Raw genomic sequence first — 57,671 nt, 5'->3', positions numbered from 1 at the left:
GGTCGTAAGAAATGACCCCAAGAATATGGAAATCAGCTCTGGGGGTCAGAGCCAGACAAGGATCCGCGATAACCTCTCGTCAGGACCGCCAGCTGTTCAGCCAGCGGCGAAAACGCCCGCGTTTCTCGGTGATGCTGTCACCTGCTGCATCCATGCTGTCACCGATGTCGTCGAGCACCGGGTCGATCCGTGCCTCGCGGAATCGGCGCCATCGGACCCAGATCGCCCAGAAGATCGCTGCCAGAAGCGTGAGGAAGACGATATTGAACCAGTTGATGACTCGGTGGTCCGGGCCTTCGACCGGCTTGATGGAAATCGCATTGGGGAAGGTCGACAGGAATTCGTTGCGCCAGCCGTAGTGCAGGATCGACACCCATTCGGGGTTGCCCTTGGTCGAAATTGCATCGTTGGCTTCGGTATAGAGATTTGCGGTGTCAAATTTGAAATAGAACGGCCAGCCCCAGCCGGTATCTTCGTTGCGATAGACGATGGGTTTGCCGTTTTCGCGCACACCCTGGATAAACTGCACATCGCGACCGGCCAGACTGGCGGATTGATCGTCGGGGCTGGACCAGAAGATGCGGGTCCAGTCATTGAGGTCCTGACGTTCTTCATAGGTGTTGACGATCCGCACGATGTCATACTGGGGCAGCGTGTAGTGCAGCAATCCGCCCAGGAGCAGCCAGAAGGTCAGGATGAACGCCCATTTGATATAGGCCATCTGTCAGGTCCTCACATGAAATTCACAACATAGATCAGTACCGAGATGGCGATCCAGGGCACGATGTAAACCCCCAGAATCAGCTTTCGCCGGAGCGAGTTGTCATAACGCGTCAATCCGCGCCGCACAAAGGTTTCCTGATCGACCGGCAGTGCCTTTTCTGACCAGCGCAACTCGAGCTTGCGGCGGCGGAGGCTGCGGGAATAGAACGACAGCCCGATGTAGGCGATCGTCTGCACGACGAACAGGATCAGAACAAGGCGCAGAAGTCCCAGCATGTCAGATCCGTCCCACCGCGCCCCAGGGGCCGACCCTTAGAATCAGGTCGGGCATCGGGTCGGCAGGGACGGTGCCGGTCATGTCGGGTTCGTGGCCGAACAACGCCGCGCGCGCGCCCGCCTTGTCGATTTGGTACTCGCGGCTGAGAAAGTCGGCGACATAGTCCTTTTTGGCATCGGGCCAACTCTGGTAGCGGCGATAGAACACGGGCTTGTTGCAGATGAACAGCTGGCGAATATCAAGCAGCGTCAGCTCTGCCAGCATCCGGTTCACCAGATCACGGTCCGGCGTATCCGCAGCCCGCAGGGTGTAGAAATAGGCCGGGTGATCGGAGGTTATGCGCGGCCAGGATCCACCGTTTTCGGCCCAGTTCAGCAAGGCCGCCAACCCGTCATATTCCTGCGGCAAAACGCTGTGGTGCTGCCGCGCCAGCCGGCGCAGGTCGGCACGGGTCAGCCCTGTCAGGTCCATGCCACCTTCGCTGGCCGTGTCGATCACGATGAAATCCATCTTCTGCTGCAGAATTGCGGCGGCATCCAGTCCAGGTGCCTTGATGATGGGTTCGACCAGATCGTTATAAGCGAGAAACTTGGCGATGCGGTTGCGATCGCTGAAATCGAACACGTATTTTATGGGCAACTCACCCAGAACGGATTTGTCCCCGGCCGAGATCAGGGCGGGATGATCGACGTCCTGAAACACGTAGAGACCGCCAAAATGGCTGGTCCAGAAGTTCTTCTGTTCAAACTCGGTATCGGTCAGTTTGACGGCGTTGCGGGTGATATCGCCTGATTTTTCCGCAAGGCTGATCATGCGCGCGATCAGAACATCGTCAAACCAGGCGTCCTCTTCGGCCCGAAACCGGTCGACGAGGCTGGTCAGCTCACCTGCATGTTTGAGGGTTCCGCCGGTGGTGTCTGCCTCGATCCGGATGGTGCGAATATCGAACAATGCCTGCGGATCACGTGCGTGGATGACCGAGTTCACCAACTCACCAGCGACAGCGTCCACAGCGGTCAGCGCAAAGAGCTGCGCCTCGTTGGTATCAATAAAGCGACGCAGAATGTCATGGCTGGTGGAAAAGGTTGCATTCAGCAGGGGCGCGCGTTTCTGATCGGTTGTCAGCAGGATGAACTGGCGGTTGACCCCGTTCTGGTTGAGATATTGATGATCGCCCAATTCATCGCCGATCTCCGGTGAGTATCCCGAGATATCGACGTGAAAATCGGTCAGGGCCGTGTGTTTTCCGGTCAGGTGCTCCAACGCCCGATCATAGCGTTCGACAAGCGCTGGCGTAGCCACGTGAATGAGATTTCCGAACATCAATCCGCGTTCGATCAGTCGCTTCATTGCCGCACCCTCGCGCGGCGCAGGCGGTTGAACAGGGACAGGTACATAGGCAGCCAGAGAAAAGCCGCCAACCCGGTGATCGGAAGTGTTCGCATCAGCCGGGGCAAGGCCGCATCAAGACCCGAAACCGGATCCGGGTCCAGGATGAACAACAGCGTTGCCGCCAGCGTGAAACATACGGTCAGGCCCAGAAGGCCAGTGGAAAACGGGCCCAGAGTGGACAGAAATGACGGCTGCACCACGATCTCGGCAGCGACAATGGCGCTGATGACAGAAACCAGTACGATGGCTGAAAAGAAAAAGAAAACCGTCACACCACAGCCTCCGAAACCCTTGTCACGTCGCACCCTTCCCGGCGGAATGTCCTTTGTGAACAGCGCGCATCGCGGACTTTAGCAGGTGTATCGAGATTTCCCATAGCAAATAGATCGGCGCGGCGATGGATTGAAACAAGGTCTGCGCGGTGATTTGCGGCCTTGGTTGGAGGTAAGGTCCGTCAGAGGGGTTGGATTCAGCTGAATTTGGTTTCATGTGTGGTCACACTTCGCAGACCACAGGACAAGGACCTTCGCGATGACGCAAACCGATGCTGCCGACCTGACCGCCCGCCTGATCCGCTGTCCGTCCGTGACACCGCAAGAAGGTGGCGCGTTGGTCCTGCTGGAGCAGGAACTGTCCGCTGCGGGGTTTCACTGCACCCGCGCGGACCGGGGCGGGATCAGCAATCTGTTTGCCCGTTGGGGCGACAAGGGACACCCGCGAAGCTTTGGGTTCAACGGGCACACGGATGTTGTGCCGCTGGGCGACGAATCCGCGTGGACGATGCCGCCATTTGGGGCCGAGGTGAAAGACGGGGTGATGTACGGGCGGGGGGCGACCGACATGAAATCGGGCGTGGCTGCCTTTGCGGCTGCGGCCATCGACCTCGTGCGCGACGCGCCTCCGGACGGGGCAATCATCATCGCGATCACGGGTGACGAGGAGGCAGATGCGGTCGATGGCACCACCGCGTTGCTCGACCACATGGAACGAACCGGCGAAGCGATGAGCGTTTGCCTTGTTGGCGAGCCGACCTGCCCCGAGAAGATGGGCGAAATGATCAAGGTTGGCCGGCGCGGCTCGCTGAGCGCGTGGTTCACTGTGACCGGGGCCCAGGGCCATTCCGCCTATCCCCATCGTGCAAGAAACCCGTTACCGGCGATGGCGCGTCTGATGGACCGGCTTGCCAGTCATGCGCTGGATGAGGGGACCGAGCATTTTGACCCTTCGACGCTTGCCGTGGTCTCCATCGATACTGGCAACCCGGCGACCAACGTGATCCCGGCAGAGTGCCGAAGCACCGTCAATATCCGGTTCAACGACAGCCACAGCGGCGCGTCCCTGACCGAATGGCTGCGCTCTAAAGCGGATGATGTCGCGGCCGAATTCGGAGTCGCGATTGATATGAAAGTCAGTGTTTCCGGCGAGAGTTTCCTGACCCCGCCGGGGCCCCTGTCGGAGCTTGTATCCAAGGCCGTAGAGGCCGAAACAGGTGTGGTTCCGGTGCTGTCCACCAGCGGCGGCACCTCGGATGCGCGCTTCGTCAAGGATCATTGTCCGGTGGTTGAATTTGGCCTTGTTGGCCAAACCATGCACCAGGTGGATGAGCGCGTCGAAGTGGCCCAGATTCATCAACTCAAGCGCATCTACTCCCGGATCTTGCGCGACTTCTTCAGCTGACCCGCAATGTCCAGAACCGTTGTAGTCATGCTGAAAGAACCACGTCCGGGGCGGGTCAAGACGCGGCTGGGGTGCGAGATCGGAATGGGCCCGGCGGCCCGGTGGTTTCGGTTGCAGGCCCTGTCTCTGCTGCGCCGCATCCGCGATCCGCGCTGGAATGTCGTGCTCGCCGTCACCCCGGATCGCGAAGGATTGCAGAGCCGGCTCTGGCCGGTTGACCTGCCTCGGATACCGCAGGGCTATGGAGACCTTGGCGCACGAATGACGCGCGCGCTCCGTGCCGCTGCGCCGGGGCCGGTTAGCGTGATCGGCGCGGATGTTCCGGGGCTTGGCACGCCGCAGATTGCGGCGGCGTTCGCGGCTCTTGGCAATCATCATGCGGTGTTTGGGCCAGCGTCTGATGGCGGCTTCTGGCTGGTCGGCCTGAAACATCCGCTGCAGGCACCAAAAGGGCTGTTCAGGGGGGTGCGCTGGTCCACCGAGCACGCGCTGACCGATAGCCGGGCGACACTTGGCAGCCTGACCGTTGCGCAGATTGAGACCCTGCACGACGTGGACACCGCCGCCGATCTGCGCCGGATCGGTTAGCATCGCCTTTTACCGATGACTGCAACGATATGTCGTGCTAGGGCGAAGCCATGACGCGCATTCCAAACAAGGCCGAGATTCTCGACTGGATTTCTGCCAACCCGACCCAGAGTTCCAAACGTGACATTGCCAAGGCCTTTGGGATCAAGGGCGCGGACCGGATTGATCTGAAACGGACCCTGAAAGAGCTGGAGGCCGAAGGGCATCTGGAGCGGCGCAAGCGGTCCTATGGTGACCCTGAGCGCTTGCCCCCTGTCAGCGTCTTGCAGGTCAAGGCGCCCGATGCAGATGGCGATCTGTTCGCGCGGCCACTGGAATGGCACGGTGAAGGAATCGAGCCGATCGTTCTGGTATTACCGCGGGCAAGTGACCCTGCACTAGGCGAGGGTGACCGAATCCTGGCGCGGCTGACCGTTGTCACCGAAAGCGACCACAACTACGAGGCCCGGCTGATCCGGCGGATCGGGACCAATCCGAAACGGATTCTGGGCGTGTTCCGCAAGGGTGCGGAAGGCGGTCGGATTGTCCCGATCGAAAAGGCGCAAGGCACGGAATGGACTGTTCCCGAAGCGAACCGGTTTGGCGCCAAGGATGGCGAACTGGTCGAGGCGGAACAGGCGGGGCCGAAATCGCGCGTGGGCCTGCCGCGCGCGCGGATCGTGGCCAGGCTTGGCGATCCGTCATCGCCGCGCGCCGTGTCACTGATTGCGATTCACCAGCATGGGATTCCTGATGCGTTCCCCGATGCGGTGATCGCCGAGGCGGATGACAAGACGCCACTGGGGCTTTCGGGGCGCCAAGATTTGCGCGACATGCCGTTGATCACAATCGATCCGGCGGATGCACGCGACCATGACGATGCCTGTTATGCGCATGCCGATGACGATCCCAAGAACCCCGGTGGGCATGTGGTCTGGGTCGCGATTGCCGATGTTGCCGCCTATGTGCGGCCCGGAAGCGCGTTGGACAACGAGGCGCGCAAGCGTGGCAATTCGAGCTATTTTCCCGACCGGGTCGTGCCGATGTTGCCGGATCGTCTGTCCGGCGATCTGTGTTCCCTGCACGAGGGTGTGCCGCGCGCCTGTATCGCGGTCAGGATGCAACTCGACACGGACGGCAGGAAGATCGGCCACAAGTTCGTGCGGGGGCTGATGCGATCCGCGGCCTCATTGCACTATGCCGAGGTGCAGGCGGCAGTGGATGGCGACCCAAACGACCGCACGGGCCCGTTGTTGGAGCCTGTCATTGAACCGCTTTACGCAGCCTACCGCGCGCTGGTGACGGCCCGCGAAGATCGGCAACCGCTGGATCTGGATCTGCCGGAACGAAAGATCGAACTGGCCGACGACGGCACCGTGACCTCGGTCAACTTTCGCGAGCGGCTGGATGCGCATCGACTGATCGAGGAATTCATGGTGCTGGCGAATGTCGCTGCTGCGGAAACGCTGATCGCAAAACGCTCGCCCTTGTTGTTCCGGGTGCATGAAGAACCGTCGCCTGAAAAGCTCGACACCCTGCGCGAAGTGGCGCAGGCGGCAGGGTACAACCTGGCCAAGGGGCAGGTGTTGCAGACCCGGCATCTGAACCAGTTGTTGCGCGCTGCCGAAGGCAGCGACAATGACGAATTGATCAACATGTCGACCCTGCGTTCGATGACGCAGGCCTATTATTCGCCACAGAATTTCGGCCATTTCGGCCTCGCCCTGCAGCATTATGCGCATTTCACCTCGCCGATCCGCCGCTATGCGGATCTGATCGTGCATCGGGCGCTGATTTCGGCGCATGGCTGGGGCAAGGACGGTTTGTCGCCCGAAGAGATCGAGCGGCTGGACCAGACAGCCACCCATATTTCCGATACCGAGCGGCGCTCGATGATGGCCGAACGTGACACCACCGACCGCTATCTGGCGGCGTTCCTGTCCGAACGGATCGGCAATGAATTCAGTGGCCGGATCAGTGGCATTGCCCGGTTCGGAGCTTTTGTGAAACTCGATGAAACCGGTGCAGACGGGTTGATCCCGGTGAGGTCATTGGGGCGCGAATACTTTCAGTTCGACCGTGAGGCGGGCACATTGATGGGGTCCGACACCGGGTTTACCATCGCAATCGGCCAGCGGGTCACCGTGCGGCTGGCGCAGGCGACGCCGGTTACAGGTGGGCTGGAACTGGTACTGCTGACAGTCGAGGACAAGGCGCTGCCCAAAGGGCAGAGCCCTGCCGGTCGCAGCCCGCGTCGCAAGGCAGTGCGTGGCAAGCGCAAGTCAGACAAGGTCAAGCGCAAGGTGGCGCGCAAGCGGCGCTAGAGGTGGTAGGTCAAAGCCCGGCTGATTAGCCAGCCATGGCGCATGGGGTCGATCTCTGACGGATCACCAAACAGCACCGCGCGTTTCCCGTCGATCCGGTCACGCCCCGGAAATTCGGCGGTATAGTCCGACATCAGGGTCGTCTGGCAATGCACATACAGCGCAAAACTCGCCGATTTATGTGGCGCAATGCGCAGGGTCGTCCCGGATTTCGTTACCGGTGTCAGATAGGCAGGCTGCCCCCAACGGAGCGCCTCGGTGACTTCGCCAACCCGATTGTCGGATGCCGCAGTATCAAGGATCAGGTCACGCAGCCCCATTAGACCGGGCCGCGCGGTATCATCGAACGCGTCAAAAACACCTTCGACCTGAGTATCTGCAAAGGGTCGGGTCATGGTAGCTGCACCGTGTCTTCCAGCCTGGCGATATAGTCGGACAATTGCGCATCCGCCGCAACCCGCCGTGACAGCGGGGTTTGCACCGGTGTGGACCGGATCGCGGCGAGCATAGGACCAACGCTGAGGTCTGCGGATGTTGGTCGGTTGCCCATCAGGAACGGGCTTTGCCAGAGACAGGATTGGATCGCCTGCAGGTCCTGTTCGACGCGCGCGAGCCGGTCCTTGTCGGAAAACCGGGCAATGCCATGCGTTGCGAGGCCCTGCATCAGTTTGCGGCGAAGACCGTTGGCAACGGGCCGGCGCAAGAGGGCAGGGACATTGGCGAAATAGCGGTCGCGTATGGTCGGCCAGACGGCATCATTGCCCCATCGGTCCAGCACCAGATTGAAGTAGAGATGTTCTTCGGCCATCCGGGTCAGCGCGTGAGACTGTGCACGCTGCATGTCAGAGAGATCGGGGTCGAATATGGCCCCTTCATTTTCCAGGTAGCGACGAATGTTGTTGCTGTCCGGGATCAGCCGTTCATCGGTATGCAGAACCGGCAGCTTGGCTTGCGGCATCTTGCGGGGATCGTCGAAATCGCGGCGCGACCAGTTCAGACCAGACAACTGCAGGAATGCCGCCGCCTTGACGCAAAAGGGGCTGAGGCTGAATTGTCCGAACCCGCGCGGATAGGTGTAGAGCAAGAGCATGTGATGTTCCTTTGGATGTATGTTGTCCTGACTGTATCCAAGGCTGATGACAGTTTCTGGCATCAGGGCTATGCTAAATAGCATCATGTCCCGAACCGCCCGCCTCTTTCAGTTGATGCAATGCCTGCGCAGCGCCGCGCCGCCGCATACGGCGCAGGGGCTGGCTCAGGATCTCGACGTGTCGCCGCGAACCGTGCATCGCGACATCGACACATTGCGCGGTTTGGGGGCGGTGATCGACGGAGCCGCCGGGTTCGGCTTTACCCTGATCGAAGACGCGACCTTGCCGCCGCTTGGTTTCGAGAATGAAGAACTCGAGGCACTGGTGCTGGGCCTGCGCGAGGTGGAGCAGATCGGCGATCCGGATTTGGCCGGCGCGGCGCGGTCCGCACTCAACAAGCTGCAGGCGCGTTTGCCCGCGCGACAATCCCATCGGCTGGCCCACGCGGTCCTCACTGCGCGCCGCTTTTCCCGCCCGGAAGTACCGACGATTGCTGTCGCGGAATTGCGGCAGGCCACATGGGATGAAACGGCGATCGAGTTTGCCTATTCGGATGCGCAGGGTGCGCAGACCCGGCGGCGCGTCGATCCGTTGGGCATATCGTATCTGGATCGGTCAACCGTGCTGGTGGCCTGGTGTCACCTGCGGCAGGACTTTCGGGTGTTCCGGTTGGATCGGATGAGCGATCTCGTGGTCACGGATCAGAGCTTTCGCCCCAGACGGGTGCCAATGCTGCGCGCGGCGCTGGCGCAGTTCCAGACGCAGAACAAGACCCCTGCGGCGGCTGAAACCCGCAAGGAAAAGGATTGACCCCTATTCCGACGTCCGGTTTCGCGGTATAATCTGCACAGAGCAGAGCAAGAAAATCGGGATAACAACGATGTGCAACTGGAGAATTGCCGGGGTTCTTTCCCTGGCTATGACAGGCGGTGTTCAGGCAGAAACACAGGGCGAGTCCGTTCGCCCGGAGGTGCGGCCACAGGTCGAAGTGATGCGGATGGCAACCGCGAGCCTGACCTATTCGCTGCGCCCGACGGCGCGCCCCAAGACAATCAGTGTAAAGGAAAGCCCGGTGCAGAAAGACGCATCAAGCGAGGATTTTCGGACCTGGCTGCACGGGTTCCGTGCGCGTGCAGTGGCGCAAGGGATCAAGCCCGGCGTGCTGGACGCGGCCTTTGACGGTGTAACCTATGACGCGGATATTATCCGTCGCGACCGCAACCAGTCGGAGTTTTCCAAGACAATCTGGGAATACCTGGACAGCGCGGTTTCGGACGCACGATTGCGCAATGGCAAATCTGCCCTGAAGCAGCATCGTGTGACGTTGGAGGCAATCGAGGCGCAGTATGGCGTCGAGAAAGAAGTGGTGGTGGCCGTCTGGGGGCTTGAGAGTGCCTATGGCAGCTATCGCGGCAGCACCGATATCATCGGCGCGCTGGCGACCCTCGCCCATGACGCGCGTCGCAGCGCATTCTTCGAAGAGCAGCTGGTCGCGGCCCTGAAGATCCTGCAATCGGGGGATACCACGGCCCGCAACATGACCGGCAGCTGGGCTGGTGCGATGGGGCATACGCAGTTCATGCCGACATCATACCTCGACTATGCGGTGGATTTCACAGGCGACGGCAAGCGAGACATCTGGTCGGACGATCCCACGGACGCACTGGCCTCGACTGCCGCCTACCTGGCCCACTTCGGCTGGACCAAGGGGCAGCCATGGGGTGTCGAGGTCACGGTGCCGGAGGGTTTCGATTTCCGGCTTGCGGATCGCAAGATCAGGAAATCCGCTGCGGATTGGGCGCGTTTGGGTGTGACCGGCGTGAATGGTGCGGTTTCGGATCATGGACCGGCCGCAGTGCTTTTGCCAGCGGGCGGCGAGGGAGCAGCGTTTCTGATATTCGACAACTTTGCGGTGATCGAACGCTATAACACGGCGGATGCCTATGTGATCGGGGTCGGCCACCTGTCTGACCGCATTGCCGGCGGCCCGCCGATCAAGGCCCAGTGGCCGCGCAACGACCGTGCGCTGACCCTGAGTGAGCGCAAGGAGATGCAGGAACGGCTGACGGCCAAAGGGTTTGACACCCAAGGCATTGATGGCCGGATTGGCCCGCTGACGATCGATGCGGTTCGGGCCTATCAGGTTGCCTCGGGGCTGACGCCGGATGGCTACGCGTCGATGACCCTTCTGAATCGATTGCGCTGAAAACAACGCGGGTGTCGGACCGCACTGCCGATTGGCGATTCCATGAACCATGAATTGTCGGGCCGTCATATCTGGCCTGATGGTATTGCCTGTTGATCAAAACAGTTCAGGCCAAAAGCCGGTCGGGGTATTCGCCTTAGCCCGGGCTCATTCCGCGCAGGCGTTCAGAGCGGCGGCGCAGCAGTTCGACCACTGTCAGCAGGATGACGGATACCACCACGAGGATTGTCGCAACCGCGAGAATCGTCGGGCTGATCTGTTCACGCAATCCGGTGAACATTTGCCAGGGCAGCGTCTTTTGCCCAGCCGAGCCGACAAAGAGCACGACCACGACCTCGTCGAACGACGTGATAAAGGCAAACAGGGCACCCGAAATGACACCGGGCAAAATCAGCGGCATCTGCACCCGGAAGAACGTTGTGACCGGGTTCGCTCCCATATTCGCGGCGGCTCGCGTCAGTGACCGGTCAAATCCGACCAGCGTGGCCGTTACAGTGATAATGACAAACGGAATTCCAAGCGCCGCGTGCGCGAGAACCACGCCGATATAGGTGCCCTGGAGGCCGATCCGGGAGTAAAAGAAGTACATGCCCGCAGCAGAGATGATGAGCGGAACAATCATCGGTGAGATCAGGATGGCCATTATGGCCCGGCGGAACGGCACATGCGGCTGGCTCAGACCGATGGCCGCGAGCGTGCCAAAACTGACCGAAAGAATCGTCGCAACCGGCGCGATCATAAGCGAATTGCGCAGCGCATTCTGCCAGTCGGAACTGGTCAGGAAATCCTTGTAGTGCTTGAGCGAATAGCCAGCAGGATCAAAACGCAGCATCTCGGGTGTGAAGGTAAAGAAGTTCTCGGCGTTGAAGCTGAGCGGCATCACCACGAGGATCGGCGTGATCAGAAACACGAATATCGTGCCGCAGATAACCCGGAAGGTGAAATGCCAAAGCACCTGCCCCGGAGTCAGATAGGGGGCGACCTTGGCGCGATAGCGCCCTTCGTACAGCCAGAAGGTGAACCAGCCGAAGAACCAGCCAAATAGTCCGCCGACCACGGCACCCGGAATTCCGCTCATGGCAAAGCCCGCGACGGCCACCAGTGTCGTCAACCCCCATCGCACCAACTTTTCATTGCTCAGCACTTGGGTCGCGATATAGGCAATTGCCGCCATGATCGCCGCACCAACCAGAATGCCGATGAGAAGACTGTCTTTCGCGTTTCCGACGAGCATTCCGGCAAACGCGCCTGCGGCTGCGACGACGGGCAGGTAGAAGGAAACAGGCGTGCGCGAAATCGGGGTCAGAGCAGCCATGATCTCAGCCTCCCAGCTTGACGTTGTCGATGCCGACGATCTTGTCGTAGGCGTAGTAGAGCAGCAGAACCACCGCCAGCAGGATCGCACCGAGCGCCGCAGCAAGGCCCCAGTTCAGCGAACTGGAGATGTGATAGGCAATCCGGTTCGAGATGAATGTACCGGTGTTGCCGCCAACGATCTCGGGCGTGATATAATAGCCGATGGACAGGATGAAGACGAGGATCGAACCCGCGCCGATGCCGGGCACCGATTGCGGGAAATAGACCCGCCAGAACGCGGTCCAGTTGGTCGCGCCCATGGACTTGGCGGCGCGCAGATAGGTCGGTTGGATCGTCTGCATCACCGAATACATCGGCAGGATCATGAACGGCAGCAGGATATGCGTCATGGCAACGATCGTGCCGAACTGGTTGTTGATCATCACAAGTCGCGCATCGTCGGCCACCAGGCCCAACCAGACCAGCGTGTCGTTGATCACGCCCTGCTGTTGCAGCATCACCTTCCACGCCGAGGTGCGCACAAGCAGGGATGTCCAGAATGGAAGCAGCACGAGAATCATCAACAGGTTCGATGTCCGCGTCGGCAGGTTGGCCAGAATCCATGCGACCGGATACCCGAGCACGATGCAGGACATCGTGATCACCACGCTCATGAACAAGGTGCGGCCGAACAGGATCATGTAGATTTGCTGATTTTCCGGGCGTGCCTCGGGGCCATCGGGGCCCTTCTGCATATCAACGGCATTCAGGAAATAGCCATTCGTGTAGCTGGGTGAATATGTCTTGATGGTTTTCCAGATCGGAGTTTCACCCCAATCCTTGTCAATGGCGACGAATTCGTCCTTCAAGGACGTCTCGCCTTCGATCTCCATCCGCTTGACCTTGCGGCCGGTTTTTCGGAACAGCGAAGATGCGCCGGTCATCTCATAGTTCAGACGTGAGCCCAGTTTTGTATGACTCTTGGCCTCCACCGCGACTTTCAGATCGGCGGCAAGCGCCCTGAATACAGGCTCGCCGGGAATCTCGCCCGAGTCGGGGTCCCAGTCGGCAAGCGCCGAAACGGTCTGGGGCAGTGTTTCGGAGACAATCTGGTTTTCGACCGAGCGGAACAACATATCCGCGATCGGCGCGATGAAGGTAATGAGGACAAAGAGCAACAACGGAGCGACCAGCGCCAATGCTCGCAATTTCTGGAGTCTCAGCGCGCGTGCGAGGCTGCGCTTGAGCGGTGTGCCGTCTGCGGCAAGTACCGGACCGGAAGTCGTTTGATCGCTCATGATCTTGTTCCTTGCTGGGCAACAGTCGGGCTTGTGTACGGGTCCGTCCGTATCGATCCAGAGGCGGCGCACCGCCTCTGGAAATGTCTCAGGTCAACAGCTTACTTGGCCAGCCATGCCTGGAACTTGGCGCTGATATCGTCGCGATAGTCAGCCCAGAACTCGTAGTTGTAGAGAAAGGTGTTCTTGGCGTTGTTGGGATCGGTCGGCATGTGCGGTGCCATGTCGATCCCCAGATCCGCGTGCTGGCCAACCAGCGGTGCCGAAGACGCGCGCGCCGGGCCATAGCTGATGTACTTGGCCTGATCTGCCAGACGCTGCGTGTCGGTCGCGAACATGATGTAGTCCAGCGCACGGGCTGTACGTTCCTCGGAAAGACCTGTCGGGATGATCCAGCCGTCCAGATCGAACACCTGTGCGTCCCAGAGCATCGCAACCGGCTGATTCTGCTCTTCGATCACACTGAAGAGACGGCCATTGTAGGTTGACCCCATCACGACTTCGCCATCGGCCAGAAGCTGTGGCGTGTCGGCACCAGCGGACCACCAGATGACCTGATCCTTGATGGTATCGAGCTTGGCAAGTGCCTGCTCCTGGCCTTCTTCGGTCGCCAGAACGTCATAGACTTCATCCTTGGCGACGCCATCACAGAGCAATGCCCATTCCATGTTGTTGATCGGGCGCTTTTCCAGCGCGCGCTTGCCCGGATAGGCTTCCAGATCAAACACGGCGCAGACGTCGGTCGGCGGCGTGTCACCGACCATGTCGGTACGATAGCCGAAGGTTGTTGAATAGACGATCTGCGGAATGAAGCATTCCGAGACCAGCAAGTCGCCAAAGTCGTCGGACGCCTTGGAGCCGTCATCGCCGTCAGCCAGCATTGTGTCCGGGTCAATTTCCATCGCCAGACCTTCGTCGCAGAGGCGGATGGCGTCAGATGCGACAACGTCAACAACGTCCCAGGTCACGTTCCCGGCTTCGTTCATCGCACGCAGCTTTGCCACCGCTTCGGCAGAGCTTTCGTCGTTGATGATCTTGACGCCCGTCTTCTCCATATAGGGCTCGTGATAGGCCTTTTTCTGCGAGTTGGAATAGGCCCCGCCCCAGCTGACGATGGTCATTTCGTCGGCCATGTCAGCGCCGCTGGCCATGCCGCCGGCAAGTGCAAAGGCGGTTGTAGCCATCAATATCTTCATTGGCTTCATTTCGGAATTCTCCCTGTGGTTTTCTCGTTGTTTAGGTGGATCGGGTCAGCACGACAGGCATTTGCCCGTCCCCCGCGTTCATCGACCGGATATCCGGACCGACGTTTCTGTCCGCTACGCGTCAAGCGCACGACAATCCCGGGGCATCCAGCCGATTTCGATCTGGGTGCCCGGTTGCAGCCGGACCTGGTCCGGCGCGTTCCGGGTTTTGATGATGAATTCATCATTCCCGGCAACTTTGAGGCGGGTCCGGAAGATATCACCCATATAGATGAACTCCATGACCTCGGCCTTGAGAGTATGAACGCCTTCCTGAAGACGTTCCTTGTTGTATTCCACACGTTCGGGGCGGATCGAGACGCGGGTCCGCTCGCCCGGCTGGGTGACATTGACCGGCTTGCAGTCAATCAACTCGCCATCATCGAGACGCACGATTGCGACATCGCCGTTGATTTCCTTGACCACGCCCTCAAGCGTGTTGTTTTCGCCGATGAACTGCGCAACGAAACTGTTCTCAGGCTCTTCATAGAGCTTGTCAGGCGGAGCAAGCTGCTGAATGCGACCGTCTTCGAACACCGCGACCCGATCGGACATGGTCAGCGCCTCGGTCTGGTCATGTGTCACATAAACCACGGTGATTCCCAGATTGTCGGCAATCCGCTTGATCTCGAACTGCATGTGCTCGCGCAACTGCTTGTCCAGCGCGCCCAGCGGTTCGTCCATCAAGACCAGTTCGGCTTCGAACACCAAGGCGCGGGCCAGTGCGATCCGCTGCTGCTGACCACCGGAAAGCTGCGCGGGGCGACGGCCGCCAAAGGCCCCCATCTGCACCATGTCCAGCGCCCGCTTGACCTTTTGTTCGCGCTCCGACTTGCCCAACTTGCGCACTTCCAGCGGAAAGCTGAGGTTCTCGGCAACAGTCATGTGCGGAAACAGTGCATAGTTCTGAAACACCATGCCGATGCCACGCTTGTGCGGTGGAATGTTGTTGATCGACACACCGTCCAGACGAATGTCGCCGTGCGTGGCGGTTTCGAAACCGGCGAGCATCATGAGGCAGGTGGTTTTTCCCGACCCCGAGGGCCCGAGCATCGTCAGGAACTCGCCCTTTGGCATGATCAGGTTCAGATCTTTGACAACAAGGTTTTCGCCATCATAGCTCTTTTGGACGCGGTCAAACTCGACGAACGCGTCAGACGTTTGTGTATCAGCCAATTCGGCTCCCCTTGGACTTCCCGCAGTTATATCTGCTGTTTTGGTCCGGAAAGTTAAGCACAGAGAGTGCCCGCTATGCAACCATATCTCCCAAGAATGCCGGTTTGGTTTCACAGACCATCGTTGAGGCGGCGACAATAGGGGCTCTGGAACGAGATTTGCCCGGCAAATTGACTTACTGTTCATATCTGTTTGGATAGGCTGATACCCTGACCGGAGCACATGATCATGACTGACCTCTGCAGCACGGCGGCTACAATGACGCCATTGTCCTTGCTCTTACGCTCATGAACCAACATCTCGAGGACACAGCCGGCTTTCTGGAAAGACTGGTCTCCTACCCCACTGTTTCTGCGGACAGCAATCGACTGATGGTTGCTGACCTGGCTGCGCGGCTAGAGGATGCGGGCGCACGGGTCGAACTGTTTGAAACCGGGGACGGAAAGAAGGCCAACCTTTTCGCGACACTTGGTCCGGATGTGCATGGGGGGATCGTCTTGTCCGGCCATACAGATGTTGTCCCCGTGGCCGATCAGGATTGGTGCAGCGATCCCTTTGAGATGCGCAAGGCCGATGGGAATCTGTTCGGTCGCGGCACCTGTGACATGAAGGGATTCATCGCCGCGGCGACGGTGCTGGCGCCCGAATTTGCGAAACAGCCGCTGCGCCGCCCGATCCACTATGCCTTTACCTACGATGAAGAGGTCGGCTGCCTTGGCGCGCGGGCGCTTGTCCCGATTCTGCAAGAACGCGGCATTCGGCCCGCGATGGCGATTATCGGCGAGCCCACCGACATGCGGGTGATCGAGGGACACAAGGGCTGTTGCGAATACACCGTGAATTTCACTGGGCTGGAGGGACATGGGTCATCCCCGCATCGCGGCGTCAATGCTGCGGAATATGCGGTCCGGTATGTGACCGAACTGATGCGGTTGCGCGGAGAACTGATGATGCGCGCGCCCGAGGGTGGCCGGTTTGAACCACCCTGGACCACGATCAATGTCGGACGTATCGCAGGTGGCGTCGCGCATAACGTGATCGCGGGCAAGGCCGAGGTGGAATGGGAAATGCGCCCGGTACAGAACGGCGATGCGGAGTTTGTGAAATCGGCGATGCAGAGCGTGATCGACCGCGACCTGCTCCCGATGATGCGTGCGGTCAGCCCGAGCGCAGATATTGTGACCGACGTCATTGGCGAGGTCAGCGGGCTTGAGGTGATGGAAGAAAACGCAGCGCGGGATCTGGTCGCTTCGCTGCTGGGTGCAAACGGGGCCGATGTGGTGGCATTCGGCACGGAGGCAGGGCTGTTTCAGCAAATGGGCATGTCGGTCACGGTTTGTGGCCCCGGATCAATTGACCTGGCCCACAAGCCGGATGAATACGTGAGCATGGAGCAGCTTGGCACATGCCTCGACATGCTCGAGCGGCTGGGCCGTTCCTCGGCGTTGTTGGACGGGTCTGACTAGGACGCAGCCTTGAAAAGACCCTGCGATTTGACCTCGGCATAACATTCATCCAATGCCCGCCCGGCCCGATCGATCATGGTGTCGATCTCGGTCGGCTGGATGACCAGCGGCGGCGACATCACCATCCTGTCGCCGACGTGGCGCATCACAAGGTTATTGGCAAAGCACCGCTCCCGGCAAATCAGCCCCACGGTCCCCTCGTCGCTTGCAAATTTTGCCCGGCTTTCCTTGTGCGGTGTCAATGCGATCGATCCCATCAGCCCGACAATCCGCGCCTCGCCGACCAGCGGATGATCTGCCAGTGCTTGCCATTTTTCCTTCATGTACGGCCCTGCGACATCACGGACGTGATCGATGACATTTTCCTCTTCGAGAATGCGCAGGTTTTCCAGCGCCACGGCAGAGGCAACGGGATGGCCAGAATAGGTGTAACCGTGGTTGAATTCACCGCTCCCGATGACCCCGGCCACCTCGTCGCTGACGATAGAGCCGCCAATCGGCGCATAGCCGGAACTCAGCCCCTTGGCGATGGTCATGATATCCGGGCGGATGCCGAGCGTCTGGCTGCCGAACCAGTTGCCGGTTCGTCCAAAACCACAGATTACCTCGTCCGCGATCAGCAGGATTTCGTATTTGTCACAGATACGCTGGATTTCGGGCCAATAGGTTTCCGGCGGGATGATCACGCCGCCGGCACCCTGGATCGGTTCGGCAATGAACGCGGCGACGCGGTCTTCGCCCAGTTCCCCAATGGCTGTTTCCAGTTCTCGGGCGCGGGCAAGGCCGAACTCTGCGGGCGTGCTGTCGCCACCTTCGGCCCACCAATGTGGCTGGTTGATATGGTGAATGTCGGGTATCGGCATTCCGCCCTGCGCGTGCATATAGGTCATTCCACCAAGGCTGCCGCTGCCCATTGACGAACCGTGATAGGCGTTCTTGCGGCTGATGATGATCGATTTCGATGGCTTGCCCTTCATCGCCCAATAGGTGCGCACCATGCGGATATTGGTGTCGTTCGCCTCGGAGCCGGACCCGGCAAAGAAGACATGGTTCAGATCACCCGGCGCAAGCTCGGCCAGCTTGCTGGCCAGAGCGATGGCCGGCACATGGGTGGTCTGAAAGAAGGTGTTGTAAAATGGCAGCTCGCGGATTTGGCGCGCTGCCACTTCGGCCAGTTCTTCGCGCCCATAGCCGATGTTGACACACCAGAGACCGGCCATCCCATCGAGGATCTCATTGCCTTCGCTGTCGGTCAGCGTCACGCCTTTGGCCCGCATGATGACGCGCGCACCCTTTTCCGCCAATTCGTTGCCGGTGGTGAACGGATGCATGTGATGCGCTGCGTCGAGCGCCTGTAGCTCGGCGGTGGGCAGGTGGTTCGTGATGGCGGACATGGCACAGACTCCGGAGTCAGGGTTCGGGATCAAAATATGATCAAATTCTGCACTGTCAATCGAATCAGTTTTCCTCGGCCAGCACTGCGGCGACCAGCTCCATACCCTGCTCGACATCCTGGACGAGCGCGTGCGCCGCTACATCGGCATGACCTTCGCGGAGTGCCGTCAGAATTTCCTTATGCCGATCCGGAAGACTCTGGGTGCCCAACCGTCCGCATACCACCCGCAGTGATGGCCCAAAGCGGAGCCACAACCGATCCGCGATCTCGGCCAGAACCGGGGCATTCGCATGGGCATATAGGGTCGTGTGGAACTGGTAATTGCCTTGCAGGTAGCCACTGACATCCCCAATTGCGATGGCATGGTCCAAGGCGTTGTCGATCTCGGTCAACCGATCGATGTCCGTGTCTTTGACACGTAGCGCCGCGCGTCTTGCCAGCTCTTTTTCTATTGTTTTTCTGAGGTATATGATCTGTTCTGCGTCTTCGCTGTTCAATATTGGAACGCTGACCCGGCGGTTTCCCTGAAAGACGAGCGCGCCGTCAGAGATCAATCTGCGGATCGCTTCGCGAACAGGCGTCATGCCTGCTCCGAGCGATGTCGTCAGCCCCTGAATGGTGACGGCCTGGCCCGGTGCCATTTCCCCGAACAGGATCTGTTCGCGCAATTGTTGATAGACCACCTCATGCGCCGGTGTTTGGACAGGCCCGGACGTCGTGCGCTCTGCTGCCTTATTCACCCTTGCCACCCGCCCGATCCCTTTTACCGCCCAGCTTTCTTGCACCATGCGCCCGAGCATGAAAGCATATCTGTGATTGCCAAAGAAGCCAAAACTTGATCAAATATCGCAAGCCGGAGACAAATCCGGCAATCAAGGGGAGAAATTCATGTACAAGCGAGCGCTGACACTCACAGCGATTCTGGCATTCGGCGGCGCTGCCGCGATGGCCGACGAAGTCCGGGTTTACAACTGGTCCGACTATATCGACGAGGATCTTTTGACCAAGTTCGAGGAAGAGACCGGTCTCGATCTGATCTATGACGTCTTTGACAGCAACGAGGTTCTCGAAACCAAGATGCTGGCCGGTGGCTCGGGATATGACGTTGTCGTACCCTCCGGCACGTTCCTGCAGCGTCAGATCACGGCCGGTGCGTTTCAGAAACTCGATCCTGCGAAACTTCCCAATCTTGAGAACATGTGGGATGTGGTGTCGCAGCGAACCGAACAATACGACCCCGAGAACGCCTATTCGATCAACTACATGTGGGGCACAACCGGGATCGGCGTGAATGTCGGCAAGGTCAGGGAATTGCTGGGCGAGGACGCTCCGATCGATTCGCTGGAATTGGTCTTCAATGCAGAGAACATGGAAAAGCTGTCTGAATGTGGCGTGCATTTTCTGGACGCGCCCTCTGAAATGATCCCGATGGCTCTGAAATACCTGGGCGAGGACCCCGACAGCCACGACCCCGACGTGATCAAGCGCGCCGAAGAGGCGTTCATGCCGGTTCGGCCCTACATCCAGAAGTTCCACAGCTCTGAATACATCAACGCGCTGGCCAATGGTGACATCTGCGTCGCGGTCGGTTGGTCGGGTGATATCCTGCAATCCCGCGACCGGGCTGCCGAGGCAGACAACGGGGTCGAGATCACCTATCACGCTGCCAGGGAAGGCGCACAGATGTGGTTCGACCAGATGGCGATTCCGGTGGACGCGCCGAACCCGGACGCCGCGCATGTCTTTCTGAACTTCATCATGGATGCAGAGAACATGGCCGCCGCGTCGAACTATGTATACTACGCGAACGGCAACAAGGCATCGCAGGACTATCTGATCGAGGACGTGATCGAAGACCCGGCGATTTACCCGGATGAAGCGACGTTGGACAACCTGTTCACCACCCGGCCATATCCGGCCAAGGTTCAGCGCGTGGTCACACGCCTCTGGACCAAGATCAAATCGGGCACCTGAACCGATATCAGCAAGGCGGGTCAACGGACCCGCCTTTTTGTGAAATCTCGATCCGGGGGCCAACCTTGCAAGCTGTCGAATTTGCGCCGTGGAACGATCCGCAGCAGAAACCACTGATCCGCTTTCAGAATGTGACCAAGCGTTTTGGCGACTTTGTCGCCATCGACGATCTGTCGCTGGATATCTACGAGCAGGAGTTCTTTGCGCTGCTGGGTCCATCGGGTTGCGGCAAGACCACGATGATGCGGATGCTGGGCGGGTTCGAGACTCCGACCGAAGGCCGGATCGAACTGGCAGGGCAGGATATCGGCCCGGTGCCACCGAACAAGCGGGCGGTGAACATGATGTTTCAGTCCTATGCGTTGTTTCCGCATCTTTCGATCTGGGACAACATCGCATTCGGGCTGCGCCGCGACAGGAAATCAAAGGAAGAGATTGATCGCCGCGTTGAAGAGATGCTGAAACTGACCCGGCTGGAAAAATTCGCACGTCGCCAGCCGCATCAGATATCCGGCGGCCAGCGCCAGCGGGTGGCGCTTGCGCGGTCGCTGGCAAAGGCCCCGAAACTGTTGCTGCTGGATGAACCCTTGGGCGCGCTCGACAAGAAGCTGCGGCAGGACACGCAGTTTGAGTTGATGGATATTCAGGAAACCACCGGCACCACCTTTGTCATCGTGACCCATGACCAGGAAGAGGCGATGACCGTGGCCAGCCGGGTCGCCGTGATGGACGAAGGCCGGCTCATCCAGGTGGAAACCCCGGCGCGCATCTATGAAACGCCAAACAGCGTCTATGTCGCGGATTTTATCGGCGACGTGAACATCATCGAAGGTCAAACAACCGCCGCTGGCGACGATCGGTACAGCATTCGATGGTCGGACAGCTTGCCGCCCCTGAGTGCAACCTCTGAAAAGCCGTTCTCGGATGGCCAGACATGTCATCTGGCGATCCGTCCGGAAAAAGTGACGATCACCACCCAAAAACCGGACGGGGCCGACAATGTGGTGCAGGGCAACGTGCTCGACATCGCCTATCTGGGCAATCTTTCGACCTATCACGTCGAATTGCCCACCGGCACGATCATCAAGGCGCAGACGGCCAACACCCGGCGGATCGCGCGGCGCAATATCACCTGGGAAGACCCGGTCTGGCTGTCGTGGACAGCAACGGCTGGCGTCATGCTGGCCGAATAATGCGCCGGTTTACCCTGATCGGGATTCCGTATCTGTGGCTCTTGCTGCTGTTTTTGGTGCCGTTTGTCATTGTCCTGAAAATCTCGCTGTCCGACACGGCGCTGGCGATCCCACCCTATACGCCGACGTTGGATTGGGCAGAGGGGATTGGCACGTTTTTCAGCCAGCTGGATTTTGAGAATTTTGTCTGGCTGACCGAAGACGACTTGTATTGGAAAGCCTACCTCAGCAGCATGCTGATCGCGGTGATTTCGACGGTTCTGACACTGCTGATCGGCTATCCAATGGCTTATGGCATGGCCCGCGCGCCCGAAGAATGGCGCCCGACCCTGATGATGCTGGTCATCCTGCCGTTCTGGACCAGTTTCCTGATCCGGGTCTATGCGTGGATGGGTATTCTCAGCAACGAAGGGTTTCTCAACCAGTTCCTGCTCTGGATCGGGATCATCGATCAGCCGTTGACGATCCTGAACACGAACTATGCGGTGTATGTCGGCATCGTTTACACCTATTTGCCGTTCATGATCCTGCCAATCTATGCGGCGCTTGACCGGATGGATGGCTCGCTGATCGAGGCGGCCGAGGACCTTGGCTGTTCCCGCATGTCGGCGTTCTGGTTGGTGACAATCCCCTTGTCGCGCAACGGGATCATCGCAGGGTGTTTTCTGGTGTTTATCCCGGCACTCGGTGAATTCGTGATCCCATCGCTCTTGGGTGGGTCGGGTACGCTGATGATCGGCAAGGTCTTGTGGGAAGAGTTCTTCTCCAACCGCGACTGGCCCGTGGCCTCTGCGGTCGCGGTGGTTCTCTTGCTGATCCTCGTGGTTCCGATCGTGCTGTTCCAGCGCAACCAGCAGAAACAGGCGGAGGCGGAGACATGATGCGCCTCAGCTGGTTCAACGTGGTTTCGCTCACGCTTGGCTTTGTGTTTCTCTACCTTCCGATGGTCATCCTCGTGATCTTCAGCTTCAACGAAAGCAAACTGGTCACCGTCTGGGCCGGGTTCTCGACCAAGTGGTACGGCGAACTCATGCAGAACGAGGCGTTTCTGGACGCGGCCTGGGTGACGCTGAAGGTTGCGGTGATGTCTTCGACGCTGGCGACGGTCCTCGGCACGATGGCGGCCTATGTGCTCGTCCGGGGCGGTCGCTTTCTCGGACGAACATTGTTCTCGGGCATGATCTACGCGCCGCTTGTGATGCCCGAAGTGATCACCGGCCTGTCGCTCCTGCTGCTGTTCATCGGGATCGGGCTGGATCGCGGCGTTCTGACCATCGTCTTGGCGCATACAACGTTTTCCATGTGTTATGTCTCGGTGGTCGTTTCCTCGCGCTTGGTCACGTTTGACCGGTCTTTGGAAGAGGCTGCGCTTGATCTTGGCTGCTCGCCAGCCGAGGCGTTCCGGCTGGTTACCCTGCCCATCATCGCACCGGCGGTCATATCCGGCTGGCTCCTTGCGTTTACCCTGTCGCTCGACGATCTGGTTATCGCCTCATTCACCTCCGGGCCTTCGGCGACAACTCTTCCGATCAAGATCTTCTCGGCCGTCCGGTTGGGGGTCAGCCCCGAGATCAACGCGCTTTCGACCTTGATGATCGGGATTGTGACGGTCGGGGTCATTGCCGCTTCGCTGGTGTCCAAGCAAAGCCTGATGCGGCAAAGGAAAGAAGAACAGCAGGCCGTTCGCGCGCAATGAAGCGAGTCTTTCCCGCGTTTGCCTATGGCCCTGGACCAAGGGCCGGGTGTTGGTGGGATGAAACCGTCGCCGCGCCGGATTGGCCAAAGCTGGATCATGGCATAGAGGCCGATGTCGCGATCGTTGGCGGTGGCTTTACCGGCATGTCGGCCGCATTCCATCTCGCGGAGCGCGGCTGTCGCGTTGCCATGCTCGAGGCGCAAACGCCCGGCTGGGGCGCGTCGGGGCGCAATGGCGGCTTCTGCTGTCTTGGCGGCGCGAAAACGTCGAATGCCGCCCTGACGCGTGCGTTCGGGCAAGAGGCCGCGCGAGACTACTGGTTGTCGGAACGTGCAGCTGTTGATCTTGTCGATCAGTTACTTGACCGTCTGAACATCGATGCGGATCGCCATTCGAACGGCGAAACCATGCTGGCCCATCGCCCGCGCGACATGGAACGGATGAAACGCGATGCCGAGGAGATGGCGCGCAAAGGCGAACCGGAGCCGATGCTGATCGAGGCCGCCGATCTTGCGCGCCATTGCATGAACGGGCCGTTTCACGGGGCCTTGACGATCCCGGTCGGCTTTGCGCTGAACCCGCGCAAATACCTTTTTGGATTGGCGGATGCGGCCATTGCGCGGGGTGCGCAGTTATTCCAGCAGAGCCCGGCAACCGCTATTCGGCGTGATGGCTTGAAGTGGCAGATCGACAGCCCGGCCGGGAGCGTTACAGCCGACACGGTGGTCATCGCGACCAACGGCTATTCCAGCGAAGATATTCCGGGATGGATGGCAGGGCGTTACCTGCCCAGCCAATCGAACGTGACGGTGACGCGCCCCCTTACCGATGCAGAGATCGCGGCGCAGGGCTGGCACAGCGATCAGATGGCCTATGATACCCGCAATTTGCTCCACTATTTCCGCCTGATGCCGGATCGGCGGTTCCTGTTCGGTTTGCGCGGCGGGGTGTTGTCGTCGCCAGCGGCCGAAGCGCGGGCGCGGAAACGGAATCGGCGAGATTTCGAACAGATGTTTCCGGCGTGGCGCGATGTGCCCTCGCTGAATCAATGGTCCGGCCTTGTCTGCCTGTCTCGCCGCCGCGTGCCTTTCGTTGGCCCGGTGTCCGAGCAACCCGGCCTCTATGCCGGCTTTGCCTATCACGGGAACGGCGTCGCAATGGGGAGTTACTCCGGCCGGCTGCTTGCCGATCTGGCACTGTCGAGGAAACCGGACCTGCCGTACTCCAGGGCGATGACCATGTCGCCCCCCAGGTTTCCACCGGGCGTGTTGCGACGCCTTTTGATTCCAGCGGCCTATTTCTACTACGCTCTCCGAGATCTCTGACATGGCGACGCAGTTTGTTGACAGCACTGCGCATAGCCTCCATGACCCGCACGAAAGTTGTGTGAGGCAAAGCCCATGAAAATTGCGATGGTCGGAACGGGATATGTCGGGCTGGTCTCAGGGGTCTGCCTGTCTGACTTTGGCCATGAGGTCGTCTGCGTTGACAGGGAGCCTGACAAGGTCGCGATGCTGAACCAGGGTGAAGTTCCGATTTACGAGCCGGGTCTGGCCGAACTCATGGCCAAGAACGTCGCGGCCGGGCGTCTGTTTTTTACAGATGACCTCGCTGGTGCGATCGACGGGGCCGCGGCGGTCTTTATTGCGGTCGGAACACCCACGCGACGCGGGGACGGCCACGCCGATCTGCGCTATGTCATGGACGCGGCAAAGGAAATTGCCGCCGCATTGACCGGCTATGCGGTGGTTGTGACGAAATCAACCGTGCCGTTGGGCACCAATCGACAGGTCAAGCAAACCATCGCCAAGGCGAACCCGAATGCCGAGTTTGACGTCGCGTCGAACCCGGAATTCTTGCGCGAAGGGGCCGCGATCGATGATTTCATGCGGCCAGATCGCGTTGTGGTTGGTGTTCAGCATGACCGCGCGGCCGAGGTCATGGCCGAGGTGTATCGGCCCCTTTACCTGCGCGATTTTCCGATCCTGACGACCGATCTGGAAAGCGCTGAAATGATCAAATACGCGGCGAACGCGTTTCTGGCGACCAAAATCACGTTCATCAACGAGATTGCCGCGCTCTGCGAGAGAACCGGCGCAGATATCAAGCACGTGAGCCAGGGCATGGGACTGGATGGTCGCATCGGGGCAAAGTTCCTGCATGCGGGCCCCGGTTTTGGTGGCTCTTGTTTTCCCAAGGATACCAAGGCGCTCGCGCGGATCGGGCAGGATCATGGCCTGCCGATGCAGATCACCGAAACCGTGATCAAGGTTAACGATGAACTGCGCCGGCGCATGGTTGGCAAGATTGTTGATCTGCTGGACGGAGTCGTCGCGGGCAAGACCATCGCTGTGCTTGGCGTGACGTTCAAGCCGAACACCGATGACATGCGCGAGGCACCTGCACTGACGGTGGTGCCGGCCTTGATCGGCGCCGGGGCAAAACTGCGGGTGGTGGACCCGCACGGTCGGCGCGAAGGCGAAGACCTCCTGCCTGGGGTCCATTGGATCGAGGATGCCTACAAGGCCGCGCGAAACGCCGACGCCGTCGTGATCCTGACGGAATGGAACGAATTCCGGGCGCTGGATCTGAAGCGGATCGCCAAACATATGAGTTTTGCCGCGATGGCGGATCTGCGAAACATCTACTCCGCACAGGATGCAAAGCGCGCTGGTTTCAAGCGCTATGTCTCGGTCGGGCGCGCAGATTTCTCGCAATCGGAGTGACCTGACGCACACATCGTTCTTCGCAATGCGGAACACCGTGCGGCCCACGCGATTCAGACGAGGAGCGGCAGACTGTTGCGTGGTGCAGTGAGTCCCGAGCGTTCGAAACCGGCAAAGCGAGGTTTGTCGGACCACATTTCCGGCACGATGGCCCGAAAGACATGTTTTCCGAAATCCGCACGGGAAAGATCGACAAACGCACAGTTCTTGCCATGCCGCGCCAAACGCGCGACGACGTCGTTGAGATCGACCGGCTGTTGGGGCGGTGGAGTCATCGCTGCACCCAGAATCGCCAGGTTGTCGCGCGTGGCTTCGCGCATCCAGATACCAAGCAGCGGATCATCCCGTTGAGCGCGCTGGCCAAGCCCGATTTCGGTTTGAAACATCTCAACAATCGCAGAACAACCGGCCCGCGCGCGGCTCAGATCGCAACCGAACCCGAGGGCCAATGCCTTGCCATCAGGCCGGCAGGAAAGAGCGGCCATCACCGGCACGCCCAGTTCAGTCGTTAGATCGAGCACCATCGTCTGTCGGGCCCGTTCCTCCAAGTACCGCGAAACCGTCGCCGGCAAGTCCAGTGACCCAAGAGGACTGTCAGGCCGGGGGATGTGCTGGTACCACCACTGTCCAACCGCGTCGCGTTCGATCAGCTCAAGAAGCGCGCGTTGTTTCGCGGATTCGGGTGTCGCGCCCGAGGCACATCCAGAGGTGGTTGCAATCGACACGGCGTCCTGATCGCCCGGCTCCCTGCGCCCGACAAGAACAAAGTCTGCAGGGACAAGACAGGTTTCTCCGGACGTGCGTGTCGCGCTCAGCCATTGGGTGGGGCGCGACGCATCGAGAGGGCGAGGGCGCCAGTCCAGCGCGGCGAATGGCGAGACATTCCATGTCTCGCGTTCTGCCAATTGCCGGGACGAGAAACCATTGAGAGCGTCCGGCGAAACCGCGGCGGACCCGAGTTCGTCCAGCGTGGCCATGATCAGTGCTTCGTCGCCCCATTCACAGGTGCAGGCCAATTCGATGGCCTCGCCCAATGCGCTCGCTTCGCATTGTGCGGCATCGACGCCGCGGCCTGCAGCTGCGCGACCAGAGTCAGGGCGAGCCGCACGCGGGAAATCGGGCCAGCGCGCATAGGCCCGTTGATTGGGTACACAAAAGGCGAAATGGCAGGGATCGCCCTCGCGTGTGACGGATATGAGATCGAAATGGTCAATCAATTCACAGTAGTTCAAATTGCCCGTCCGTGCTAGATATCGAGGCAGAAGTGGGCGGGATACGTAGTTGCAATGGCTGGCGCCTTAGACAAGCGCGATTCACGGGATGTGATTGTTGCGCCTCAGCGGCGGACCATACTGTTCGCCGACCTGGTTTCTTATAGCCGTCATGTCGCCAAAGACGAAGCCGAGACGCTGCGCTTCATGCAAAGATGTTTCGAACTCTTTCAGGATTACAGCAATCGCCATGATGGCCGCGTGGTAAAGACCACCGGTGACGGCATTTTGGCACTGTTTGGCCGCGCGCAGAGCGCGGTGGATTTTGCGCTCGAGGTTCAATCGCAAATTGAGTCCATGACGAATGATCATGTGTTTCGTATCGGGATAAACACCGGTTTGGTGGAGCTGACGAATGACGACGTGTTTGGTCATGCGGTCAATGTCGCTGCCCGGCTTGAACCGCTTGCACGACCCGGAGGGGTCTGCGTGTCGCGGGATGTCGTAGTCGAACTCTCGGAGGCGACACGGCAAAACTTCGACTCACTGGGCCCACTGCGGCTGTACAATTTGCCTGGCACCTATGAACCCTTTCAATTCGACGGCGGGTCGGACACGCCCGGAAAAGGCGGCGGCGGAGATGTTCTGCATCTCTCGGTCATTGGCGGGTTGGAGTTGCATACACGCGGTGCCTCCCGCGCCCTGCCGGGAACCCAGGACGCCCGGCTCCTGTTGGCCTATCTCGCGATGGCCCCGAGCCATTCCGAAGCGGTCGGACGGCTTAGCGCGCTCTTGCGGCCGGATGCTGCGCCAAACGAGGCCCGTGAGGCGACGTTTGGCGCGCTCAAATCTCTTCAGGAGACCATCGGAAGCAGCCTTGTCATCAATGACGAGGTTGCCTCGCTAAACCCCGGCCTTGTGCAGACCGACGTGGGCCGGATCGTCCGCAACGCCGCGCGTGGCCGGTTGGATGATCTGCTCACGATCGAAGGAGATTGGGTGCCGCGGCTACTTTCCAGTTTCGGCGAGGTAAATTCCGCGGTCACCTCGTGGTTGGCGCTTGTGCGCAGCGACGTACGCGAGCAGCTGGTGTTCGTTCTCGAGACCGAGATGCAAAGGATCAAGGCCGAGACCGATCCGGCCATTCGGGGCATTGCACAAGCCATCCTCAATATCGAGCCATGCCATGAGGGCGCGGCCCGACGGCTCATGAGTTTTCTGAGCGGTGCCGGCAACGTAGCGGGCGCAATTCGTGTCTATGACCGGCTCGCGCAGAACCTGTCCGTCCGATACGGTCTGTCGCCAAGGCCCGAAACCCTGGCGGCGTCCCGGGGCAAGCCGCAATCCACCCCCAATCTGCGCAATCCCCTTGCGCCTCTCAGGATCCAGGTCCGGGATTTCGAGGGACATTCCGAGGGTATGCACGCGAGGCTTGCCTCGTTCCGGTCGGAGATCATTTCGGGGCTTTCCCGTTTCCGCAGCTGGTCGGTTGTCGAGGGCGATCAGGGTGAATTGCCGGATGTCAGTTCCGATTACCTTCTGAAAGCGCAGCAATCGGCCGGGCGTTCGTGCGCGACGCTCACGCTCTGTGCGGCGGAAACCGGACGGATCGTCTGGAGCGAGGATCTGGATATTGGCGCCGAGCAGATATCAAAGTCTCGTCAGCAGGCGGTCAGCCGGATCGCCGCGATGTTCGAAATGTATGTCCCGACGGATCGGGCGGGAAAGGCCGGTACAGGCGCGCATCACGCGGTTGTAGACGATTGGCTCATGGGCGAAAGACTTCTGACGAAATGGACAAAGCGCGCATTCGAGCAGGGCATCGACAGCTTTCAGGATATTATCGAACGCGCGCCGGAATTCGCCCCGGCTCATGCGAGTCTCGCCAGTGCGTTGAACGTGTTGCACGTGGTGCGACCGGGGTTGCGGCGTGACACTGCCATGGCCAGACGGGCGCTGGATGCCAGCAACATCGCCGTCGAGCTTGATCCGCTGGACGCCCGCAACCGGCTTGCGCTGGCCTGGTCCGCAGCGCTCAAGGGCAATTTCGACCGGGCGGCGCTCAATATGGATATGGCAGAGCGTCTCAATCCGCATAGCCCCCGAACGCTGGCCTCCTGCGCGATGGGGTTCAGCTTTCTGGGCGAGCATGAGCGGGCTGCGCGCGTGTTGGAGCATTGTCTGAATTGTGCGCCGGTTCTCCTCGACTATCAATGGTGCTATGCGGCGTCAGTACGTTTCATGGGCGGCGATGACCTCGGCGCATTGCAAGCTGCCGCGCGGTCCGATGACCGGATCATCGACAATCCCGGTTGGGCCGCCGCAGCCCTGGCAAGACTCGGAAGACATGCCGAGGCACAGACGGCCTTCAACAAGCTCGTCCGCGACGTCAGCGCCGTCTGGGACGGGGAAACACCGCCCACCCCCGCTGACGTGCGGGACTGGTTCGTGAACGCATACCCCATCTGGCATGCCGCAGAGCGTGTCGCTCTCGCAGAGGCTCTGAGTGCCGCCATGCAGGGCGATGGTTAGAGACAGCGCCTGAAGGTGAGCGACGAAAGCAGGTAATCCACATCATCCTCGTCCGTCGTGAGGTTCCGGACATCTTCAGCCATGTCAACGAGGTACTGTTTCCTGCCTAAAGCCATGTCGTCAAAAAGCTCAAAATCGCCTGGAATCGTTACGTTCATGGTCTTTTTCTTGTTATTTGGATTTTTGGCTGGCGTGTCTTCGCGGACCAGGAGTGTCAGCGTTCCTTTCTTTCCGTTCCGCACGATTGATGTTTGATAACCGGAATCATCTATCCCCTCGTAATTCAGTTCGACTTTGAATTTCTTGAGATTGGCGGCTATTTCTGCATCCCTTTCCTCCTGCGAAAGCGTCCATTCCTCGTCGAGATCGCTCCTAAACCCTTTGTACGTAACTGCATCCACAATTGCGAAACTATCGTTTACTTCACCGTTGTATCGCATCCAGATCGAGTACCCGTGGTCCAGACAGGCCTGCAATGTAGTATGAACGATAGCCCCGGGATCGGTTCCAGAGACACCGAATGCAGTCAACAATTTCTCGCCAGTAAATACTTGCCCTAATCGCCGTTTGCTAACTACGTCCCAATCTTGGTATTTTGGTCCCCCGTCGTTCTTTGTAATGACAAGTGATGGCATGAGTATCCCCTTTTCAAGATTTGAGTTTCCAATGGGTCTGCACTACGTCGTGCAGGTCTTTCAGGCCGAACTTTCCACTATCGTGTGAAAAGCCTGGTTTGAAATCTATTCGTAAGATGCCTTCGGGGTCGTTCCAAATGGCGCGAAAAATGGTTTCCATCGTGATGCGGCTGGCAAGCGGGCCAAAATGCTGACCTGACGCGTGCACATCGGCCTCGCGCAGGAAGTATAGCCAGATAGGCGTTTCCGTTAGCAAAGGCTTGGCATGGTCAGACATCAGAAAATCACCGAGGCCGTGCGACCGTGTCTGCGTCAGGCGAATTGCAGGCAATCGACGAGGCAAAGGGGCAGCGCCCGCTTCCTTAAGCCGGTCGTGGGCGAGTGCGGACAGGGATTGGGCGCTGTCAAGGCGCAAGCGATTGCCGCGAACAAGGGTATGCTCCGCCAGGTTGAACGTGCCACTCCCGGTTCCGTTGGGTCGGCGGGCCGACCTCAGGCAATCACCAATAGAGTCGGGCACGGCGAACAAGTCCAGCGCGAGATTTTCGTCAATGGCGGCGGACAGGCTCGTGCGCGCGTCTTCCTCTTCGCCGGACAGCAGAAACGTCCAACCCGCGATCCAGTCGTCTGGCAGGCGGGCCTCGCCTGCCACGTCCACAAGGCGAGTGTTTGCGCTGTGATGAGTGAATCGCAACAAGTCTTGCAGGCTTGCCCCGCCGCCACCTTCACGCCAATGCGGATACCTGTAGCGCACCATGGCGTGGCCAAGCCGGAAGGCCGCCGCCGAAAACTCGATAGGGATCAGGCCCGCGCCGTCACCCAGCAAGGGCCACATTTGCGAACGGATCACGTCGCGGTAGACGATCGGGTCAATCACGCGTGGAAGGTAGTCGTAGAGGACGACCCACTGCAGATGGCGGCGTGCGTCCAGAAACGCTTGCGATTCGTCCGACGTGCGCGCGGCACACACCTGGTAGAACTTGGTGACGAGCACGACAAGCTGCGACAGGGTGAGGGTCTGGTCGTTGCGCATATCAGTCAAAGTCGGTGTTCCGGACTGGCTGCGCGGCAGATCATCCAGACGATCTGCGCTGGTGCGACCAAGGGCTAGTCCGCTGGCTTCACAAACTGAATGGGCTGGAGCGAGGTCGGGATCTTGTTGGAAAATGGATTTGAAATCGAGGGATGCCCGGCGAAATCGGACAGCGGAACCTGAGACGGTCGCCTCGTTCCATGTCAGATCATGCGCAATCAACTGCCCCAGATAGGTGTAGGCTGCAGGAATCCCGATGGCATCAAATCGATACTTCCCCCACCGAGTAGGCCATTCCGCCATCTTGACCGCCAATTCCGAAAGCAGGGACTCGTCGTGCAGTGGTTCGTCGGCCTCCCGGTTCAGCCGGTCATATGGCGTAAACTCAATTTGAACCGAAGAGCCCGCACCAATTGATCGAAAGGAAATGTCTGGCCCGTCAATGTGAGTATCGTATTGCGGGTTCGACCCGTTTTGCGGCTGTCCGTCGAAACTCTCATAGATGCGTAGGGAAGAATCCGGATTACTTAGCCGTTTGGCCTCAACAACCCTTATTCCGTTGTTTTTCAGTATGTTGAAAATCCCTAGATGAAATGATCCGGACGCCGAAAAGATACAGGATTAGCTTATCATAGGTTGAGTCGATTTGATATGGTCGGGATCGCGACAAGGACGACGGGAAGAATCTGCCGATACGGTTCATAGAGATGCTTGCCGGTCGAATTCGGGACTCCGGACGGAACACATTACCGGAATCCGCACAATAGTGCCGGCTGGTGAGCGAGCAAAAACGTGGCTATCCGCGTGCGATGAAGCCGCCGTCAACGATGAGAGTCTGGCCCGTCATCATCCTGCTCGCGCCGGATGCGAGAAACAGAACCGACCCGACAATGTCATCCGGCACCAAGGCTTCGGGAAGGCATTGGTTCTCAAGTTGCTTAGATTTGCTTTCCTCTGTGAGCCAAAGCTCCATCTGGCGCGGCGTCACAACCATACCCGGCGCAACCGCGTTCGCGCGAATGCCATCCCGTCCGAACTCGCGCGCAAGGCTCTGTGTCAGGGAAACGATTGCCGCGTTTGACGAGGTATAGGCAGGGAACCCTTTCATACCTGCCATGTAGGAAACGGATGAAAAGTTGATGATCGTGCCACCGCCATTCGGTTTCATCTGCGCGATCGCAGCCTGCGCCGCAAAGAAATAGGATTTTAGGTTGATCGCCATCGACCAATCCCAAAAGGCTTCGTCCACCTCTTCAGTCCTATGTCGCTGATCATTGGCGGCATTGTTCACAAGAATATCGATTGGGCCAAGCTGTTCTGCCGTCTGTTTCATCGCCGCTTTCAGGGCGCGCGTATCGGTGATGTCGCAGGGCAAGAACAGAGGTGCTGCGCCGAACTGATCCCGGATGTCGTCGCAAAACGCGGTGGCATCGGATCGCTGAACAAAGGCGACCCTGGCGCCCTGCGCGACAAACCCTCGTGTGACTGCTGCCCCGATACCGGACCCGCCACCAGTGACGAAGACGGTCTTTCCTGCCAGGTCGGAATATTGCCCGCAGGCTGAGGATTGCCGGGCGATGTCCGAAGGTGGGGTCACAAAACACCAACCCGAAGTGCACACGCGTGGGCGCGGCGCGTTTCCAATGTGGGGGTTGATCGAGCAGCGCACTGCATTCTCCGTACTCCGGTCATCATGCCTGGGGTGGTGGTCCCGTCGTGTTAGAACCCCGCCTCGTTCAACGAGTGCTGAATATGCGCAAAACCTTCGCGATAAACAGCTTCGGGGCTCTCCGCGAAATCTCGCCAGACCTTGGTGGCGGCCGCGAGGTCGGGCAGTCCGCGCCCGAAGGCCTCGATCGTCAACCAGTCATCATAGCCGATCTGGCGGATCGCGGCATAGGTTTCGTACCAGGGGATGTTGCCACGCCCGGGTACGCCCCGGTCATTTTCCGATATGTGGATATGTTTTATCACGTCCTTGTTGCGAACCAACGCGCCAATCGGGTCCGTTTCCTCGATGTTGGCATGAAATGTGTCATACATCGCCCGGATATTTGGATGCCCGATTGCGTGAACGTGGCGTGCCAGAGAGTCCATCGTATTGAGCAGATAGCATTCGAACCGGTTCACCGCTTCGAGGCAGACGGTCACTCCAACCTTCGACGCCACATCGCCAACCTGGCGCAGGCTGTCGATTGAGCGATCAAACTCTTGCCGGGACGGACCCGTCCCCGAAAAGTGCCCTAGGGTCGAGTGCAGCGGCCCGATGACCCGATCGGCGCCCAAAGCGGCCGTACAGTCCAGCACCCACTTCATGTGATCCAATCCGGCGGCGCGGTGCGAAGCGTCATCGGAGATCAGGTTTTGCGCAGGGTCTCCGTTTGCGGCGGCGGCGGTGCACGCAAGTCCAAGCTCGTCGAGCATGCGCCCGGTTGCGGCAAAATCCTCTGCCGTTCCTTCGAAGACAGGGATTTCCACTCCGTCAAAGCCGGTCGCGCGGAGGTCGGCCAGCAAGGCTTTGTGCTCGGGACCAATCTTTGTGGTCCAGAGAAACATGCACATACCAATTTTCACCGCATTCCCTTCCTCTCATGCCGACGCCTTCCAAACTGGTCTTACCAAAAATGACGGCGCGGACAGTATCGGCAGCGTCTTGTTCCGCTTGTCACGCGGTCAAAATGCCCACCTAATCACAGTAAAGTATGTGTATTGGTCACGTTTGGGAAGAAGAAATGTCAAATTCTCCCACTTGACCGAAATTTACTTCAGGTGCTAACTGGTCGAACCAATTTTGACTTCGGTCAGTGCACCCCGCGCCGGGATTGCGCCGGTATGTCAGGGACTTTCTAAGGGGAAGAGGAAACAGCATGCATCTTTCAACTCACAACTGGATGCGGGCGGAACCGCTCGAGACGACGGTTCGCCGGATCAAGAAAATGGGATATGAAAGCATCGAGATCTCGGGCGAGCCAGATCAGTATGACACCAAGGAAACGCTGGCGCTGCTCAAGGAAAACGGCATGCGCTGTTGGGGCGCGGTGACGCTCACGCTGGGCGATCGCAATCTCGCGGCCAAGGATCAGGGTCAGCGTGAACGCTCAGTGGATTACGTCAAGAGCGTGCTGACCATGGTCAGTGAACTCGAAGGCGAAATCATCACGCTGGTGCCTGCGACAGTGGGCAAGGTGGTGCCGGACGGTACGCCCGAGGAAGAATGGGGCTGGGTGGTCGATGCCACCAGGGAGTGTTTTCATCACGCCCAGAAGGTGGGTGTGCGCATCGCCGTCGAGCCGCTGAACCGGTTCGAGACCTATCTGTTCAATCGGGGCGCACAGGCGTTGGCGCTGGCCGATGCGGTCAGCCCCGAGGTCGGCGTTTGCCTCGACACGTTCCATCTGAATATCGAAGAAGAGGACATGTTCCAGACCATTCGCGATATCGGGGATCGGCTGTTTGACTTTCACGTGGCGGACAACAATCGCTTTGCGGCAGGCCTGGGCCATATCGATTGGTCAAGAGTGATCCAGACGCTCAAGGATATCGGCTATGATGGCGGGATCACGAACGAATTCGTGGCCCCGGTCGACCGGACGCCTGCGGCACCCTATCCCGATATGGTAGACACCAGCCCCACCGATATTTCGCCGGAACAGCTGAAATTTATCCAGGATCACGGATCGAGTGTCCTGACCGAGGAATTCTACGCTCAGCAAATGCAAATCACGGCGGACACGATCCTGCCGCTCATCAAGTAGGTGGTGGAATTCTTCGGGGCGTTCAGTCCGAGCGCGCCCGAAGAACAAGGGAGTTGCAATGCGAATAACCTCTGCCCAGGCGTGGTGGGTCCAGATCCCGATCGAGGCGGACAAGCAGCATGTCAGCGATTTTGGCAGGTTGCGCACGTTTGACGCGGCGATACTGCGGCTGGAAACGGACGATGGGCTTGTCGGTTGGGGCGAGGCCAAGAATGCCGCCGGTAGTGCAGGCAGCTATGGCACGCTGGTGCACTTGCTGAACCATGAATTCGGTCCCCGCGTCATCGGTCGCGACCCGGCTGACATCACATGGATTTGGGAAGACCTGTACAACGGAGTCCGCGCCGAAAAGGCCCGGATTTCCGGTCAAGGGATGCCTGAACTGGCGCGGCGCGGGATGACCATCGCCGCGATCAGTGCGATCGACATCGCCCTTTGGGACATTCTGGGCAAATCCGATGGCAAACCCGTCTGGCAACTCCTGGGAGGTCGCAAGGCCGATCGATTGCGGGCTTATGCGTCCGGCGGTTGGGCCGACAAGGACAACATAGGCGACCAGCTTCAAGGCTATGTCAGCAAAGGTGGATTTGACGGGGTCAAGATGCGTGTCGGCGCGATGGACGGCACGCCACATCGCTCGGCCGAAAGGGTGATCGCGGCCCGGCACGCCTTGGGGCCCGACGTTGATCTGATGGTCGATGCCCATGGGACGTTCTCGGTCGCCGATGCAAAACGCTTTGCCTACCTGGTGCGGGATTGTGATCTGGCGTGGTTCGAAGAGCCGGTGACGGGCGACGACAAGACCGGCATGGCCGAAGTGCGCGCCGCGACGCATGTGCCGATTTCGGCGGGCGAATCCGAAGCGACGCGCTTTGATTTCAGGGAGCTGATCGTGGGGCGTTGCGCGGATATCCTGCAGCCTGATCCGGCCTGTTGCGGTGGTATTTCCGAGGTCATGCGGATCGGCACATTGGCGTCGAGCTTCAATCTGCGTCTGGCGCCGCACCTGTGGGCCGGTGCGCCCTGCTTTTTCGCGGGGCTTCACGCCTGTGCCGCGTCTCCCGCCAGTTTCACGGTTGAGTTTTCATTGGGGGCGAACCCGATGATTCACGACCTCTCAAGGAATAAGGTCGCAGTCAGCGATGGCATGATTGCAATCCCGGAAACACCCGGTATAGGGCTCGACATGAATGTCGAAACGATTGAGAAATTCGCCAAAGATGGGTGATATGGAGGAAACCGACTTCCTTCCGTCATTGGCGTCGTATCTCATTGCAGCGGCCGAGGCGAAAGCTGGAAAGGCGCCGTCAGAGCGCGAGCTGGCCGAACATTTCACCGTCAGCCGTGGTCAAGTGCGTGAGGCGCTTGCCATTCTCGAGGCGATGCAGGTCATCGAACGGCGCGCGAAATCGGGCATCTACCTGCGCAAGGATCAGCGCGGTATCGAACAGCTTGCCTTTTTCGCGCGGGCCGGATTGCCGCTCGATCCGCGCCAAATCTACGAAGCGGTCGAGGTGCGCAAGATTCACGAGATCAAGGCCGCCGAATTGGCCGCCGAGCGTGCGACCGAAGAGAACTTTGCCCGGCTGGAAGACATCCTGAAGACATCGGAAGAGCGGATGGCAGCGGGCGAAGCGCTCTCGAAACTGGACCATGATTTCCATCTGGAGATCGTGCGCGCCACGCAGAACGACGTATTCTACAATCTGTGCACCACGTTCTACGTCCTCAGCGAAAAGCGTCTGGCGGTGTACTTTCGCGACAGCGGTCGCAACCTCAAGTCGCATCAGGAGCATTGCCAGATTTACGAGGCGCTGCGCCGCCGTGACGGTGCATTGTCAATGGCGTTGATGAACTCTCACCTGCGCGGAGCGATGAGCTATTGGTTCGAGCTACTGGAAGACGACGAGGCGGAAACCCTGCTATAAGAGGCACGCATGGCCGGATCAAAGGTAATCTTTTCGACGCACGCCCTGCATCCTGACGTCACCCGCGATCTGCAAAGCCTTGGTGACTACCGGGTTTCATCGGCACCGACGCCGGACGCCATCCTGAAGGAAAGCGCGGGTGCCGAAATCATCGTGGTTCGCGCCAAAATTTCCCCCGAGATCATTGCGCGCGAGCGGGGCCTCATGGCCTGTGTCCGGCATGGTGCGGGTCTTGACATGATCCCGATGGATGCCGCCAGCCAGGCCGGTGTGTTGGTGGCAAACGTACCGGGGGCCAATGCAACGACGGTGGCGGAACACGTGATCTGGTCGGCGCTGGCGCTGCTGCGCAAGTATCCGCAGGTCAGTTGCGATTTGCGCGCCAGCGGTTGGGAACCAGCACGCGTGCATTCAAACCATGGGCACGAATTGTCCGGTCGAACGATCGGAATTTTGGGCGCGGGCAACATCGGGCGCCGTGTCGCAGAGATGGCGCGCCATGGGTTCGGGTGCAATGTCATCGCGCTAACCCGCACGCCGACGACGCTGCCAGAATGGATTGAGCATGTGCCGTTTGATCAGCTTTTGGCGCGGTCGGACATACTGGCCCTGACCTGTCCGCTCACCAGCGAAACGCAGGGTATCATTGATCGCGCAGCCATCGCAAAAATGAAACAGGGCGCGGTCCTGATCAATGTTTCGCGGGGGCAGGTGACGGATGAAATGGCCCTCGCCGAGGCGCTTGCGTCCGGCAAGCTGCGTGGCGCGGCGGTAGATGTGTTCTGCCAACAGCCGTTGCCGCCCGACCATCCCTTCCTTGCCCTTCACAACGTGATCCTGACGCCGCATATGGCTGGGATAACCGAGGAGAGCATGCTGCGGATGGGTCAAGGTGTCGTCGCTGAAACGCGGCGCATTCTGAGCGGGAAAAAGCCCCGGAACTTCTGCAATCCCGAGGTGTGGGAACGGCATCGGAAACGGTTCGGCCTGCCCTCTTAACTCTGGCACGCCGGTGCAACGATCGCGCGCGACTGCTGGCGCCCTGCTATGTCAAAGCCAGGTTGCGCCCGGTTTCAGGGTTAAAGAACAGCACTTTGTCTGGTTTCCAGCCGAACCGAACTGGGTCATTGATCGCGATCCGGGTTTGCGCCGATACAGTCGCGTGAATATGCAGCCCGTCGGCGTCGATGGTCAGGATCTTCAGAACGCCATGGTTCTCGATATCGAACACATAGCCCGACGCCGGCGCATCCGCAGAGATTACGATGTTCTCCGGTCGAACGCCGAAGCGGAGCCGCTGCCCGTCGGTTCCATTCGGATTTGACACCGGCACCGCGTGACCGCCCGCATCAAGTACCGCGGAACTGTCCTTCAACACACCATCGAGCAGGTTCATGGGCGGCGTACCGACGGATCGGGCCACAAAGGTATTGAGTGGTCTGGAATAAATCTCATCCGGTGTGCCGACCTGCACCAGCTTGCCTTGGTTCAGCACGCCGATTTTGTCGCCCATCGACATGGCTTCGACCTGATCATGGGTCACGAAAACGAAGGTCGCGCCGAGCTCGTTATGCAGTTTCTTCAATTCAACCCGCAGAACATCGCGCAGGTTCGCATCCAGTGCGGACAAGGGTTCGTCCATCAGGAACACGCGCGGGCTTCGCACGATGGCCCGCCCGATTGACACGCGCTGCATTTCGCCGCCGGACAGCTTTTCCACCTTGCGGTCAAGCAGTTGGGTGATTTGCAAGGTTTCGGCGGCCCGCTCGACCCGTTCCTTGATTTCAGCCGGGGTAAAGTTCTGTGTCCTCGATTTCAGCGGAAATTCCAGGTTGCCGCGCACGGTCAGGCGCGGATAGAGCGAGTATTGCTGCAACACCAGTGCGACGTCTCGCTGGGCGGTGTTCCATCGGGTCGCGTCCTGACCCTCGATCATGACCTTGCCGGCATCGGGCTTTTCCAGCCCCGCGATCACCCGCAGGGTCGTGGTCTTGCCAGCACCTGTCTGGCCGAGCAGAACAAAGAACTCACCGTCCTTGATGTCGAGATCCACACCGCGCAACGCAGTGTTCGGGCCGAATTTCTTGGTGATGCCCGCAAGCGCAATATCAGCCATCAGGCAGCTCCCGCCAGGTTCAATTCCGTTTGCCTGTCAAAGAAATGGGCCTGTTCCGGATTGAGGCTTACCCAGACTTTCTGGCCTTCGCCTCTGACGAACCCGCTTTCGGTGCGGGCGCGCAGCGTGGTGCCGCCCAGTTGCACATCGACGATATCGTGGCTGCCAAGAGGTTCGATATTGGTTGCCTTTGCCTCGGCATAGCCTTTGGCTTGCGCATGCTTCAACAAGACGGCCTCGGAGCGAATGCCAAGGGTGACACCGCTGCCCGTGTTGCGCAATCGTGCCAGTGTATCTTCATCAAAGCTGAACCCACCCTCGGCACCGGCGATTGAAACACTCGTGCCGTTGATCGTCGCGTCAGCGATGTTGATCACGGGCGAGCCGACGAATTTCGCCACGAACAGGTTGGTGGGTTTCAGGTAGACCACATCCGGTGCGCCTACCATCTGCAGGATGCCGTCATGGAGAATGACAATCCGGTCGGCAAGGCTCATTGCTTCGATCTGGTCGTGAGTCACATAGACAGAGGTCGAGCCGCGGGCGATGTGCAGGCGCTTGATTTCCGTGCGCATCTGTTCGCGCAGCTTTGCATCCAGCACACCCAAGGGTTCATCCATCAGCAATGCCTGTGGGCGCCGCACCAGTGCGCGACCGATCGCGACCCGCTGCATGTCGCCGCCCGACAGGGCCGAGGGCTTGCGATCGAGGTGCTGCGAGATTTGCAGCGTTTCCGCGACCTCTTTGATCGCGCGATCCCGCTCGGATGTATCCATACGTACCGCGCGCAAGGGAAAGGCAATGTTCTCGCGCACGGTCATGTGCGGATAGAGCGAGAACGACTGGAACACGAATGCGATGTCGCGGTCGGCGGCCTTGCGGCCCTGCACTTCGGTGCCGTCGATCAGGATTTTGCCATCGGTCACGGTTTCCAGCCCGGCAATTGCACGCAGGGCGGTGGTCTTGCCGCCCCCCGACTGGCCCAGCATCACGACAAATTCGCCATCTTCGATTGTCAGGTTGAGGTCCTTGAGAACCTGATTGGTGCCAAAGAACTTCTGCACATTGCGCATTTCAATCTGCGCCATCAGACGATGCCTCCATCTTTACCGGTGGTCGCGCCGTGCCCGTCTTTCGACCCATTTCCAGACCCGATCTGACCGTCGAATTCATCTTCGATGTAGTCTTCTTCGGGTTCCGGATCGGGCGCGATCTTGGACGTCACCAGAAAGGCCACCAGCCCGACAAGCGTCAGCGTGACACCATATTTGTGCAGAAACAGACTCCACGGCTGACAAAGCGCAATGATGCCAAAGATCATCAGGCTTTGCGCACCGGGGGCGAGGAACCGCTGGTTGATGGCCCGGAAACTCATTTGCGGATCGCTCCGAATGACATGCCGCGCAGAAGGTGGTTGCGCAGAAGGAAGGTAAAGATCGCGACGGGGATCAGGAACAGCAGGGTGCCTGCCGCGATCACGGTCCAATCCGGGAGGCCCGAACCCACCTGGCTGGGGATATAGGGTGGCGCGGTCTGTGCGTTGCGGTTGGTCATGATCAGGGCGAATGCGTACTCGTTCCATGCCGTGATGAAACAGAACACCGCCGTCGCCGCCATACCCGTCAGGGCCTCGGGCACAACGACCTTGAAGAAGGCCTGCATCCTTGTATAGCCGTCGACCAGTGCCGCCTCTTCGTATTCTTTCGGTATCTCGTCGATAAAGCCCTTCATGATCCACACCGCGAAACTGAGGTTGAAGGCGGTGTAAAGGATGATCAGCCCCAGATGGGTATCGTTCAATCCGACAACCCGGTACATCAGGAACATTGGGATCGCGACGACCACAGGCGGTAACATCCGGGTGGACAGGATGAAGAACAGCCAGTCATCCTCGCCCTTTACCTTGAAGCGACTAAACCCGTATGCCGTGAGCGTCCCCATCGACACCGCCAGCACGGTTGAGACAATCGAAACGATGAGCGAATTCTTGAACCGGTCTCCATAACCGGACGAACGGACCTCTCCGGTCTTGCGATTGCGAACGACCTTTTCGCCACCATCAAACACCATCTGCTCCCACCAGGGCGCGGCGTCATATTCTTCCTGCGTCGGTTGATCGCGCAATTGCGAACGCTTGGTAAAGAGCTTTACGAAGGGCGACACTTCGGGCGTGAACACCACCGTGGGCGGGATCGTTGTCGCCAGGTTGCGGGGTTTGAACGCCGTTGCGGCAATCCAGTAGATTGGCGTCAGCATGATGAGCAGAGCAACGAACACAGCGGCTATTGCGACGCGGTTTGTCCACTTTTCGCGGGGCGTACGTACTCCGGCCATTCTAGCGCGCTTTCACTTTGTTGAGGTATTTGACATAGATGTTGGTAATCGCGACGACCATGATCAGCACGATGTAGGCAAAGGCCGACGACATCCCGGTCTGCCATTCCTGGAACGCCATCTTGTAGAGTCGGATGGCAATCAGCTCTGTCGTGGGCTGTGATGACAACACATAGGCCAGGTCAAACGTCTTGAAGGCTTCCATCGTGCGAAAGATGATGGCGATCATGACGATGGGCGCGACCAGCGGAAGAGTGATCCGGAAGAAGGTGTAGAAGCTGCCCGCACGGTCAATCTCTGCGGCCTCGTACAGGTGTTTGGGCACCGCAGAGAGACCTGCCAGTGACAGCAGCATTACAAAAGGCGACCACATCCAGATGTCCACAATCGCGATGGCCCAGAGTGCCATGTCGGGATCCGCGAGCCACTCGAATTTTCCGAGGCCGAGGAAATAGTTGATGATGCCGAAATTGGGATCGTAGAGCAGTTTCCAGAACAAGCCCACAACCGCCATCGACAGCATCATCGGCAGCAGGAGGAGGGTGGTGATCAGCCCTTTTGCCGGGATCGCGCGGTTCAACAGCATGGCGAGGCCAAAGCCGACGATCACCTGTCCGGTAACCGAGATCAGAACGTATTTCGCGGTGATTGAAAAGTTCTTCCAGATGAACGGATCGCTCAGCAGGTCGCGATAGTTCTGCAGGCCCACGAATTTTGCCGGTGCATTGGTCGATGCCCGGAAATCGGTGAACGAATAGCCAAGCGAATAGAGCAGCGGGAAAATGTTGAAAATAATCAGAAATGCGATGGTCGGAATGATAAAGAGGTTTCGGATGGTCAGATCGCTCAGCCCCTTGGCCGCCGCGCGGGAGTTGGGGTCCAATCTGGTCATGACGTCAGTGGCCACTGGAGAGCTTCCTTGCATTTCGGAGCGCGTGAAAGGAAGGGGCGCCTGAGCGCCCCTGGACGTGGTCTATGGTCGGGCGGGCTATTGTCCGCGACCGTATTTTTCGAACGTGGCTTTCCAGTCGGCGGCCAGTGCATCAAGCGTTTCGGCCGCGGTGCCTTCGTCGCCCACGATGTAGGGATAGAGGCGCTGGTTTGCGGCGGTCAGAAGCTCCGCAAACTCGGGAACCGCCCAGAAATCCTTGACGGTGAACATCGTCTGATAGAACGCCTCGTTGTAGGGTGTCGCCTGACGGAACTCATCGGATTCCAGCGTTTCGGCATGGGCTGTATAGCCCCCCAATTCTGCCCAGCGTTGCTGAATCTCGGGCTGGATGAACCATTCGAGGAACTTCATCGAGGCCTCTTGGTTGTCCGAGTAGCTGACGACCGAAATACCCTGACCGCCAAGCGCAGCATGTTTGGCCCCGCCCGGACCGGCCGGATTGGAGAAGAAGCCGGTATTCGCCGCGTGCGGGTTGGTTGCCTCGTTCAACAGCGCCGGGAAAAAGGCGAAGTAGTTCATCGACATCGCCACCAGGCCCTCGGTGATCGCCTGGTTGTTCTCGACGAAGAAGGTCTTGGCCCAGCCCGGTGGGGTGTAGCTGTAGAGTTTCTTGTAGTTCTCCAGCGCGGCAACCGCCTCGGGCCCGTTTACAAAGCCCTCAACCTCGTAGGTTTCAAAGTTGCCCAGTTCGGCGCCATAAGAAAAGATCGCGTTCTCGACCCCCATCACCAGCGCGTCATAGCTGTTGTCAGTATAGATCGCGATGCCATAGCGGTCTTCATCAGGGCGATGAAAGAACTCGGCGATGTCGGTCATTTGCGCCCAGGTTTCAGGCGGGGCAAGATCATAGCCATACTTGGCCTTGAAGGCCTCCATCTCGGCGGGATCTTCGAACCAGTCCTTGCGGTATGACCAGCCGACTGCGTCACCCTCTGCCGGAATCGCCCAGTACTTGCCTGAGTTTCCGGGATACTCCGCATAGTACTTGACGGTCGCCGGAGCCATGATTTCGCCGACGTTATGCTCGGCAAAGAAGTCCGTGAGGTCGACGTAGTGGCCGCCCTCGGACGCTGCTCCGAGCCACTGGCTGTCTCCTACGATCATGTCATAGGCGCTGCCGCGGGCGTTGAACTCGGTAAAGGCCTTGGTCTGGAAATCGGCCCACGGCGTGGTTTCCACGGTCACGGAAATGCCGGTTTCCTCTTCGTATTCGTTGACCAGCTCTTGCAGGTAATTTGCCGGATCCCATTCGGCCCAGAAAATCACCAGGTCCTCGGCCCAGGCCGAAGACGCGGAAAGCGCACCAAGTGCCACTCCCGCCAGCAGTCCATTCATCTTGTATTTCATATCCATCCTCCCAGATTTGGTTCGAACCACCTTGCCCGGTTTCTTTTGTGACCAAGCTATCGAACGCGGTTGCAGGGTACGACGGCTGCGAAACCTGCTGCTAATTTGGTATTACCAGATGAAATGGTCTGTCAAGGCTTTGTTTGATGCCTTGGTTCACGCGCAGCATCCTTATCATATGATGAAAAACTAGTGTATCAGCGCAATCTGTTGTGCTAGCCTGATGCCTGATCCGGTGGCTTACTCGGGAATGTCGGCGCGTGAGAAGCAGGAAACAGCAGCAACTGGCCCGACCAGTTAGTGATTTCAGGGGGTGAGAAGTGACGGTCGTGATTTATCTGGTGGGCACGTCCGATACGAAGGCTGCGGAAATCACCTATCTGCGCAACCTGCTGGTTCATCCCGGTGTCGATGTTTGCACGGTCGATGTTGGAACGCGCGGTGCCGGCTGCGAGATGGACGTTCCCCCGGCGGTTGTCGCAGGCCATCATCCTGACGGAATCGATGCGGTTTTCGGATCGGGTGATCGCGGGACATCGGTGGCAGCCATGGCCCGTGCCTTTGCCGGTTTCTGCGCGGCGCACAGTCACGAGATCGCGGCGATCATCGGGATTGGCGGCGGCGGCGGCACATCGATCATTTCCGAAGGCATGCGCGAACTGCCCTATGGTGTTCCGAAACTCATGGTCTCGACACTCGCGTCGGGCGATGTCGCGCCTTATGTCGATACCAGCGACATAATCATGATGCCATCGGTGACCGATATTGCGGGGCTCAACCGGATCAGCCGCCACATAATGCACAATGCGGCCCAATCCATTTTGGGAATGGCGGCGAATCCCTATGTCGCGCAGGGTGACATCAAACCCAGCGTGGGTCTGAGCATGTTTGGCGTTACAACACCTTGCGTGACTCAAATCAGCGCCCTTCTCGAAGATCAGCTGGATTGCGTGGTGTTTCACGCCACCGGTACCGGCGGGCGCAGCATGGAAAGGTTGCTGGGCGAAGGCATGCTTGGCGGCCTGATCGACATGACAACGACCGAAATTGCCGACGAAGTGGTGGGCGGCGTGCTGTCTGCGGGCGCGGCGCGGCTGGATGCGGTGATGGCAAGCGGCAAGCCCTATGTCGGGTCCGTCGGCGCCTTAGACATGGTCAATTTCTGGGCACCGGATACGGTGCCAGACAGGTTCAAGGATCGGCTGTTCTATCATCACAATGCCAACGTCACCCTGATGCGGACCACTGCCGCGGACTGCGCGGCGATTGGCACGTGGATCGCGGACAAGCTGAACACGGCCACCGGGCAGGTCATCCTGTTGCTACCGGAAAAGGGAATTTCGGCGCTGGATATCGCCGACGGACCCTTTTGGGACCCGGAGGCACAGGCGGCGCTGTTCGGGGCACTCGAGAACGGTCTGCGGGCAACCGACACACGTCAGGTCAGGCGCCTTCCAAAACACATCAACGATCCTGCTTTTTCCGCTGCTGCGGCAGAGGCCTATCTGAGCATTTCATAGGACACACCATGCCAGCCATTGCCCGCGCCACGATTCTCAAGCAGCTCAATGCATTGATCGAGGCGGGCCGCCCGATCGTCGGCGGCGGCGCGGGGACCGGACTTTCTGCCAAATCAGAGGAGGCCGGGGGTATCGATCTGATCGTGATCTACAACTCGGGCCGCTATCGCATGGCCGGGCGCGGGTCGTCTGCGGGTCTTCTGGCCTATGGAAACGCCAATGAGATCGTCAGGGAAATGGCGGTCGAGGTCTTGCCGGTGGTAAAACACACCCCTGTCCTGGCCGGAGTGAACGGCACAGATCCATTCATCCTGATGCCGCAGTTCCTGGCCGAGTTGAAGGCGATGGGATTTTCCGGTGTGCAGAACTTCCCGACGATCGGCCTCTTTGACGGCACCATGCGGCAGAGTTTCGAAGAGACCGGCATGGGATACGGCCTTGAGGTCGAGATGATTGCGGAGGCCCATGCGCTTGACCTGTTGACCACGCCCTATGTGTTCAATCCTGATGAGGCAACCGCGATGACCAGGGCGGGCGCTGACATCGTGGTCGCCCATATGGGCGTGACAACAGGCGGCACCATCGGTGCGACCTCGGCCAAGAGTCTCGGGGATTGCGTGGCAGAGATCGACGCCATCTCGTCAGCGGCAAGATCGGTGCGCGACGATGTGATCGTGATCTGCCATGGTGGGCCCATTGCCATGCCTGACGATGCCGCTTTTGTGCTGCAGAACTGCGACAGGTGCCACGGGTTTTACGGGGCCAGCAGCGCCGAGCGTCTGCCGACCGAAATCGCGATCCGCGATCAGATCGGACGTTTCAAGAACATGGACATGATCTGCAAGAAGGAAGAATGAGGATGGGTGCGATGGACAAGTACTTTGTATATCCGCAGGACGTCGACAATTTCGGGTTCGACTGGGGGCGGCTGGCGCTGACCTGTGCGCCCGAGGTCAACGGTGCGGCGAAGTTTTCGGCTGGCGTCGTGTTCGTGCCACCGGGTCAGGGACACAGCCGCCACAATCATCCGGGCGCGGAAGAGATCATCTTCATCATCAAGGGCACCGGCGAGCAGATGATCGAAGATGAGGCCGGCACACCGGAAACCCGCGAAGTTGGCCCCGGCTGCACCGTTTTCATCCCCGAGAGCCGCTATCATGCCACCCAGAATACAGGATCCGAGCCGATGGAGATTTTCGTGGTCTATTCGCCTGTTGGTCCCGAAGAAGTATTGCGTGACGCGCCGGATTTTCACCTGATCCCGGCCAGCGATCTGAACGGCGCCTGACATGAACGAACTGAGCTACGATTTTGACCATCTCGACAGCCTGATGGATGACGCGGGTCTGGATGCGCTGTTGGTTACGTCCAAACACAACGTGCGCTACCTGCTCGGCGGGTATTCGTTCATCTTCTTTTCCGCGATGGATGCGATCGGGCATGGCCGCTATCTGCCCATCATCGTCTATGTGAAAGGGGATCGGGACAAGACAGCCTATATCGCCAACACGATGGAAAAGGGGGAAAACGAAAATACGCCGTTCTGGGTTCCGCATTTCTACCCCATGGCCTGGGGCAGCGTGGACAGCGTCAATCAGGCTGTCAGGCATTTGGAAAAGATCGGTTTCAGCACCGGGCGCGTCGGGGTTGAACCATCGTTCCTGCCATCCGATTCTCAGGACGTGTTGCGGGATGCCTTGCCGAATTCCGCATTTCTCGACGCAACATCGGTGCTGGAAAACCTCCGCGCGGTGAAATCGCCGACGGAACTTGCGCTCTTGCGCGATGCGTCCGAAAAGATCACGGAGTCGATGCGCGCGACCATCGCGGCCTCGGGTGCCGGTAGCACCAAGCACGAAATCATCGAGCGCCTGCGGCTGGAGGAGACCAGGCGCGGGCTGATCTTCGACTACTGCCTGCTGACACTTGGATCGAGCCATAACCGGGCCGGGTCAGATCAAAAATGGGCAGACGGCGACGTTTTGTCCATCGATTCAGGTGGCAACTTGCAGGGCTATATCGGTGATATCTGTCGCATGGGTGTGTTGGGTGAACCGGATTCCGAACTGGTCGATCTGTTGGGCGAGATCGAGGAAATCCAGCAGGCGGCCTTTGCCGAGGTCAAGGCCGGTACACCGGGGGTCGCCGCGATTGCTGGGGGCCAGGCGGCGTTGGCGCGACAGCCGAACAGGCAATACACCGACTTTTTCGGTCACGGCATGGGGTTGGTCAGCCACGAGGCACCGTTCCTGTTGACCAACCATCCCGTCGCCTACGAAGGGCGCGACGCCGACACGCCACTCAAGACAGGTATGGTCCTTTCCATCGAGACCCACATGCAGCATCCGACGCGCGGCTTCATCAAACTTGAAGACACGCTGACAGTCACCGACACCGGTTACGAGATGTTCGGGACCGACGGGCGCGGCTGGAACCTCGGCGGGACAGGGTAGGGCGCTGGTTCACTGCGCGGTGTTCGGTTTCGGCGCGAGTGGAGCACACCCGGGCCTGAAACATGGTGGGCGCGCTGCGAAATTGGCTGAAGGAGTGGGTTGGCTGGAACATCATCTCTACAAATCCTATCATGGCCCGCTGATGCGTTGATGCGATTTGAAGGACTCTGTCATGACCAATGCCACCGTTTCCGACCATATCACCGGCCTTCTGATAGATGGCGCCTGGGCGGCACCCTCGAATGATCAGTGGCTTGAGACCACCGCGCCAGCGGATGGTCAGGTCTTTGGCCGTATCGCACGCGCGGGCGCGGCAGATGTGAATCGTGCCGTCGGTTCGGCGCGACGGGCCTTGCAAGGGAATTGGGGGCGGCTAAACGCCGTGGAGCGGGGGCGGCTCTTGTTGCGCGCCGCGCAGATCGTACAGGATCGCGCAGAAGATCTGGCCCAACTTGAGGCACGCGACACCGGCAAGCCGATTGCGCAGGCGCGCGCGGATATCGCGGCCTGCGCGCGCTATTTGGAATATTATGCGGGCGCTGCCGACAAGGTTCATGGCCATACGATTCCAGTGCAGAATGGCTATTTCGCCGCAACAGAACACGTGCCGCATGGCGTAACCGCACATGTCATCCCGTGGAATTATCCGGCGCAAATGTTTCCCCGTTCGATCGGCCCCGCGTTGGCGATGGGCAATGCCGTGGTGATGAAACCCGCCGAAGATGCCTGTGCCACGCCCCTTGAATTGGCGGCCATCATGATTGAGGCCGGCTTTCCGCCCGGTTCGCTCAACATGGTCACGGGGTTGGGCAGCGAAGCGGGCGCCGCGTTGTCTGAACATCCCGACATCAACTTTATTTCGTTCATTGGCTCTTCCGAGACCGGCGTCGCGATCCAGACTGCTGCCGCAAAAAACCACATCGGGTGCACGCTCGAACTGGGTGGGAAATCGGCGCAGATCGTGTTTGCCGATGCGGACCCGGCGCTTGTCGTGCCGACCGTGGTCGGGGCGGTTACCCAGCATGCAGGGCAGACCTGTTCCGCAGGATCGCGGCTGCTGATCGAGCGTTCGGCGATGGATACGCTTGTGCCGCTCATCGCAGACGCCTTTTCGAAGGTGCGTGTTGTCATGCCGGACATGGAGGGACAGCTTGGCCCGCTCATCAATCCGCGCCAGAAAGACCGCGTCGAGCGTTTCTTGAATTTTGCGGATAGTTCCGGCCTGCCGTTGCTGGCCAAAGGGCAGATGGCGGCAGACTTGAGCCCGCAGGGCAATTTCGTCGAACCGCATATGTATGGTCCGGTCCCCAGAGATCATCGCCTGGCGCATGAAGAGGTGTTTGGTCCGGTTCTGGCAGTGATCCCGTTTGAGGATGAGGCCGATGCGGTTGCCCTTGCCAATTCAACGGAATACGGCCTTGTGGCAGGCATCTGGACTCGCGACAGCGCGCGCGCGTTGCGGGTGGGCCGGCAGATGGAAGTCGGACAGGTTTTTGTCAACTGTTACGGTGCCGGCGGGGGGATCGAACTTCCATTTGGCGGCATGAAGAAATCGGGTCATGGCCGCGAAAAGGGGTGGGAGGCGCTATTGGAATTCGCCGCGGTGCGCACCATCCTCATCCGTCACGACTGACCCGGCCACGGCCCGCCGCCTTGTCACGGAAGGGTTGGGCCCCGGTGAACGAGGGCGCCAAGGGGTCGCAAGCCTGGGGTGCGGTCGAGCGCCACGTTCCAGAGCGGACTTCAGGTGATGACGCCCAACAGCGTTACTCAGGGTGCTGGCCAAGAGGTCATTGGCGCTCATCCCGCGCCCAAGGCGAAGCGAAAGCGCGACGTCTGGACGATCTGTTGACCGGCCTCAATTCGTGCAGAGGGAAAATCCGGCCGGTTCGGCGCGTTTGGCCAAAGTTGCGGTTCGAGAGCGATCCCGGCATTGCACCCGTAAGGGATGCCATCATGGCCGGGCCAGTCGCCAGAGGTGGTTTGGCCCGCAGCATAGACCTGAAGACCCGGCTCTGTGGTTTCCAGCGCAAGACGGTGGCCGGATGTTGTCACCTGCGCAACCTCGCGCAAGGAGCCACGCCGGGGCGCAACACAGAAATTGTGGTCGAGCGCCGGATCCGGCGGGCGCGGGAATCGATAGTCAAAGGGCGTGTCCTGAACGGGCTGCGGGCTGCCTGCCGGAATCAGGTTGGCATCCAGGGGCAAATAGCTGTTCGCCGCGATCTTGAGCCTGTGGCCCGAGAGATCGCGGCTGCCATCAAGGTTCCAGTAGCCGTGAAATGCCGGGTTGAAGAGCGCAACTGCCTTGGCCTGGCCCGAAATGTCGATCCGCAACGCGTGATCGTCTTCGAGGCTGTAGCGCGCGCTCACCTGCAGGTCCCCCGGAAAGCCACCAAGCCCATCGGCCTGTGTGATCGTCAGCGTGCAATGCGCGGGACCGTGATCGACCACCTCCCATACACGTGTGTGAAAGCCGGCAGAGCCGCCATGCAGGGTGTTTTGAGCGTTTTCGTTGCGATCGAGCCTGTAGGTGATGCCGTCCAGTTCAAAGCGGCCGCCCGCGACCCGATTGGCAACCGGACCGACGATGGCACCAAAATGGTGCATGTCGGCCAGATAGGCCGAAAAATCCGGGCTGCCCAGAATCAGGGAATGGGAGTGGCCGTCACATCGCAGGGATTGCAGGGTTGCGCCATAAGTCAGGACAGTTGCGGTCAGACCGCCACCCCGGAGAGAAATTTGCCTGACGTCGCGCCCATCCGGAGTGCGCCCTACCGTCAGCATCGAAGCCGCGCCGCAGGGTTCATTGATGCAGCCGGCCAGCAAACTGTGATCGCGTGACGCGGTTGTGACGCCATCCAAATCGGGAGCAGGATTTGTTGAGAAAGGGCGATATCGGCGGCCATCATGCAGTATCCTTGACGCGTTTGCGCTGGGCCAATCCCGACCTGTGGAACGGCCTTAGCAGCTATTGCCGGTCAAAACAGGCCAGCTTCGCGCGCGATCAGGGCGGCGCGGGTTCGGTTGGCGGCACCGATTTTGCGGTAGAGGTTCTTCATGTGAAGCTTGACCGTGGGTTCCTGAATATTCAGACTACGGGCGATTTCCTTGTTTGTCTTGCCCTCGGTCAGCCCTTTGAGCATCTGCATTTCGCGTCGGGATAATTTTGCCGCCAAGGGATTGGACGAGGGGGCGTCGGATGCGGTCATGAATTCGACCGGCGCATACTGTTCGCCGGTCGCCATGAAACGGACAGCATTCACCATGGATTTCGCGGGAATGGATTTGGGGATGAAACCGGCCGCGCCCACTCCGAGCGCCCGTTCTGCAATGTCGCGTGTCGCTTCGCCGGATATCAGCGCCACGCGCTGCCCGCCACCGATATTCATGGTGCGGGTGAGACCGGCGAGACCATTCATGCCAGGCATGTTGAAATCGAGCATGACCAGATCGAAGGGCGCGTCCTTCTCAATGAGAGCACAGGCTTCGTCGACCGAGCCCGCCGTACTCGCGTCGATTCCTCCCGCATTCTGCAGGAACATTACAAGCGCATCGCGCATCAGTTCATGGTCATCGGCAATCAGAACCCGCATTGCGTTGCCTCCTTCGGTTCGTGTCCTCGCTAAAATTGAAAGCTGTCATCTTTGTGGCGAATTCATTGCGATTTTTTCGTTTTGCCCATCTTCGATCGTCGCGTGGCCCCGACCTCCTAGCTGCGCGACAAGGGGAGCGAGAGGGGTTCACAAACTGAACGCTGCTCCGAATTCCGGCCACCCGGCAAGCAAGCGCCCGAATAACCTATACCAAGGGATAGTTCTCTATCCGACCCCTTTGGTGCAGGTTCAACCATGTTCTGGCACAATAATTTCGGACCCTGCAAGGAGTCACCGCATGATCCAGAAATTCTGGAAAACCGTCGTGGCCTCTCTGGTCGGTGTGATCATCGCCACCGCCGGAGCCAATGCGACCAAACTTGGAAAAGCGGAGGGTGCGGTGTTGCTGACCGTCACCGGAGCGGTGACCCAAGCCAATTTCGGTGACGCGGTGCAATTTGACCTCGCCATGCTCGAGGCGTTTGACAGCACGGTGATTGAAACGACGACGAACTGGACAAAGGGAGTCCAGCGGTTCCGGGGGGTCTCTCTTGCCGTTCTGATCGATGCGCTTGGCATCCGTTCAGGCACGCTCCGCGCCGCGGCGATCAATGACTATACTGTAGAGATTCCGGTCACGGATGCCGTCAAGGGCGGGCCGATTGTCGCCTTTGAGTTGAATGGAAAGCCGATGTCCCGGCGCAACAAGGGGCCACTTTGGATTATATATCCATATGACAGCAACGAAGCGTACAAATCGGAGCTGATTTACACCCGCAGCATCTGGCAACTCGACAGAATCGAGGCAGTCCACTAAAGCGGCTTGCAAACCGCAGGCTTCATCTAACGGGAAATACGTTTGTCCAGCAGCACTCACGGACGCCTGAGGGCCGGTCTGATCTTTGGGATCATCGCCGGTCTAATTGCTTTGAGCATCATTGCATTCTTGTCAATTCGGGTGGTCAGAGACCTGCGGCTGCTTGAAGCAGCCAGTTCCGACAACATGCAGTGGACGGTTTCACAGGGTGAGGTCGAGTTTCTCGGGATGCTCGTTGAGGTTGAGCTCGCGCGGTTAGACGAAACATCGGACCTAAGCGGGTTAAGGTGCCGGTTTGACATCTTTTTCAGCCGTCTGGCGACGCTCAATGAGGCCCCGGCATCTTCCGGTCTGCGCAGCAACGAGACCTATCGTGATGCCCTCGAAGAGGCGCAGGGTTTTCTGGATCGCACCGTGCCTCTGATTGACGGAGATGATGATACCCTGCGCGCTTCACTGGCGGCGATTTCCGCGGATGCTCAGAACATTCGCCTGAGCCTGCGTCAACTGTCGAGCACGGGCCTCTCACAGTTTTCGACAACGGCCGAAGAACGCCGAAAAGAGATCGCACAGACCCTGACGCGGCTCACCGTGGCTGCCATCGGTCTGATCATCGCGCTGGCGTTGTCGGTTGCTCACCTGATCCGTCTGAACAAGCAGAATGCCCTGCGACAGAAGTCGATCGAGCGGACAGCAAAACGATTGAATACCATCATTGCGACGTCGCTTGACGCGGTGATCGTATGCGACGCCGAGGGAGTCATCCTGGAGTTCAACCGGGCTGCAGAGGTCATTTTTGATCGCACCTTGTCCGACGTCATCGGCGAGAACCTCTTGGATGTCACCTGCCCACCTGAACTGCGCAGCGGACTTCTTGAGCGGTTGAGAAGGTATCGCGACGGCGATAACCCGCGCTTCGTGAGACGCGGACGCATGCAGCTTGAGGCCGTACGGCGCAATGGCGATCGGTTTCCTGCGGAGGTCGCCATCCAGGTGGCGCATACGGATGACGGCCACATCTTCATCATTTTCCTGCGGGATGTTTCGGACCAGGTCCGTGTCGAAACGGAGCTGGTCAAGGCGCGCGATCAGGCACTTGCGGGAGAGCGTATGAAAACCGATTTTCTGGCGACGATGAGCCACGAGATCCGCACGCCGTTGAATGGGCTGTTGGGGAACCTGGCTCTGCTGCGCGGCACTGAGTTGAGTGAGCGGCAACAGCGCCTTGCCAGGGACATGCAGACGTCCGGGCAACTGCTTATGCGGCACGTGTCGGATGTGCTTGACATCACGCGGTATGATGCCGGAAATCTGCGTATTGAACATGTCCCGACGCATCTGGATCGGTTGGTGACGGACCTGATTGATAGTCAGTCCGGGACTGCTGCCGCGCAGAACACGACATTGAGCTGGCGATGGATCGGAGAGCCGATGCATTGGGTCGAATCCGATCCGGACCGGCTGTTGCATATCTTACAGAACCTGATCGCGAATGCGGTGAAATTCACCCACAACGGGCATGTGTCGATCACGGCAGAGGCCGGGCGCACGGATGAAGGTGGTCATGAGGTGTTGTTTCGCGTCCAGGACACGGGGATCGGGATCGCACCAGAGTTGCGGGCGACCGTGTTCAACGATTTCGTCACCGGCAACACCGCCTATGATCGGGAATTCGGAGGAACCGGATTGGGGTTGAGCATTGCCAGGCGCTTTGCGACCGCGATGGGGGGCGATATCGGTCTTGATGAACCTGATGGGCAGAGCACGGCGTTCTGGGTCCGGATCCCGGTAAGACCTGCAGTCGCAGACACAAAATCCGCGACATCCACGCAAGACGGAGAAACAACTGCCCAAGAGGCAGGGCTGAACATCCTGGTGGTCGAAGACAACGAAATCAACCGGGTCGTCGTCTGCGAGATGTTGCGAGCCGCAGGCCACAGGACCACGGTGGCGCATGATGGGGAAGCCGGGATAGTGTTGGCGGCAAAGTTGCGATTTGATCTGATTCTCATGGATATCAGCATGCCCGTAATGGACGGTCGCGCCGCGACCTGTGCCATTCGCGCTGGCGGCGGTGCATCTGCGGAGTCGCCGATCGTGGCGATCACCGCGAACGCCATGGCTGACGAGCAGGCTGCCTTTTTGCAGGACGGGATGGATGGCGTCCTGACCAAACCCCTGTCGCAGGAATCGCTTGCCGAAATCACCGGTCGATACTCGGTTTCACAGGCTTCCGGCGAAACGAAGGTCGTAGATCTGGATCACCGTCATCAAACGCAGGCGGTCCTTGGCGAAGAGGGTTATGACAAGCTGGTCGGGACATTCATTGCCGAGGGCGAAGATCTGATTTCACAGCTCTCGGAGACCGGTGTGCTGAGCTGCGCAGAGATCGAACGTCTGTGTCATCAGGTTGCAGGAAGCGCCGCAATATTCGGGGCAACTGCAATGCAGGAAAATCTCAGGACCATACAGGCCGCAGCAAAGGCCGGCGACCGCGCCTGGATAGCGATGCAGCTGTCAGCGTTGAAGCGCGTCTGGGAGGATACCAGGTCGACCCTGCGACCATGATGATTTGCACCATCTTGATACCCGCGCGCCAGGTGGGGTTGCGCCCGGGAACCACGGTTGCAACAAGTCACTTGGCAAAGAAGAGGAGTGGGCGACGATGCGTATGCTGACTGAGTTCGGAATGGGTACTTCTCTGCGGCGGGGAGACTATACCGAAGCGGCGCGACGGGCGGTAAAGGATGCCCTGTGGCACAATTCGATCAACATGGCCGAGCTGTTCGGCTTTCCCAAGGATGCGATGAAGATCAACGTGGAAATCGGTGTTCAGCAACCGGATCTGGTTGACGCCGACGCGATCCTGGCCGTGTTCCCTTACGGGCGGCCGACTGTCACGGTTGCGCAGGGCGGTCTCGACATTGCGCGTCCGGATGGGGATGGCAACCCGACCGTAATCGCCAATGCCGCCATCTCCGTCGCGTTTGACATGGAGCGCACAGATGGCTGAGCAACGGATGATCATTGAAATGGGCATGGGCAACGATCAGTACGGGATGGACTACACCAAGGCCGCCGCCCGCGCGATCGAGGATGCGATCCGCCATTCCGCACTCCCGATTTTTGCCTCGCTGGACCTGAGCACAGATGCGATGCGTGTGCAGGTGACCGTGGGGGTACAGGAGCCAGACAAGGTCGACATCGCCAGCCTCGCGGCCAAACTGCCCAGAGGCCACGCCGAAGTCCTTGCAGTCAAAGGCGGACTGAATGTCGAGAACCCGGCGGGAAACACCATCGTCGTCGCATCAGCAGCAGTCGAAGCGTTCTTGCCGCCTCAGACCGGCTGGACGTTGAAGAGTTAGAGGGCTTCTGGGTCCCGCTAGACAGGTCTGATGATGTCGGGTGTCCCCAATCGCGCAAGGCCGGATCGCCATTGAGCCTGATCGGATCAGGCCCGCTCTCCGCGCCGTGACGCCCAGGACAATGAAACCCGATTGCGCACGTCCTCGGATTCGGTCTCAAGGGCAGCCAGCAAGTTGCGCAGGTCGCTTCGGGCCGTGTGCAACTGGTCGATCAACGAGATGATCACCGCCAGCGAGTCTTCGTCGAGATCGAAATCATCATACAACTCGCAGAGCAACTTTAACCGCGCGAGATCAATATCACCGAACTGAGGCCCGGAGCTTGTCTGCACCGGCACAACGATCTCCGCCTGCACGAATCGTGTCAGGCGCGTCTGGGTCAGATTGCTGATGGCGGTGATGACTTCGGTTTCACTGTAGCGGATGGTCATGCGCTCATGCCCTTTCGCGGATCGTAGCGGTGCGTATCGCGCCAGGCTTCCATGAAGCGTGCCAACTCGTCGTCAATCTCCGACGGCATCACGACAGACAGTTCCACCCGTTGATCGCCGGGTGTGCCCTTGGCCGGCTTGACCCCTCGACCGCGCAACCGCAACACTTGACCGCTGCTGGCGCCCTTGGGGATGCTCAGGTTCACCGAGCCGTCAATCGTCGGTGTCGCGATCTTGGCACCCAGAACGGCTTCGTCCAGCGTGATCGGCAACGTCAGGACAATGTCATTGCCGTCGCGACGAAAGAACCGATGCGGGCGCACCGACAGCGTCACCAGCGCATCACCCGCCGGCCCATCACCAAAACCTGGGCTGCCTTTGCCGCGCAACCGGATGGTCCGGCCGTCTTGCGTGCCTTGCGGAATCGCCACGCCCAGGCCCTGTCCGTCAGGCAGGGTGATCCGTGTCTTGCCGCCGTTGACCGCAGTCAGGAAGTCAACCTCAAGGGCATAGCGCGCGTCCTGTCCACGCGCATTGAAACCCTCACCAAAGCCGCCATGTCCGCCACCGGGATGGCCGCGGGCCCGCATGAATTCGGAAAAGATGTCCGACGCGTCGGCGAAATCGCCAGGCTGCGGCCCGCGTCGATAGGGGTTGTCAGCGCTTTGTGCAAAATCGCGGTAGTACTGGCGCTGCTGCTGTTCCTGACCGCTGGCGTCGATTTCGCCCCGATCGAACCGGGCGCGGGTCTCGGGCTCTTTCAACAGGTCATAGGCCGCCGAAGCTGCCTTGAACTTGGCCTCGGATGTCGCATCGTCGGGGTTGAGATCGGGATGATGGTCCCGCGCAATCTTGCGATAGGCCTTCTTGATCTCTTCGGTTGTTGCCGATTTGGTCAGGCCAAGCGCGGCATAAGGGTCAGTGCTCATCGATCCACATTCAATTTGTGTCCGCGCGTCGGCGCGCGGAGAACCACTTCAGGGTTACCTGACATCAAGGATCAAAAAAACCAGATTTCAACCCTCGGGCAAGGAATATCGGGTCACTCCCACTTGGCAAGAGGTGGCAGGCTCATCAGCACAGCATTGGCATCGTGACCGGTTTCCAGCCCGAATTTCGTGCCCCGGTCATAGACCAGGTTGTATTCCGCATAGAGTCCCCGGTGGATCAACTGGGTGTCCTTGTCGGCTTCGGTCCACGCCAGTGCGCGGCGTTTTTCGACCAGCGGCACAAAGGCGGGCAGAAAGGCGCGCCCGATATCCTGCGTCAGCGCAAAATCCGCCGCCCAGTCGCCGGTACAATAGTCATCCATGAAGATCCCGCCGACACCGCGCGCGCGACCCCGGTGCGGCACAAAGAAATAGCTGTCCGCCCACTCCTTGAGCCGCGGGTAATGGGCAAGCCCGTGCGGATCGAGATGGTCCTTCTGGGTGGCGTGAAAATGCCCGGTGTCTTCGTCATATTCAATGCAAGGGTTCAGATCCGATCCGCCGCCGAACCACCACCCGTGCGGAGTCCAGAACATGCGGGTGTTCATGTGGACCGCAGGAACATGCGGGTTCTGCATATGCGCGACCAGAGAGATACCCGATGCCCAGAAGCGTGGATCGTCGGCCATGCCAGGCAGTCCCTTGCGCGCGGCCATCGCCGCCTGTGCGCGCTCGCCCAGCGTGCCAAAAACGGTGGATACGTTGACACCAACCTTCTCGAACACCCGTCCGCCGCGCATGACACTCATCAACCCGCCTCCTGCATCCGAGCCATCCTCGGACGCGCGCGCGGTCTCCTTGGTTTCAAACCGGCCCGCTGCCGCCTCTGCAAGCGGCCCGCGATCATGGCTGTCCTCCAGCGCCTCGAACGCGGCAACGATGTCGTTTCGCAATTGACGGAACCAGGCCGCGGCCTCTGCCTTTTCGGCCAACAT

54 protein-coding genes (1 of these 54 running past the window's edge) are annotated in these 57,671 nt (G+C 59.5%); 26 read left to right on the top strand and 28 right to left on the bottom strand.

The genetic code is table 11. From position 1 onward, the window contains the following. Positions 1 to 79: 79 nt before the first annotated feature. The 4 genes from QO231_RS10300 to QO231_RS10285 are packed head-to-tail and all read right to left on the bottom strand — an operon-like array spanning position 80 to position 2,664. The gene (locus tag QO231_RS10300) at positions 80 to 721 is read right to left on the bottom strand and encodes a DUF1523 family protein (RefSeq protein WP_316775798.1); all 642 of its coding nucleotides are present in this window, start codon (positions 719 to 721) and stop codon (positions 80 to 82) included. Between the two features lie 11 nt (positions 722 to 732). Beyond that, a complete protein-coding gene (locus QO231_RS10295; RefSeq protein WP_316775795.1) occupies positions 733 to 999 on the bottom strand; it encodes a hypothetical protein in 267 nt (88 codons plus the stop codon). Between the two features lies 1 nt (position 1,000). Further along, a complete protein-coding gene (locus tag QO231_RS10290) occupies positions 1,001 to 2,350 on the bottom strand; it encodes a DUF6638 family protein (RefSeq protein ID WP_316775793.1) in 1,350 nt (449 codons plus the stop codon). Then, the gene (locus QO231_RS10285; RefSeq protein ID WP_316775791.1) at positions 2,347 to 2,664 is read right to left on the bottom strand and encodes a hypothetical protein; all 318 of its coding nucleotides are present in this window, start codon (positions 2,662 to 2,664) and stop codon (positions 2,347 to 2,349) included. Before QO231_RS10285 ends, QO231_RS10290 begins: the two co-directional genes overlap by 4 nt. Positions 2,665 to 2,923: 259 nt before the next feature. On the opposite strand from QO231_RS10285, the gene dapE reads away from it, so the two are divergent. From dapE to rnr, 3 genes are read left to right on the top strand one after another with little or no spacing between them, the layout of a single operon-like run. Further along, positions 2,924 to 4,069: a succinyl-diaminopimelate desuccinylase gene (gene dapE / locus QO231_RS10280; protein ID WP_316775789.1), complete on the top strand. Its 1,146-nt coding sequence runs from the start codon at positions 2,924 to 2,926 to the stop codon at positions 4,067 to 4,069. Positions 4,070 to 4,075: 6 nt separating this feature from the next. Next, positions 4,076 to 4,657, top strand: coding sequence for a TIGR04282 family arsenosugar biosynthesis glycosyltransferase (locus QO231_RS10275; RefSeq protein WP_316775787.1), 582 nt, complete (start codon positions 4,076 to 4,078; stop codon positions 4,655 to 4,657). Positions 4,658 to 4,707: 50 nt separating this feature from the next. Beyond that, entirely contained in the window at positions 4,708 to 6,960 is a 2,253-nt protein-coding gene (gene rnr, locus QO231_RS10270) for a ribonuclease R (protein ID WP_316775785.1), read from the top strand. On the opposite strand, the gene QO231_RS10265 is transcribed toward rnr, so the two are convergent. Further along, positions 6,957 to 7,355, bottom strand: a complete 399-nt coding sequence (locus QO231_RS10265; RefSeq protein ID WP_316775783.1) for a DUF1801 domain-containing protein — start codon at positions 7,353 to 7,355, stop codon at positions 6,957 to 6,959. The two genes, rnr and QO231_RS10265, sit on opposite strands and share 4 nt — an antisense overlap. Further along, entirely contained in the window at positions 7,352 to 8,113 is a 762-nt protein-coding gene (locus QO231_RS10260; RefSeq protein WP_316775782.1) for a glutathione S-transferase family protein, read from the bottom strand. Before QO231_RS10260 ends, QO231_RS10265 begins: the two co-directional genes overlap by 4 nt. Positions 8,114 to 8,135: 22 nt before the next feature. On the opposite strand from QO231_RS10260, the gene QO231_RS10255 reads away from it, so the two are divergent. Next, positions 8,136 to 8,861: a helix-turn-helix transcriptional regulator gene (locus tag QO231_RS10255; RefSeq protein ID WP_316775780.1), complete on the top strand. Its 726-nt coding sequence runs from the start codon at positions 8,136 to 8,138 to the stop codon at positions 8,859 to 8,861. A 70-nt stretch (positions 8,862 to 8,931) separates the two neighbouring features. Then, positions 8,932 to 10,257 carry a lytic murein transglycosylase gene (locus QO231_RS10250; RefSeq protein ID WP_316775778.1) on the top strand — a complete coding sequence of 442 codons (1,326 nt, stop codon included), beginning with the start codon at positions 8,932 to 8,934 and terminating at the stop codon, positions 10,255 to 10,257. Between the two features lie 136 nt (positions 10,258 to 10,393). Here QO231_RS10250 and QO231_RS10245 read toward each other — a convergent pair whose 3' ends face one another. From QO231_RS10245 to QO231_RS10230, 4 genes are all read right to left on the bottom strand, one after another. Continuing rightward, on the bottom strand, positions 10,394 to 11,572 hold the full coding sequence (locus QO231_RS10245; protein WP_316775776.1) for an ABC transporter permease: 1,179 nt from the start codon (positions 11,570 to 11,572) through the stop codon (positions 10,394 to 10,396). A 4-nt stretch (positions 11,573 to 11,576) separates the two neighbouring features. Next, entirely contained in the window at positions 11,577 to 12,851 is a 1,275-nt protein-coding gene (locus QO231_RS10240) for an ABC transporter permease (protein WP_316775774.1), read from the bottom strand. Positions 12,852 to 12,952: 101 nt separating this feature from the next. Beyond that, positions 12,953 to 14,056, bottom strand: coding sequence for an extracellular solute-binding protein (locus QO231_RS10235; RefSeq protein ID WP_316775772.1), 1,104 nt, complete (start codon positions 14,054 to 14,056; stop codon positions 12,953 to 12,955). A 114-nt stretch (positions 14,057 to 14,170) separates the two neighbouring features. After that, complete coding sequence (locus QO231_RS10230; RefSeq protein ID WP_316775770.1) at positions 14,171 to 15,271, bottom strand: ABC transporter ATP-binding protein; 1,101 nt, start codon at positions 15,269 to 15,271, stop codon at positions 14,171 to 14,173. 287 nt (positions 15,272 to 15,558) lie between these two features. Here QO231_RS10230 and argE point away from each other — a divergent pair, with 287 nt between their 5' ends. Continuing rightward, positions 15,559 to 16,737, top strand: coding sequence for an acetylornithine deacetylase (gene argE / locus QO231_RS10225; protein ID WP_316775768.1), 1,179 nt, complete (start codon positions 15,559 to 15,561; stop codon positions 16,735 to 16,737). Here argE and QO231_RS10220 read toward each other — a convergent pair. Together QO231_RS10220 and QO231_RS10215 are read right to left on the bottom strand one after the other, a co-directional pair. Next, entirely contained in the window at positions 16,734 to 18,131 is a 1,398-nt protein-coding gene (locus tag QO231_RS10220) for an aspartate aminotransferase family protein (RefSeq protein ID WP_316775766.1), read from the bottom strand. The genes argE and QO231_RS10220 overlap by 4 nt on opposite strands. A gap of 64 nt (positions 18,132 to 18,195) precedes the next feature. Then, positions 18,196 to 18,933, bottom strand: coding sequence for a GntR family transcriptional regulator (locus QO231_RS10215; protein ID WP_316775763.1), 738 nt, complete (start codon positions 18,931 to 18,933; stop codon positions 18,196 to 18,198). Between the two features lie 88 nt (positions 18,934 to 19,021). On the opposite strand from QO231_RS10215, the gene QO231_RS10210 reads away from it, so the two are divergent. The 6 genes from QO231_RS10210 (at position 19,022) to QO231_RS10185 (ending at position 25,722) form a co-directional block, all read left to right on the top strand. Continuing rightward, positions 19,022 to 20,107, top strand: a complete 1,086-nt coding sequence (locus tag QO231_RS10210) for a polyamine ABC transporter substrate-binding protein (protein WP_316775762.1) — start codon at positions 19,022 to 19,024, stop codon at positions 20,105 to 20,107. A 65-nt stretch (positions 20,108 to 20,172) separates the two neighbouring features. Further along, positions 20,173 to 21,300, top strand: a complete 1,128-nt coding sequence (locus tag QO231_RS10205; RefSeq protein ID WP_316775760.1) for an ABC transporter ATP-binding protein — start codon at positions 20,173 to 20,175, stop codon at positions 21,298 to 21,300. Beyond that, the gene (locus QO231_RS10200) at positions 21,300 to 22,181 is read left to right on the top strand and encodes an ABC transporter permease subunit (RefSeq protein ID WP_316775758.1); all 882 of its coding nucleotides are present in this window, start codon (positions 21,300 to 21,302) and stop codon (positions 22,179 to 22,181) included. The genes QO231_RS10205 and QO231_RS10200 overlap by 1 nt, the downstream gene beginning before the upstream one ends. After that, positions 22,178 to 22,996 carry an ABC transporter permease gene (locus tag QO231_RS10195; protein ID WP_316775756.1) on the top strand — a complete coding sequence of 273 codons (819 nt, stop codon included), beginning with the start codon at positions 22,178 to 22,180 and terminating at the stop codon, positions 22,994 to 22,996. The genes QO231_RS10200 and QO231_RS10195 overlap by 4 nt, the downstream gene beginning before the upstream one ends. Then, positions 22,993 to 24,321 (top strand): NAD(P)/FAD-dependent oxidoreductase, encoded by a 1,329-nt coding sequence (locus QO231_RS10190; RefSeq protein ID WP_316775754.1) that lies wholly within the window; start codon positions 22,993 to 22,995, stop codon positions 24,319 to 24,321. The genes QO231_RS10195 and QO231_RS10190 overlap by 4 nt, the downstream gene beginning before the upstream one ends. Before the next feature lie 75 nt (positions 24,322 to 24,396). After that, entirely contained in the window at positions 24,397 to 25,722 is a 1,326-nt protein-coding gene (locus QO231_RS10185; protein WP_316775752.1) for a UDP-glucose dehydrogenase family protein, read from the top strand. Positions 25,723 to 25,775: 53 nt separating this feature from the next. Here QO231_RS10185 and QO231_RS10180 read toward each other — a convergent pair whose 3' ends face one another. Continuing rightward, positions 25,776 to 26,954, bottom strand: coding sequence for a YcaO-like family protein (locus QO231_RS10180; protein ID WP_316775750.1), 1,179 nt, complete (start codon positions 26,952 to 26,954; stop codon positions 25,776 to 25,778). Positions 26,955 to 27,008: 54 nt separating this feature from the next. On the opposite strand from QO231_RS10180, the gene QO231_RS10175 reads away from it, so the two are divergent. After that, entirely contained in the window at positions 27,009 to 29,465 is a 2,457-nt protein-coding gene (locus QO231_RS10175) for an adenylate/guanylate cyclase domain-containing protein (RefSeq protein ID WP_316775748.1), read from the top strand. On the opposite strand, the gene QO231_RS10170 is transcribed toward QO231_RS10175, so the two are convergent. The 4 genes from QO231_RS10170 to QO231_RS10155 all read right to left on the bottom strand — a co-directional run bounded on the left by QO231_RS10170 (position 29,462) and on the right by QO231_RS10155 (position 33,707). Next, a complete protein-coding gene (locus QO231_RS10170; protein WP_316775745.1) occupies positions 29,462 to 30,100 on the bottom strand; it encodes a hypothetical protein in 639 nt (212 codons plus the stop codon). The genes QO231_RS10175 and QO231_RS10170 overlap by 4 nt on opposite strands. 13 nt (positions 30,101 to 30,113) lie before the next feature. Continuing rightward, positions 30,114 to 31,436 carry a peroxidase family protein gene (locus tag QO231_RS10165; RefSeq protein WP_316775743.1) on the bottom strand — a complete coding sequence of 441 codons (1,323 nt, stop codon included), beginning with the start codon at positions 31,434 to 31,436 and terminating at the stop codon, positions 30,114 to 30,116. A 493-nt stretch (positions 31,437 to 31,929) separates the two neighbouring features. After that, positions 31,930 to 32,730, bottom strand: coding sequence for an SDR family NAD(P)-dependent oxidoreductase (locus tag QO231_RS10160; protein ID WP_316775741.1), 801 nt, complete (start codon positions 32,728 to 32,730; stop codon positions 31,930 to 31,932). Positions 32,731 to 32,852: 122 nt separating this feature from the next. Beyond that, entirely contained in the window at positions 32,853 to 33,707 is an 855-nt protein-coding gene (locus tag QO231_RS10155) for a sugar phosphate isomerase/epimerase family protein (protein ID WP_316775739.1), read from the bottom strand. 293 nt (positions 33,708 to 34,000) lie between these two features. Between QO231_RS10155 and QO231_RS10150 the strand changes: the two genes are divergently transcribed. Genes QO231_RS10150 through QO231_RS10135 form a run of 4 tightly spaced genes read left to right on the top strand, consistent with a single transcriptional unit; the run spans position 34,001 to position 37,815 of the window. Beyond that, positions 34,001 to 34,888, top strand: a complete 888-nt coding sequence (locus QO231_RS10150; protein ID WP_316775737.1) for a sugar phosphate isomerase/epimerase family protein — start codon at positions 34,001 to 34,003, stop codon at positions 34,886 to 34,888. Between the two features lie 58 nt (positions 34,889 to 34,946). Next, complete coding sequence (locus QO231_RS10145; RefSeq protein ID WP_316775735.1) at positions 34,947 to 36,116, top strand: mandelate racemase/muconate lactonizing enzyme family protein; 1,170 nt, start codon at positions 34,947 to 34,949, stop codon at positions 36,114 to 36,116. 1 nt (position 36,117) lies between these two features. Next, positions 36,118 to 36,816, top strand: a complete 699-nt coding sequence (locus QO231_RS10140; protein WP_316775733.1) for a FadR/GntR family transcriptional regulator — start codon at positions 36,118 to 36,120, stop codon at positions 36,814 to 36,816. 9 nt (positions 36,817 to 36,825) lie between these two features. Continuing rightward, positions 36,826 to 37,815 carry an NAD(P)-dependent oxidoreductase gene (locus QO231_RS10135; protein ID WP_316775731.1) on the top strand — a complete coding sequence of 330 codons (990 nt, stop codon included), beginning with the start codon at positions 36,826 to 36,828 and terminating at the stop codon, positions 37,813 to 37,815. 46 nt (positions 37,816 to 37,861) lie between these two features. On the opposite strand, the gene QO231_RS10130 is transcribed toward QO231_RS10135, so the two are convergent. From QO231_RS10130 to QO231_RS10105, 6 genes are all read right to left on the bottom strand, one after another. After that, entirely contained in the window at positions 37,862 to 38,932 is a 1,071-nt protein-coding gene (locus QO231_RS10130) for an ABC transporter ATP-binding protein (RefSeq protein WP_316775729.1), read from the bottom strand. Beyond that, positions 38,932 to 40,020: an ABC transporter ATP-binding protein gene (locus QO231_RS10125; RefSeq protein ID WP_316775727.1), complete on the bottom strand. Its 1,089-nt coding sequence runs from the start codon at positions 40,018 to 40,020 to the stop codon at positions 38,932 to 38,934. Before QO231_RS10125 ends, QO231_RS10130 begins: the two co-directional genes overlap by 1 nt. Further along, positions 40,020 to 40,307, bottom strand: coding sequence for a hypothetical protein (locus QO231_RS10120; protein ID WP_316775725.1), 288 nt, complete (start codon positions 40,305 to 40,307; stop codon positions 40,020 to 40,022). The genes QO231_RS10125 and QO231_RS10120 overlap by 1 nt, the downstream gene beginning before the upstream one ends. Next, positions 40,304 to 41,266 (bottom strand): carbohydrate ABC transporter permease, encoded by a 963-nt coding sequence (locus tag QO231_RS10115; protein WP_316775723.1) that lies wholly within the window; start codon positions 41,264 to 41,266, stop codon positions 40,304 to 40,306. The genes QO231_RS10120 and QO231_RS10115 overlap by 4 nt, the downstream gene beginning before the upstream one ends. Position 41,267: 1 nt before the next feature. Continuing rightward, positions 41,268 to 42,173 (bottom strand): carbohydrate ABC transporter permease, encoded by a 906-nt coding sequence (locus QO231_RS10110; protein WP_316775722.1) that lies wholly within the window; start codon positions 42,171 to 42,173, stop codon positions 41,268 to 41,270. An 81-nt stretch (positions 42,174 to 42,254) separates the two neighbouring features. Beyond that, the gene (locus QO231_RS10105; protein ID WP_316775720.1) at positions 42,255 to 43,565 is read right to left on the bottom strand and encodes an ABC transporter substrate-binding protein; all 1,311 of its coding nucleotides are present in this window, start codon (positions 43,563 to 43,565) and stop codon (positions 42,255 to 42,257) included. Between the two features lie 320 nt (positions 43,566 to 43,885). Here QO231_RS10105 and QO231_RS10100 point away from each other — a divergent pair, with 320 nt between their 5' ends. From QO231_RS10100 to QO231_RS10080, 5 genes are all read left to right on the top strand, one after another. Next, positions 43,886 to 45,085: a Tm-1-like ATP-binding domain-containing protein gene (locus QO231_RS10100; protein ID WP_316775717.1), complete on the top strand. Its 1,200-nt coding sequence runs from the start codon at positions 43,886 to 43,888 to the stop codon at positions 45,083 to 45,085. Between the two features lie 8 nt (positions 45,086 to 45,093). Beyond that, the gene (locus QO231_RS10095; RefSeq protein ID WP_316775715.1) at positions 45,094 to 45,942 is read left to right on the top strand and encodes a phosphoenolpyruvate hydrolase family protein; all 849 of its coding nucleotides are present in this window, start codon (positions 45,094 to 45,096) and stop codon (positions 45,940 to 45,942) included. A gap of 11 nt (positions 45,943 to 45,953) precedes the next feature. Beyond that, positions 45,954 to 46,373, top strand: coding sequence for a cupin domain-containing protein (locus QO231_RS10090; RefSeq protein WP_316775713.1), 420 nt, complete (start codon positions 45,954 to 45,956; stop codon positions 46,371 to 46,373). A gap of 1 nt (position 46,374) precedes the next feature. Continuing rightward, positions 46,375 to 47,538, top strand: a complete 1,164-nt coding sequence (locus QO231_RS10085) for a M24 family metallopeptidase (RefSeq protein ID WP_316775711.1) — start codon at positions 46,375 to 46,377, stop codon at positions 47,536 to 47,538. A gap of 172 nt (positions 47,539 to 47,710) precedes the next feature. Then, complete coding sequence (locus tag QO231_RS10080; protein ID WP_316775709.1) at positions 47,711 to 49,171, top strand: aldehyde dehydrogenase family protein; 1,461 nt, start codon at positions 47,711 to 47,713, stop codon at positions 49,169 to 49,171. A gap of 167 nt (positions 49,172 to 49,338) precedes the next feature. On the opposite strand, the gene QO231_RS10075 is transcribed toward QO231_RS10080, so the two are convergent. Both QO231_RS10075 and QO231_RS10070 read right to left on the bottom strand, forming a co-directional pair. After that, positions 49,339 to 50,325: an aldose epimerase family protein gene (locus QO231_RS10075; protein WP_316775707.1), complete on the bottom strand. Its 987-nt coding sequence runs from the start codon at positions 50,323 to 50,325 to the stop codon at positions 49,339 to 49,341. Between the two features lie 194 nt (positions 50,326 to 50,519). Continuing rightward, the gene (locus QO231_RS10070) at positions 50,520 to 51,134 is read right to left on the bottom strand and encodes a response regulator transcription factor (RefSeq protein WP_316775706.1); all 615 of its coding nucleotides are present in this window, start codon (positions 51,132 to 51,134) and stop codon (positions 50,520 to 50,522) included. A 298-nt stretch (positions 51,135 to 51,432) separates the two neighbouring features. Between QO231_RS10070 and QO231_RS10065 the strand changes: the two genes are divergently transcribed. From QO231_RS10065 to QO231_RS10050, 4 genes are all read left to right on the top strand, one after another. Next, complete coding sequence (locus tag QO231_RS10065) at positions 51,433 to 51,951, top strand: molybdopterin-dependent oxidoreductase (RefSeq protein ID WP_316775704.1); 519 nt, start codon at positions 51,433 to 51,435, stop codon at positions 51,949 to 51,951. Positions 51,952 to 51,993: 42 nt separating this feature from the next. Further along, positions 51,994 to 54,519 (top strand): hybrid sensor histidine kinase/response regulator, encoded by a 2,526-nt coding sequence (locus QO231_RS10060; protein ID WP_316775702.1) that lies wholly within the window; start codon positions 51,994 to 51,996, stop codon positions 54,517 to 54,519. 97 nt (positions 54,520 to 54,616) lie between these two features. Continuing rightward, positions 54,617 to 54,964 (top strand): Lin0512 family protein, encoded by a 348-nt coding sequence (locus tag QO231_RS10055; protein WP_316775700.1) that lies wholly within the window; start codon positions 54,617 to 54,619, stop codon positions 54,962 to 54,964. Then, the gene (locus QO231_RS10050) at positions 54,957 to 55,316 is read left to right on the top strand and encodes a Lin0512 family protein (protein ID WP_316775698.1); all 360 of its coding nucleotides are present in this window, start codon (positions 54,957 to 54,959) and stop codon (positions 55,314 to 55,316) included. Before QO231_RS10055 ends, QO231_RS10050 begins: the two co-directional genes overlap by 8 nt. 86 nt (positions 55,317 to 55,402) lie before the next feature. On the opposite strand, the gene QO231_RS10045 is transcribed toward QO231_RS10050, so the two are convergent. The 3 genes from QO231_RS10045 to hemF all read right to left on the bottom strand — a co-directional run. Continuing rightward, positions 55,403 to 55,747: a chaperone modulator CbpM gene (locus QO231_RS10045; RefSeq protein WP_316775696.1), complete on the bottom strand. Its 345-nt coding sequence runs from the start codon at positions 55,745 to 55,747 to the stop codon at positions 55,403 to 55,405. Next, the gene (locus QO231_RS10040; RefSeq protein WP_316775694.1) at positions 55,744 to 56,676 is read right to left on the bottom strand and encodes a J domain-containing protein; all 933 of its coding nucleotides are present in this window, start codon (positions 56,674 to 56,676) and stop codon (positions 55,744 to 55,746) included. Before QO231_RS10040 ends, QO231_RS10045 begins: the two co-directional genes overlap by 4 nt. A 113-nt stretch (positions 56,677 to 56,789) precedes the next feature. Then, positions 56,790 to 57,671, bottom strand: partial view of an oxygen-dependent coproporphyrinogen oxidase gene (gene hemF, locus QO231_RS10035; RefSeq protein WP_316775692.1) — the 3' portion only. The gene runs 12 nt beyond the window's last position; 882 of the gene's 894 nt are visible here — the last part of the coding sequence; the start codon falls outside the window, past its right edge — the gene reads right to left on this strand; it ends in the stop codon at positions 56,790 to 56,792.

Source organism: Sedimentitalea todarodis, from assembly GCF_032595355.1.
Lineage (GTDB): Bacteria > Pseudomonadota > Alphaproteobacteria > Rhodobacterales > Rhodobacteraceae > Sedimentitalea > Sedimentitalea todarodis.
Note: the sequence above shows the minus strand (reverse complement) of the source record. Positions and strands in the feature narration are given on the sequence as shown.

Coding starts and splice junctions, on each gene's coding strand:
- QO231_RS10300 (WP_316775798.1), bottom strand. CDS start 721: ATGGCCTATATCAAATGGGCGTTCATCCTGACCTTCTGGCTGCTCCTG.
- QO231_RS10295 (WP_316775795.1), bottom strand. CDS start 999: ATGCTGGGACTTCTGCGCCTTGTTCTGATCCTGTTCGTCGTGCAGACG.
- QO231_RS10290 (WP_316775793.1), bottom strand. CDS start 2,350: ATGAAGCGACTGATCGAACGCGGATTGATGTTCGGAAATCTCATTCAC.
- dapE (WP_316775789.1), top strand. CDS start 2,924: ATGACGCAAACCGATGCTGCCGACCTGACCGCCCGCCTGATCCGCTGT.
- QO231_RS10275 (WP_316775787.1), top strand. CDS start 4,076: ATGTCCAGAACCGTTGTAGTCATGCTGAAAGAACCACGTCCGGGGCGG.
- rnr (WP_316775785.1), top strand. CDS start 4,708: ATGACGCGCATTCCAAACAAGGCCGAGATTCTCGACTGGATTTCTGCC.
- QO231_RS10265 (WP_316775783.1), bottom strand. CDS start 7,355: ATGACCCGACCCTTTGCAGATACTCAGGTCGAAGGTGTTTTTGACGCG.
- QO231_RS10260 (WP_316775782.1), bottom strand. CDS start 8,113: ATGCCAGAAACTGTCATCAGCCTTGGATACAGTCAGGACAACATACAT.
- QO231_RS10255 (WP_316775780.1), top strand. CDS start 8,136: ATGTCCCGAACCGCCCGCCTCTTTCAGTTGATGCAATGCCTGCGCAGC.
- QO231_RS10250 (WP_316775778.1), top strand. CDS start 8,932: ATGTGCAACTGGAGAATTGCCGGGGTTCTTTCCCTGGCTATGACAGGC.
- QO231_RS10245 (WP_316775776.1), bottom strand. CDS start 11,572: ATGGCTGCTCTGACCCCGATTTCGCGCACGCCTGTTTCCTTCTACCTG.
- QO231_RS10240 (WP_316775774.1), bottom strand. CDS start 12,851: ATGAGCGATCAAACGACTTCCGGTCCGGTACTTGCCGCAGACGGCACA.
- QO231_RS10235 (WP_316775772.1), bottom strand. CDS start 14,056: ATGAAGCCAATGAAGATATTGATGGCTACAACCGCCTTTGCACTTGCC.
- argE (WP_316775768.1), top strand. CDS start 15,559: ATGAACCAACATCTCGAGGACACAGCCGGCTTTCTGGAAAGACTGGTC.
- QO231_RS10220 (WP_316775766.1), bottom strand. CDS start 18,131: ATGTCCGCCATCACGAACCACCTGCCCACCGCCGAGCTACAGGCGCTC.
- QO231_RS10215 (WP_316775763.1), bottom strand. CDS start 18,933: ATGCTCGGGCGCATGGTGCAAGAAAGCTGGGCGGTAAAAGGGATCGGG.
- QO231_RS10210 (WP_316775762.1), top strand. CDS start 19,022: ATGTACAAGCGAGCGCTGACACTCACAGCGATTCTGGCATTCGGCGGC.
- QO231_RS10200 (WP_316775758.1), top strand. CDS start 21,300: ATGCGCCGGTTTACCCTGATCGGGATTCCGTATCTGTGGCTCTTGCTG.
- QO231_RS10195 (WP_316775756.1), top strand. CDS start 22,178: ATGATGCGCCTCAGCTGGTTCAACGTGGTTTCGCTCACGCTTGGCTTT.
- QO231_RS10190 (WP_316775754.1), top strand. CDS start 22,993: ATGAAGCGAGTCTTTCCCGCGTTTGCCTATGGCCCTGGACCAAGGGCC.
- QO231_RS10185 (WP_316775752.1), top strand. CDS start 24,397: ATGAAAATTGCGATGGTCGGAACGGGATATGTCGGGCTGGTCTCAGGG.
- QO231_RS10175 (WP_316775748.1), top strand. CDS start 27,009: ATGGCTGGCGCCTTAGACAAGCGCGATTCACGGGATGTGATTGTTGCG.
- QO231_RS10170 (WP_316775745.1), bottom strand. CDS start 30,100: ATGCCATCACTTGTCATTACAAAGAACGACGGGGGACCAAAATACCAA.
- QO231_RS10165 (WP_316775743.1), bottom strand. CDS start 31,436: ATGGCGGAATGGCCTACTCGGTGGGGGAAGTATCGATTTGATGCCATC.
- QO231_RS10150 (WP_316775737.1), top strand. CDS start 34,001: ATGCATCTTTCAACTCACAACTGGATGCGGGCGGAACCGCTCGAGACG.
- QO231_RS10145 (WP_316775735.1), top strand. CDS start 34,947: ATGCGAATAACCTCTGCCCAGGCGTGGTGGGTCCAGATCCCGATCGAG.
- QO231_RS10140 (WP_316775733.1), top strand. CDS start 36,118: ATGGAGGAAACCGACTTCCTTCCGTCATTGGCGTCGTATCTCATTGCA.
- QO231_RS10135 (WP_316775731.1), top strand. CDS start 36,826: ATGGCCGGATCAAAGGTAATCTTTTCGACGCACGCCCTGCATCCTGAC.
- QO231_RS10130 (WP_316775729.1), bottom strand. CDS start 38,932: ATGGCTGATATTGCGCTTGCGGGCATCACCAAGAAATTCGGCCCGAAC.
- QO231_RS10125 (WP_316775727.1), bottom strand. CDS start 40,020: ATGGCGCAGATTGAAATGCGCAATGTGCAGAAGTTCTTTGGCACCAAT.
- QO231_RS10120 (WP_316775725.1), bottom strand. CDS start 40,307: ATGAGTTTCCGGGCCATCAACCAGCGGTTCCTCGCCCCCGGTGCGCAA.
- QO231_RS10115 (WP_316775723.1), bottom strand. CDS start 41,266: ATGGCCGGAGTACGTACGCCCCGCGAAAAGTGGACAAACCGCGTCGCA.
- QO231_RS10105 (WP_316775720.1), bottom strand. CDS start 43,565: ATGAAATACAAGATGAATGGACTGCTGGCGGGAGTGGCACTTGGTGCG.
- QO231_RS10095 (WP_316775715.1), top strand. CDS start 45,094: ATGCCAGCCATTGCCCGCGCCACGATTCTCAAGCAGCTCAATGCATTG.
- QO231_RS10090 (WP_316775713.1), top strand. CDS start 45,954: ATGGACAAGTACTTTGTATATCCGCAGGACGTCGACAATTTCGGGTTC.
- QO231_RS10085 (WP_316775711.1), top strand. CDS start 46,375: ATGAACGAACTGAGCTACGATTTTGACCATCTCGACAGCCTGATGGAT.
- QO231_RS10080 (WP_316775709.1), top strand. CDS start 47,711: ATGACCAATGCCACCGTTTCCGACCATATCACCGGCCTTCTGATAGAT.
- QO231_RS10075 (WP_316775707.1), bottom strand. CDS start 50,325: ATGCTGACGGTAGGGCGCACTCCGGATGGGCGCGACGTCAGGCAAATT.
- QO231_RS10070 (WP_316775706.1), bottom strand. CDS start 51,134: ATGCGGGTTCTGATTGCCGATGACCATGAACTGATGCGCGATGCGCTT.
- QO231_RS10065 (WP_316775704.1), top strand. CDS start 51,433: ATGATCCAGAAATTCTGGAAAACCGTCGTGGCCTCTCTGGTCGGTGTG.
- QO231_RS10055 (WP_316775700.1), top strand. CDS start 54,617: ATGCGTATGCTGACTGAGTTCGGAATGGGTACTTCTCTGCGGCGGGGA.
- QO231_RS10050 (WP_316775698.1), top strand. CDS start 54,957: ATGGCTGAGCAACGGATGATCATTGAAATGGGCATGGGCAACGATCAG.
- QO231_RS10045 (WP_316775696.1), bottom strand. CDS start 55,747: ATGACCATCCGCTACAGTGAAACCGAAGTCATCACCGCCATCAGCAAT.
- QO231_RS10040 (WP_316775694.1), bottom strand. CDS start 56,676: ATGAGCACTGACCCTTATGCCGCGCTTGGCCTGACCAAATCGGCAACA.